This window comes from Stenotrophomonas sp. Sm2128, assembly GCF_030985535.1.
Classification (GTDB): domain Bacteria; phylum Pseudomonadota; class Gammaproteobacteria; order Xanthomonadales; family Xanthomonadaceae; genus Stenotrophomonas; species Stenotrophomonas maltophilia.
The window spans coordinates 1-56,093 of record NZ_JAPTFQ010000008.1 but is presented as its reverse complement, the minus strand read 5'-3'; the positions used below and the strand labels follow the sequence as shown (position 1 = coordinate 56,093).

The window sequence follows — 56,093 nt, the reverse complement described above, 5'->3', positions numbered from 1 at the left end:
GCCAGCACGGCCCAGACCCAGCCGGGCGGCAACGCGCGCCGCTGATAGTCGGCACCGACCGGCCCGATCAGCTGTCGCAGGCTGCGTTGTTGGCTTGCATCGGTCACCCACAGTCTCCGTGTCTGTCCTGGCTCGGATGGTCGTCGCCAGTGTGTCGCAAATTCGTGCCAATGACGTTACCAATCCGCTATGACGGTGGCTCTACAACGTGTTGTGGATTGCAAAGGTGACTGTTCAGCTGTTTTGCCGTAGCATTGCAACCGTTGGGCAGGCCCTGACCGTGGCAACGCGGGATCGGCCCTGTACCTTGCAGCACTGTAGAAACCGGGGGTGCATTGGTTTCGACGGGGGTTGTGAAGTCGCCTGGCGCATGCCGAGGGGGTAGCTTTCCTCGTAAATCCAGCTGCAAAACTCTAGTTGCCAACGACGACAACTACGCTCTGGCCGCTTAAGGCCTAAGCCTCGAAGCCGCTTGTGTCCATGCTCGCGGTGTAGAGTCACTATCATGGAATCGCGCTGGGTGGCTGCCTGTCAGTCCGGCACTAGAACACAACAGGCTGGTTCCCGGATGCGCTTTGCACGCCGTGCTGTTCGGGGACGAGATCCAACGGTGAGCTAAGCATGTAGTGCTGGGGATGGAGTGCCTTCGGACGGCGGTTCAATTCCGCCCACCTCCACCATTTGTAAGCAGTTCAGCTGTATCTTGCTGATTCTGTTGGGTTTTGGCAGGGCGCGATACCGAAAAACGATCTTTCCAAAAGGATCTTTTGAGGTATCGCCCCTTGCCCAAGCCCTATCTTCTACGCCGACCTAGCGGACTTCATGTCCGCTTTCTTGTTCCTGTAGACCTGCGCGAGGCTATCGGCTCACGCTTCTTGGTCCGCCGCCTTCCCCCATCTGCTGTTGACCTTGCCCGCCTCGTCGCGGCCCGCATGGCTGTGGCACTCTCCGAAGCATTCGAGCGCTGGAGAGGTAGCCGCATGGATGACAAGGATAGAGAGGACCTGCTGAAAGTCGTCAGCGGCTCCATCAACCAGTGGACCGGAAACATCCAGCTGCCGAATGGGACTAAGCTCACCGGTCTGAACGTCAATGGGCGAGAAGATGCTCAAGCACTTCTGGAAACGATCAGAGGCTTGGCGTTGCCTGGGCTCTCGGTTGTGGGACTGCCCAATGAACCCGCCAGCGCAGATTTCACGCTATCCGACCGCATCGCCCTGTATCTGGCCGACCTGAGGAATGCCAAGACCTCACCCGGCAATCTTCTAGATAGTGAGAACACGCTCATCATCTTCCAAGAAGTCGCAGGACCTGATCTGCTGATGTCGAAGGTCGGGGAAGCTCAAGTCAGAGCGTTTCTGACGGGTCTCCATCACTGGCCAAGCAATGCCAGGAAGAAGAGTGACTATAAAGAGCTGACTGCACCACAGATCATGGCCAAGGTCAGGCAGCAGAGAGATAAGGGCATCGTTGTTGCCGGTCTCTCAGATCGGACCCTCGGAAAGCACCGAGACCGCCTTGCCAGCTTCTTTAACGCACAAGTGGCCAGCGGCATCATCGCGCGCTCGCCCTTGGACGGGATCAAACGGCAGAACTCGGCACAATCTGTGGCTGCCCTGCCCCGCCGTCAGTTCACGATTGAAGAGATCAACAAGATCTTTGAGCCTGAGAATTTCCTGCCCTGGGCTAAAGGGCGACCTGATCGCTACTGGGGCGTGCTGCTGGCGGCAGGCACCGGGGCGCGAGTGAACGAAGTTGGCCAGCTCTATACGGAAGATGTTGCAGAAGTGAACGGCATCTGGGGGATCCACATCCGCGCCGTCCATCGCGACCAGAAGCTGAAGAACGCCAACTCGCTGCGCTTCATTCCACTACATCCCCGCCTCTTGGATGCTGGGATCCTCACCTATGCCCGTGATGTCATGGAGGCTGGCCATGAGCGCCTGTTTCCTCACTTGCCTTGGCACAAGAAGGCAGGCTACGGGGATGCCCTCGGAGATCAGTTCCGCGCCTATCTTGTTGGCTTGGGCATGATGCAGCCAGGCATGGGCTTCCACTCGTTCAGACATACCGCGAGCACCCGGCTTCTCTATGCGGGTGTGCTTAGCTCTATTGCCGCTGCCATTACGGGGCACAAGGCGCATATGCCCGGCGAGCTCGGAACCTATGTAGATGTGCCCACGCTCCAATCGCGCGCAGATGCCGTTGCGCTTCTCCCCATTCCCGAAGGTTTGCCGGTCTATCAGCCTGGAGAGGCAGCGCAGTCTCTCAGGCAAGCGCAACTCAGAGCGAAGCGGAGGGCGGTCAATGCAGCTGCACGTGAACGAAAAGCGGTCGCTCTTGCCAAAAGCGCGCGCTCCACGACGCCAACAAGTCGCATGAGGAAGCCATCAAAGGCGTCGTAGCGCCCGGGGAATCTCGGTGACAATGATTAGGCAACGCCATCAACCACTCTAGGCGCTCAAGATTTGGGGTCGGAGCCTTGCGATCAACGCAAATAATGTTTTTATGAGAGCTCCCAAACGTTAGGAGCTCCATATGCCGTTAGAAAGAAAGCTGGCTATCGCTAGTCGAGTGCTATGCCCTTTGATTGCCCAAGACCGGACACGAGACACGCAAGAGCGGATCGAGGACATCATCCACGCCCTCGAAATCGCGGACGAATTGATCAACCGATGCATGGCTCCAAAGCCCCCGGCTGACGACCACACTCTGAAACCTGCCGTTAGGGTTAGAGAAGCCGTGGTAGAACGCGATCAGGTGCAGCTCAGCGACATGATTTCAGAGCGCCGTGGCGCAGTGTCAAAGCCCACTCGCGGACCTACCTACCACTGAGTTTTCGAAACGAGGTTGGTTGAAGCCCCGGCTCGCCGGGGCCTTCGCTTGTCTGTCAGTGCAACCGTGCTCCAGGATCTCTGACAGGATTCATTACGAGCAAGGGGTCCGCTGGAATAGGGCCTTCAGGAGCGTCAATGGGCTCATCCTCCACCGGATATCTACGCAGCAGCACTTCACTCCAATTCTCCAGCTGCGACAACGACTCGCCTGTTCGACGGTTGTAGTCTTCCTGAGCCTTGGGTCCGGTGGCTTCGTGAGCGCGTTGATACTCCTCGCGTCCCAGCTCAACAGCCCGAACCCGGCGCGCCCGACGCCGCGACCAGTCTGAGCGATTCAGTAGTCCTGGACGTGGGTTCTGGCTTTCAAAGTTCTCCAAGGCAAATTCTGCTTGGGCCAATACGTGCTGGGCACGATCTTCAGCTTTCAGCCTACGCTTGAAGCGAAGAGCATCCCGCTTCAACTTCTTCAGTCGCGCGAGCAGCTCTTCGAAGTCGCCACGGAGCCTGGGCGCCGCGACATGAGTAGATATCAAGGCAGCACTGTTGCGCAGCAACCTTCGCGTGAATTTGAGCCTATCTCGCAGTGCCTCTATCCACGCCTCGGCCCACATCTCCAACACTTCCTTCAGGGCCTGCTTGGATGCTGTGGCCTGCCGTTGCCGCGCCCCTTCATCGGCAACCGCCCCAACCGGCATGACTTCCCTCGCCACGTTACCCAGACGAGTCTCTCCACCAGGAGACAGCATTGGTTGCGTGACAGGGCGCAGTGGAACCTGGCGCGAGCCAACCGGCACGGCTTGATCGGATGCGGCTTCCATCAATCTGCCCTCTCCTGCCATCTGGGCCACGGCGCGATCCCAAGCAGCGCTGTTGGCCTGGGCAATTCTGTCATTGCCCTGCTTGAGGACTGTATCGGCGCCTCGGCGATGCAGCGCCGTCGCATCTTTGCCCATATGAAGTCCTGGAGCACGGGAAAGCTCCGCCGCTGTAAGCTCATCCCCTTGCTCTGCAGCCTCAGCGGCCTGATCTTTCAAGCTACGGTGATCGACACGGGCCGAGACACCGGCTGCGGCCAGGTGAGCATTGATGGCGTCCCCCACCATCTGGCGAATCCACTCCACTTCACCTCGACCCGAAGGTCCGCCGTCTAATTCCCTCGTCTTGTCCTTCAGCCCCTCTGCGTCAACCCGCCTTGTAGTCGCCAAAATATGAACGTGGTAGTTAAGCCCGTCAGCGGTCTGCGGCTCATGGATGCTGGATTGGACAGCGAACCTGTAACGCTGGACCAAGCAGCGCGATATTTCAGCTGCGAGGTCTGAACGCTGCTCATTGCTCAGTTCGTGTGGCAGCGCAACTTCGAATTCCCTAGCGACCGTGGCGTCTTTTCGGCGCTCCGAAGCCTCGGCTGCAGGCCAAAGCTGTCGGGGATCGAAAGCCCATTCAGGCGCTCCATCCGGCGCCAGGCAGCGGGTTTCGACAACGCCCCCACGCCTTCGGTAATCGTGCCGTAGACCGGTGCGGGCATCGATGATAAGCAGCCCCGCCCTGTAGGCGGCGGCGGTAGATGCGTGACCCTGGGCACGACTGAATGTCTTTACTCTTGTGTGATAGATGGCCATTAACGCTCCTTTTTCTTGGCCCCCGCCCTTGCCTTTATGCCTACGTTTTAGGCTTTGGCAAGCGCTTTTTTAGGGGGTCAAGGGGCACAGCCTCTTGCGCACGCATTGCCCGAAGGGCAATGCCTAAGTGCGCTCTTGCTATCGCCTTGCTGTCTGCTTTGGTCCTACTCCCGACGTGTATTGCCAAGTCTGGCCATGCCGAAAAGCACGCGGCGACGCGCCGCAGAATGTGACATACATCAAACTATTGAACAGATGGGCTGCCTGAGGCAGGATCTCATGACTGAAGGGCGCATCAGCCAGGGAATTTTCAGGGGGGAGGTAAAACTTTGCAGGAGGCGTCAAGAAGCCCGGCACATGTATCTGTCGGGATGATAGTTGTGGCACAGGATGAAAACGGCCAATAGATATGCCGACATCTACGCCCGCGCGATTAATGAAGATCTCACGTCAGCCGCTGCTGACTAATACGGCGCACGGATAATGCGCCGCCCAACTTCGCATGAGCAGAATACGTATCTAGGAGAACAAGCGTGTCTAGCCCGTTCCAAGATGTCACACCCCGCATTACTGGAAATCCGAAGGTCAGAGAACCGCAACAAGGAGCCTATGAGGCGCTAGCACAGCATGTAGCTGACGGTGCGGACATAAGAGAAGTTAGCGTAGTACTGCCAGTGGGTTGCGGAAAGTCAGGAACTATAACGCTCACTCCATTTGCGTATAAATCGAAGAGAGCATTGATCATCGCTCCCGGCGTTGCGATTGCGACGCAGCTGGCAGCTGATTTCGACTTTAGTAGCGAGAAGCTATTCTATGCACGCTGCGATGTGATGGATGGCCCTAATTATCCAGAGCCAGTGGAAATAAGAGGCACCGATGCAAATCGAAGTGACCTTGACGCCGCACACGTTGCTATTACAAACATCCAGCAGATTTCCGGCGATGGGAACAAGTGGTTGCGAACGCTTCCTGCCGACTTCTTTGACCTGATCATTTTCGACGAGGGCCATCATAGCGTTGCAGCAACCTATGAGGCCCTGAAAGCAAAATTCCCTGCAGCCTCGGTCGTGAACTTCAGCGCCACGCCTCTTAGAGCTGATGGCCAGATGATGAGCGGCCCCGTCGTTTACTCATACCCAATCTTCAAGGCGATCAGAGCGGGCTATGTTAAACAGCTAAAAGCAATCCAACTCAATCCGAAGACCTTACGCTATGTCAGGCGACCGGGTGATTCGGAGGTGGAAGTCTCCCTAGATGAGGTCCGTCGCCTCGGTGAGGAGGACGCGGATTTCCGCAGAAGCATCGTAACGTCCGAAGAAACGCTGAATACCATTGTCGATGCGTCCCTCCGAGAGCTCGACCGACTCCGCAACTTGACAGGCGAGCCACGCCTAAAGGTAATCGCCTCGGCGTTGAATTATGAGCATTGCATTCAGATTGTGGAGGCTTATCGCGCACGGGGAAGGAAGGCCGACTTTGTGCATTCCCGCGAGAGTAAAAAGAATGACCAGGTCATGCAAAGGCTGGCGAATCATCAACTGGACGTGATCGTACAGGTCAGAAAACTTGGTGAAGGTTTTGACCATCCGTTCCTGTCGGTAGCGGCGGTCCTTAGCGTGTTCTCCAACCTGTCTCCATTCGTCCAGTTCGTTGGGCGAATCATGCGCGTAATCAAGCAAGATGCGCCTGGGGACGTTCTAAACCAAGGCAGCGTGATCTTTCATGCGGGCGGCAACATCGCCGCCAGGTGGGGAGACTTCCAGCAGTTCAGCGAAGATGACCAATCCTTCTTTGACCAGCTTCTACCTCTTGAAGGCTTGGATCCAGCAGATCCCACCGAGGTCCGTGAGTATGCACCTCGCGACACTACCAATGGAAAGCCCGAGGTCAGGGAGCAATCCGAGGTGGAATTGCAGGAAATCCACCTACTAAAGCAGGAAGAGGAAGACGCCATTCGCGTGTTGAAACAGAGCGGAATAATCCCTGCAGACTTTGATCCTGCCACCCAAGCCCTCAAGCCCATCGCTGTTCCTAAGGCAGCAAAGCGACAGGCCGCCAGAGACGCTCTTAACGAGCTTATTCAACTCCACGCAGGGCGAATTCTAAATGAGCGCGGAATTAAACATGGCGGGCGAGAGTTGGATCACAGACGGCTTGGTCGCGACAACTACGTAGTGGTAGTCACCTCTCTCAACGAGGCGGCGAACACCTTGGTCGGCCGGAAGCCAAAGGAAAGAAGTGAGATGTCACAGGTGGAACTGGACACCATTCGGGGGCAGTTTGACGCCCTTACAGCAAGCGTTTGCAGGAAGCTGTTCGATGGCGACTAAGTCCTTGATAGTCTCAACAATGGTAGACAGGGCGAAGAAGGCCCACAACTGCCAAGCTAACAGTAAACATAGAATCGAACGCGGAGACATTCGACTAGGGGTGCGAAAAGACCGGGGCTGGGATCGATACTGTGTTGCTTGTGCGCAGAGCATGATCGAGCGCGGCCTATTGCGACTGGGAGAGCTCAGCAAGTTGGAGCCTGAGGAAAGCGAAGACTAAAAGGCAACATAGGCCCATCCTTCCGCGCATGGAGGATGGGCCAGTCTGCTTTCCTGCCTAGCTGCATTCGCTGGATTTGGGGCTGCTTAGATGCTGCGCGTTTCAGTAAGCCAAGCTTTCATCCTAGCGAACCATTCATCCCTCTCAGTCTCATTGACAGCTGTGCTCTTGAGCCAACGGTCAGAGTGACGCACGAAGGGGACCAGCCAGAGCGGATGAACAACGTCACGCACCTGGACTTCCAGGCGATGGGTGACCACTCCCTTGTAGTTGTATTCCCCAGTGCGGATGGCGAGCACTTCAGATCGCCGCAGATAGCGCTCTCCCTTCCCAGGGTCCCGAACCCAGATGGCATCCCTGCCCAGGTCCAAGGCAATGTGATCATGGGATACCGTGGGTTCGAACTCTTCAGGCCTATGCTTCTTCAGTTTGGGCGTTCGGCGACGGAACAGCCACGGCAAACCCCACAACAGCGCAAGGGGCCAGAAGACCAGCTGCCCGAACAGCATCAGCCCGAAGACTGCCCCGTCAGCCGTCGTGCCCTCTTCGAACACCACACCGCACAGCCACCACAGCGCGAGACCGGTGATGATCCAGCGGATGACCTTGAACAAGGTCCACATACGAGCTTCCTAGCTTTGGTTGGCGGCCTTAAATTCAGCGACGATCTACGACGGTCCAAGTGCCATCGACCTTGTCGATGACGAAAGTGCCGACAAGCTGCTGTTGCTCAATGCGAGTGCCCAACTGATATCGCGCGATTCCGGTCACACTGCACGCATAGCCCGGGCTGTCACCTCGGACGCACTCGCCCACCTTGAGACGCTCAAAGGTCATCGTCGTTCCTGTCGCTTCCTTGAAATATGCGGTCAGCGCTTTCTCAACATCGCCATTGCCAGGCCCGCCAGAACAAGCGACCAGCAGCGCAGAGAGGGAAACCATCCAAAGCTTCTTCATGTCAGCTCCTTGATCAGTCGATGAGTAAGCAGTGACTGCCCGGATTCGTTGCAGCACCAGGAAGGACTTCGCTATCAATCACTGACCCGGCTTTGTTGATTACGATGACAATCTGGCTGGGCCGGGCGGACGAGTCTTCATCGCGCTCTCCCAGATACGCCAACGCCACAGCACTCCTGAAGTCGTAGACCTTGCCGAAGCCCACCACGCTATGCGCTTTCGGAGGCAGCAGAATGGACTTGCCATTCAACTTGATAGCGCGCTTGTAGTCCCGGCCTTCCACAGGGTCGATGCGGCCGATGCTGGTTCGGATGGGGCCAGTAGGCGTTGCGGAGCCATGACCCGTGGCCCAGATGAACTCGGAGACCTTGGGATGCACCACCCCAGCCGCCTTGAACTGACCGCTCTGCAACTGACATGACAGGCTGGGCGCAGCCCCAGCAGAAGCGGCGAACGCCAAGAGACCCATCAATGCCCAGCACTTCATATCCATACGACTGCCTCCCGACCGGTTTTGCGTTGAACGCAAATGACCGGCTAAGCTTATGCCGTCAAACTCTGGAGAGTCAACGTGTTTGTTTCTGCCGGATGCCCGCTCCTCAGCCCACGCCTACAGCCCTCGGTCATCGCCTACGCGCAGCACGCGTCGCCAAAGGCTGGACCCAAGCTCAGCTAGGGGAAATGCTCATGGGCGTGGATGACTCAAACACGACGGCCCCTCGTATCAGTAGATATGAACGCGGGATGCACAAGCCCGACTTGGAGACCATCGAGAAGCTCGCGGAGCTTCTGGACCTTCCTGCAGCCTACTTCGTGGCGGCATCGGATGTTGTGGCTGAGGCAATCCTAGTGCTATCGCAACTAGACGGTCCCAAACAAGCAAAGGCCTTGCAACTGTTGAAGGCTCTAGCGAATAAGTAAACCGCAAGAAACCTTAGAGCAGAGGAGTTTATGGTGCTACATCAGGGAACGAAACGGGAACGCTTGCGAAGCTTCATTTCCAAAACTCGTATTAGCCTAGCTATTTGGTGGGCAAGCAAACGCAAGAAAAAAGACCCGTCCCCACCGAAGCGAGGGAACGGGCCGCTCCTCTAACAGTTTCGCCAGCGCTGAAATTACCTAAAGTTCACCGCGCTTCCGTCAGGCTCAGCCTTTCTCACGTGCCAAACAACTCTGCGGCGCCCCCTCGTTATTCCGACGTAAGCGAGCCGCAGCGCCTCATCCGCGCACGCATCATCGTAGCTGTAGCCGGGATACATTCCGCTGACCCTATAAATTAGGTTGCGAAGAGGATGCGGGCTCCCCGCCCTGCAATCATCAATCATGAAGGCAACATCAGCCTCTAGGCCTTTAGCTTTATGATATGTGCTAATGGCTAATCCAGGGTAATCCTTTGCCTTAAAAGCGCTGCGAAGCGCCTTTGATATCTCGCCAGAACGCGTCATTACAATCAGGTGATCTTTGTGCTTGCTCTTCATCTTCAGCGCAAGCGCATACTGTGCACCGACTGCTTTCACAAGGTGGTCAAGCGCCTCTTTATCCGTGGTTCGTGCCTTAGGCTTACCATACTCAATCAACTTGACACCGTGATCACCTTCACTCGTGGCGATCTGTGCACGACAGATCTTCTCCACCTTTGAAGTGACCTTGCTAATGAGCCGTTCCGAGTCCCGGATGATCTGGTCGATAGAGCGAAAATTGGCGGTGAACTTAAGTTGTGGGGCTGGCCCCAATTGGGAGTGGGCGGGGAAATACTTCTGGAAGTCAATGAACAGCTGAGGCGAGCTACCCCGCCACCCATAGATAGACTGCCAGTCATCGCCGATTGCCATGATGCTTACAGGAAGCCCCACATTGTCGGCCAGTATCCGTCGCTGCATGGCCTTTATCCATGCGGCAATCTGAGGAGAAATGTCCTGGAACTCATCGATCAGCAGATGACGCATGGACTGCATCTTTGATGGAGAAAACCTAATCGAACTAGCTTCTCTAGTCATTGCTAGAAAGACTTGATTAAAAGTGTGCAGGCGAGATTCTTCCATGCACCGCCGCAGATGTGGCCAAAAGCGTGCCAAGGCGCCAATGAAGTCAGCGGTGACTCCAGCGACCTGAGGGGCGGGAAGTTTGGCGATCAATTCGGCGACCTCGAATCCGTGGCTCTCAATGAACGAGCCTTGGGCGTACAGCGCCTCGAAAATCTGGAGCGACGACAGCTCCCCTTGAATCTTCAGAGGGAAGATCGGCGCATCACCCAACTTATCGTTAGCTCCGGATATCGTCAGCCACTTTTGCCGAAGCCGGAACGCGGCGACATCCTCGTGTGATCTAAGCAAGATATAAGGGGTTTCGGCATATCTTGAAATTATCTTAAGCTTGCTGTTAACGGCAAGGGCTATGGATACAGGTTTCTTTCCTACCAGCGCCTCACGACCCTTGGTGTCCACAGCGTGGTGAATATCCAGCACAATTGGAATTCCAGTCGCGGCTTCGCGCCCATCAGCATATATGCTGTTGCTTCCAATGCTGGCCTTGATCTTAAAGTCACCCGTCTCGACCCCATCGAATGGCCAGCCATCTACTGCCCACGCAGATTCGACCAATCGGCGAACTTGGTAGTCACGCTCGCTGGCGTATGAGAGCTGATAGTCTTTGAGATCTTCTCCGCCACGATCCGAGCGCCTTACAGCCAGTTCACTCTTCAAGATCGACAGAATTTTCTCCCGAAAGATATCGTCATCATTAAAGAGGGAAATATAGGCCTCTCTCAACACGCTCGACTGAGCGTCGTTTAGTTTTGAAGCGCCTATTGGGTTGTCAACTGAAAACTCATCGACAGGTCCGTCGCCCGCCTTTCCACCATTATAGAAATCGAAGAACTGGCGCCCAGGGAAAGGAACAGACGCTAGACCATACAAGACGGAGTGGAATGTCCTGACTCGATTCTTAGCCCACTCATCGTCAACATTGCGCCCCCAATGACGCATCACCTTCACAAGCGACCTGCACAAGTCCGCGCAGGATGCTTTCGTGAAGGAAATGACGGTCAACTGCTCGTCAGGAATCTGCAAATGAACCAGCATGAAGACCACCCTTAAAACCAAGGTAGTCGATTTACCCGATCCAGCCCCTGCCGAGATACAAGTAGCCGGATGATCGGCCAAAATCATGTCCCATTGCTCGTCTGTTGGCGGACTCACCACCTTCGCTTTTACTGCCGCAGCCACCTCGGCTCGCATTGCCGCCTCGACGGGCCCCACAACAAAGGGAAACGGCCCGTACAGGCCTTGATCGACTGGCTTCGGTGCAGGTGCAGGCAAGTCCTCCACTCGGTAGATCAGTTGGCCGTCCTCAAAACCCTTGTTGTAGCCCGAGGAATGCCCATCTTCATATCCATTCCTGAAGCCTAGACGCCTAGCTTCGCCCTGCAACTGGTCAATGTGTTCGCGAATTACTAAGGCAAGAAGACTCGTTCCCCAACGTTTCAATTTGAGGAGAATTTCCTGAGAGAAAGGAGGCATAGAGATCCAACACTTCTTGACAGCTGGTCACACTACCAGAATCAAAGAAGGCGCCCAATACCGGCATTTTTATGACGCAAACTGGACAGGGCGCCGGACAATTGGCGCCTAGGCAAAAGGGTTGTCAACCTAATCCAGGGACACGCTCGTAACGATAGAACCAGACGTAAAGCTGCTGTTTGCCTGCGACCTATAGGCCTACATTTTAAAAAGATTGCTTACCCTCACGTTTTTTTGCTCGACCATCTCAACAAGTTCAGCAATCTTAGATCTATCGATAACAGAATCCGTGAGCGTTACCAGAAGCTCATTATCACCCCCAATAACCAAAAGCTCAACTGAGTATTTTTCGTACATATAATCATACTCCGGATCTTCAGTCTTTTTTTCCACAAGCGCCAATTTATAGCTCTCATCGACACCCTCATAATCTGCAGAATACTGCCTAAAAGATCGTGAGGGATTGAAAATAAGATCGGAATTGGCATCCTTCCTTACCTGCTTCCACGTTATCTGGCCGCCACGAGTTCTATCAACAATTTGATTGAACAGCCTTTCGTACTTATTCACAGATCTTCCTCGCAATGGGACTTGTAATCTTCTATACCTTCATTAACCAACGATAGATCACCTTCCTTCAATGACTTCCTAAGGCGTCTAATCGTTCGGCTCTTCGCGGTCCAAAACAGTAAATAGCCACTCGGCAGATTATTGTCAAGCGCAACCAACTTTCCCCTAGAAGCATCTGATAAAGGTATCGCATCGCCGGGGATAGCCTGAACCGCAGAAATAATGGTTCTCATTCTATTTCTTCTGCGACTAGCTACGACAGCCGCGCGAACCGACCTTATCAACAGCATCGAAACTATCGAAATTACCAGTGAAGCAATTGACGCCCAAGACGCCAGCTCATTTAGCTCCATCCCAGCCTCCACTCGGCTTTGCCTCGTCCTTTGAAGGACAGCATAACGCTTGGGCGCGCCCATAGTCGAAGGGCCCTACTGTGTTGCGGAAGTCCTTAGCTCGCACCCTGACCCGGCCTCAACGGTGACAGGAAGCCAGGCCATGCGGCGCGCCGCATGCTAGCAGCGGCTACAGGTCTGGCAATGTGAGTGGACAGATGGACCTCCCGCTCGCATCTAGAGCATGCGGAGGCGTTTGAAGCCTGGGTCCAACCCGAGGGAAAGAGAGGACTGACGACCTAGCCCCCCCCTTGGGAACCCCCGTGAGGACGACGAGCACGCAGAGTACGCTAGGACGCGAGAACCTTGAGCACGCGCCCCCACCCCAAGCGACTGATATCAAAGAACATTTTTTCCAAGAGTGCGCGGAAACGCGCATCTCAATGATTCATGAAACGTTGTTTGTTGCATTCATGGCGACTCTGGCGTAGCTTTCAGCTATCTAAGACGCTCAGTTGCGCGCGTCTAGTTACCTTGCTCTTTGGAGCCTGAAGACGCAAATTGTCGACCAGTTGATAGGGAATTGCTCGATGTCCACGATGAAGCAAGCAGTGGCACGGCGCGTAAACATGTCGGAACGCGCCGAACATCAACGGCAAATCCACTTCGCCGGAGTGGATGACGCTTGGATTTGGAATCGCAAGAAGAACAATGGCTTTTCAACTGTACCGAGGACGCTGCCGATTGCCATGCAGGCAGCAGACGAACAGTCCAAAGGCCAGCCGCCTGGGCATGTTCTTTTTTGCCTTTGGGCGCGAGCGCCGGATCACCCGGTTCTTGTAATCGACAATCCGATCACGTTCGCCGCAGAGGCGGGCTTCACCGGACCCAGGGCAGTAGACACCTGGCGTCGGCGCATGAAGCGGCTGCAGGAGTTGCAGCTCATCGTGGCTAAAGCCGGACCGGCAGGTGATTTCCACTACGTTCTGCTGACGAATCCAAACTCGGCCGTTGAGTGGATGAGATCAAATGGAAAGATCCAAGACGTGCTCTACAGCCGCTTCTGGGATCGACTGTCCGAGGTGGGCGGACTCAGTGAGATGGATGCAATTCACGCTTACTGGGCTAAGACGACGGCAAAAGAGGACCCGCCGAGCCTCCCTCCGCCACCACCTACCGATGTACCAACTGAATCGGCACCTACGAAGGTGAAGGCACGGAAGAGCAAACCCAAAAGCTGAGAGAAATGATGCCCAAGCACACCCCAGGGAGGAACCATGCTTAAGACAACAGTGATCGGCATTCGTCGCCAGCTCGCCCGGCGGATGTCGTGAAAGAGAAGACCCCCGATCAGCCTCGTTTCTCAGGCCAGACTGATCGGAGGTCATGGCGGGCACCCTCAAGTGCCCTGAGCAGGGTTTCCCTTGCCCAGGGCTCAATTGTAACGCGGCCGCGCCCCTTACACATGACTGGGGCAGCAGCCAACTAGCCGACATCGGCTGAGGAAAAAGCAATGACCAAGAAGCCTTCCAACTCCGGGCAGCCCTGGACCCCTACGCAGGTCAAGCAACTCAAAGAGCTTGCGTCAGGGAACACCCCTACCCGGGTCATTGGCCTGAAAATGGGGCGCTCGCCCGAGGCAATCTACGGCCAGGCGAGCAAGGCAGGGATCTCGCTGAAGCCTACCAACCAAGCTCCCTACGGCACTAAGAAGCCGAAGTGAGTTAGCAACAAACTCAGAAGCCCCGCTATGCGGGGCTTCTGTCTTCTCAACCCGGAAACGCCGGGAACTTTTCGTTGGGATGGGAAGCCTTCCACGTCGTGTAAGCGGAAGTCCCTTCCCAAGCAGCGAAAGCACGAGGGGTCCTACCCCGACCGGTCCAGGTCTCGCCGGTGTGGGGAAGCCAATACTTGGGCGCGACTTCCTTCTTCGCCGCAGCTCCCCTCTTGGGCGCATCAGCCCCGAGCATGCTGACGATCTCTGCGCGCTGCTTAGCAGAGAAGCTCTTACCGTATTGCGAAACAAGGTTGGCGACCTCCGCGAAGGCATCAGCGGCCTGCTCTTGGAGAAGCTGGACTTCCTGCTCCTCCAACTTGCGCAGCTCTTCAGCAAGCTTGGCTTTAGCGGAAGCAATGGAATCGAGTGACGGCTTGGTCATTCTTAAAAAACCTGCGTTTGGATTAGACGGAGTGGCGGGGACCAAGAAGCGCTTTGAAAAACCCGCGCAACCATCCCGGCCAGCAATGACAAGTTACGACTTCTACACGCCACAAACAACTCCACAGACGCAGTAGAAGGAACTGCACACGCCCGCAATGTTAGCTGAGCAGTCGAGTTGCCTAATAACGTCACAGACCAAAACCACGGGATGGGCGAATATATTTATGTGACCAACATCCCAATGCCTAAATGCCAATAATGTAAGAAAAGTACACTTAGGCATCAACTTTAGTGAAATTAAACACTATAGAAAGCTATCCCGCGCCAGCAGCTCCACCGGCAAATATTTATTTCCTTTCAACAACTTACTCTCAGCTATTGGGTAACTGAGCACTCCCCTACTGGCAGGATTGCCACCCATGACTAGGCATCACCTGAGCAGAAAAAATGGTCTACTTTACAAATTGACGAAAGCTCCCCCTGCCCTATCAAGGTTTCATCTTACTGATAGGAAGCAACATGAAAGAAGAGCTAGAAAAGAGAATTGAAGACTACGTTCGGCAACCCTTTGGTCTGCTGGAAGTTGGGTGCATCCGCATTGGGCGCCACGAATTCAAAGACATCCGCGTCCAAGGGCGAGAGTCTGCGATCCAACTGCAGGAAATGCTCAACTCCGCCTCAGATCGATCCAGGCGCAACCGGCTGCGAAAGGACGGCACTCGATACTACTCTGAGATGCCAATCGGGGCACCAGCGCGCCTGCTGTCGTCAGAAATCGATGACTACCTCCGATACATGGAACACAGGGGCTTGCGGAGTCGAACAATAGACGCAAATGCCCGGTCTCTAGCACTGCTCATGATCGTGACTGGAGACATCCCGGTATCAAGGATCGACACCAAGCACATCCACAAGTTCTGGCAGTTGATGCAATGCGCCCCACCAAGCCTGGCGACTACACCGCGACTTCAGCAGCTTAGTGCCGATGAGCTGATCGAGCTCGGGCGGCAGATGGGCGCACCTGTACCAGCCCGGGCGACGCTAGAGCTACATCGTCGCTTCCTGGCCACCTTCTTCAATGGCCTAGTGAAGGCTCAGGCTATCCCGCATTCTCCTCTAAGCGCATTCCCCTCCATCCAGAAAGACCTGATAGAAGAGACAGATAGGTCTGAACGTCTACTTGGCGACGACGATCTGCAGAAGATCTTCAATCCTGACAGCTTCCTGCCGTGGGCCATGAAGTTCCCGCATCGATGGTGGTGTCCGATGATCGGCCTTTACACCGGGGCTCGCATCAACGAAGTCGCTCAACTCAAAGTCGCCGACATCGTCCAAGAACAGGGCATGTGGTGCATAGCCTTCCGGAAAACCATTGACGCCGATCTGGCTAACGCATCAGGAGCGAGAAGCCGCCAGAGCTTGAAGGGAAAATCAGCCGTACGCACCATCCCGATAGCCGAGCCCCTACTCGCTGCTGGCCTCCTGGACTATGTAGCGGACATCAAGTCCACAGGACATCCTAGGCTCTTTCCCAACCTCTCGGCTGGTATCAGTCGGAAGACCGGGGAGACCAATGCTCGATACAGCCAGGCGCTGCTTATTCAATATGGCACCTACCTGAAGCAACTCGGCTTCCCGAAAGGCGTGGGGTTCCATGCCTTCAGACACACACTGGCGACAGCATTGGACAACCTGGGAGTGCGTACGGAGGACGTAGCACTGATCACCGGGCACTCCGTCGTGAAGACAGCACCCGTCCTGCAGGCATCCTACTATCACACCAAGCCCGACTGCGTTCGAGCTAGGCAGAAGGCAGCCCTTGATCTCTACAAGCCGCCAGTGGAACTGCCTACATACACCAGAGGTCAGTTCAGAGACCGGATCGGCTGGGGAGCAAAGCTATATCCATGAGCGCAAAACCTCAAAGATCCAATGGAAATACCGGCAACAACCGATTAGGGGCCGAGAATATGGAGTGCCTGCCCCTTGAACCTTGAAGAACGCCCAGCGATTGGCATAGCACCCCACGATAGCATCTAGGTCGGGCAGTGGTGGTATGCTTAAATTTCGAGCAAAACAGGCATATCCACATCATGGGTGAGGGCATGAAAAAACCGTCGGCATACTGTTTCGAGGTGGTGTCTAGTACCGAGAGTTTAGGTTTCCTGACTGTCCCGAGTGAAGGCCATATTCCTCTATCCCTTTACTTTTCCATCAATTCTGACGCCTTCCTCAAAGACGCATCTAACAATTTCATTGTAGCGGCAGACGCCATAGTTGCCGGAAACATCCTTGCCAACCTTCACGAAAATCAGTTGTTGTTCTGCAGCACAATGATTAGATTTCACGATCCCAGTACTGGGGTCCAGATTGTTCAAGTGAACTGGCTCAACAGCAAAAGGGAGAGCGTCAAAGCATACTTTGAGCTTCGCTATGATGGACAAGACATGATCATCTATCGCGCCGACTCTTTTGAGTCAATCGGAGCAGACGCAAATGCAGAAATTGCACGAGCTAATCATCGGATGGCTCAATTGCTCGAAGTGATCCCATACCCCGAAAAATCCGCATCCCCCGACCAGGCCCAACCACCTCGCCGGGTAGACCTTCGTCGAACCTAAGTTGCGCAAGGGGCGCGCGCGCGATGATGACCCTCTTGGGCATCATCGCGCTTTGTGACTCACCGGCTTCCGGGGCATGACGCCTTGACTGATGGTAGTTGTCGTGTGGGCTGCCCACTTTTCCTTGGCCGCTCTGTGGCGCAGGCGCAAAGTTAAAATCGGCATCTGTATCTTTTCTGTTGTTTGACATGTTTGCCCACCTGACCTGAAACGATCAAGCTAGGGCAAACCAGGCATCTGTCAATGTGCAGGCTCGCACAAGATTTTGCGACGCATCAAACCTTCAGAGGGAGGCCGCAAAGTATTTCGCATTCGGAAAGAAGAGGCAACACATAGATGTGCGCCGGTTAGATCTTGCAAATATTAACAGATCCTTCACAGGCTCAGGTGAATTAAATGCACTAAAATTTGGCAGCAATAATGCTGGCAAACCAACCTCCTGCGAATCATCAGACCTGGCCATGGGCCGAATGCCTTTTTTCATCGGGCATCCTTATCACTGAATAATCTGGTCATCGAACGATGGGATTACGGATCGTAGGCCACTCATGTCGCCCGGAAACAAAGGGGGAAGTCCATCTGGCACTCTCCTCCAAGCCAACTCCACAAACTCTCTATCCTGCTCGAAAGTGTGCATGACCCTGAACTCTGTCACTCCAATAGCCTGAGATCTTCTCTTGTTGTGCAGGCTCATTGCCCGGAACTGGATTGTCCGCATGAGTAGAGAGTAGAGGGGCCGCCTCGCCTCAGAGTTGAGCTGAGACGCGATGGCCTGAAGCTGGGGCTGCTTCTCTATATTTGGAATCAGTTCCAGCATCCCAGTCAGTTGAGCCTTGTTAGTCTTTGAGTTGAAACTCACTAAGCAGCACTTACACAGCAGCTTCAAGTCAGCAACCTTCATCCGCTGCAACAATGAAGAAACGGATGGCGGCTGAGACGGCGCGGGCTGAGGAAAGTTGAGCGGGAAGCGACCCAATTCCGAGAAGACCGATAGCCATGCCTCATGCTCAAGCCATCGCCAAGGACGACCTGCGAAGTAGTTCTCCCATATGTGCTCGTAGTATCCATGAGCATTCAAGAAGCCGCCTTCAACTGCCATGATGTAGTCCTTGATCGCATCTACGTCTTCCGCAGGGATACCCGATACCTTCGCCATGGCTTGGTCGAACACGGCGTCGTAGCAGTCGAACACGTCATCGCTTGGCGTGATTTCGAGCGCCTTGTAGCCAGCCTCTTGTGGCACTTGACCTTGAGGAGCGGCAGGACGCCTTGCCCCCACAAGCGACTTCAGAAAGCCAACGATCCCCATAGCTCCGCCCTAAGCCTTCAGCCTGCCTGTATCGGTCTTCTTGCGGTCCTTCCAGGTCTCCACAACAAACAAGCACAGTGAGTGCGCTGAGTGGACAACTAGCCGAGCATGACGTGGAGCGACCTTATATGTGCGTTTGTGCTGACCGTGGGCACTACCCGCATGAGTCCGGAAGGCGCCGATGCCATCAATGATCGAGCTAAGCCCCGCGAGAACTCGCTTGAGGTCATCATCTTCCAGCTGCTCAGGCGACAGTTTGAGGTGCTTGGCGACCACTACCCAAAGGGGCTTGACGGTCTGGTTTGAAGGTAGCTCAAGGCCCTCTGTAGCGATGTAGTGCTTGCACAGCGCCTCAACAATCGCACATGCCGCCGTAACCGCTGCGGCCGGGTCGGATTCAATGAACCTGACGGCACGCTCGAACTCCTCTTCGACTTCGGAGACAGAGAACTCCTTTAGAGCCTCGGCGAAAGCCTTGCTCGGAGCAGTGACCGAGTGCGCACCCAGAATGCGGCCACCGAAACCGTAAGACAGCTGGTAGCGTGCCAAGGCTTCAGTGATCCGCTTACGAGCGTTGAGCTTCTTCTCTGGCTCCCAAGAGGGGAGTTCGCCATCCATGATGTCTTCGATCAGATTGCCCAGGATGGAGAAGGACTTAGATACGTCATCCCTGCCTTCCCTGACCAGCCAGTTCGTCACCTTATCGACGCAGTTGCCTTCCGGAACGTCCCCGGAAGCGCCTGCTTCATACAGCATCGTTTCCAAGCGTCGATGACTGTAGTAGTAGGAACCCACAACGTCACCGACTGTTATCGCGAGCGGCTTAGGGAACTCTTTCAACATAGCAACCCCTGTCAGTAGGCGGTTGGCGTCGAAGACAACGCCGCCTGTCCGTAGAGCATGAATACACTCCCCAGCGCGTAGATGATCCAGCCGAACAAGGGCCGCACGAAGCCGATAAGAATCAGCCCGAAGAGCATCGGGATCGCTGTGATTCCCAGGTGGTAGGCCCAAGTAAAGGGTATCGTGCCTAGAGATGCTGGCGACTGCTCGAACCGAACCAGCAGACCGAACGACAGCCATGCAAGCCACGGCCCGACGACAAGAAGAGCGAGTCCGTGCAGCACTCTAGTGCGCATTCTGATCTTTGTGAGCGGCACGAATCAGAACTCCTCTTCCGCAGACGGTTCTTCTTCCTCAGCTGTGGGTGCCGTCGCATCGGCAATCGTGCGGTCCATCTCGTTCGCGAAGGCCAGAACCTGAGCCGAAAGAGTCGAGATCGCATCGACTGTCACAGCGTGCTCAACGCCATCGACCGTCTGGCCGCTTCGATGAACTATGTCGTGACGGATCTTGATTGCCTCGGTGAACCCCTCCACGCTAGGGATACGAATTCTGAAGGCGAATTGGTATAGCGAGGTGACCTTGTCCCAGCGATGCCACACCGTCGTCTGCATGTGGGAGCGAATTTTCGTTCTTGCAAACCCAATTGGATCGCTGATATCCAAAATGGTATGGAGCTTCACGTCTTCATTTCGGAAGTGGGGATGATCAGTTATCAACCGCCTCACCACGCCTTCATCATGGTCCACCCAGTAGACAAGGGTCTCCCACAGAAATGTCTCCAGAGAACTGATGACCGAGGCGAACACCAAATTTCTCGCAGTCACCTCTGCGAACGCATCACCACTTAATCCTAAGACCGCATTGATAGCACCTAAGCGGCCTTCCAATCTGACGGTCGGCTCGTTCCGATCATCAACGAAAACATCCTCATCTGGCCTGTAATAGGTGAGCTGGGTAGGTGCCCAGTACAACCCCTGGTCCGATACAAGATCATCGGCGACTGCCTCAATGAGGCCTTCTTCCACTAGCCCCTGGAAGCGGTCGTATAACTCGTCGTGAGCATCATAAGGGCCTCCATTCACATAGAAGTAATCCCCCATGTCGCTGCTATACGGGGTCTCCACGGCGGGATCGCAGTAGCGTTGCAAGAACCACCGACGCATCGCGTTGGCAATTTGATCGTTCGTCGCCTGCATCGATCCAAGCCAATCGTTGTTGACCTCGTGCGTCAGCAGGTCAGAGAAAGCCTCATCAGGAGCAGTTCGGGCGAGCTTGGCCGCCCTAGCTTGCTCCAATGCCTCTCGAACCCGTGGAGGAATCTGAGTGCTCACATAGCGTCCTTGCAGATGTCTTGGCGTGGTTGTCAGTATCGCCGATGCGTAGGGCTTGCGCTGCGCCACCCGACCAAATTAGGATCATGTATCGTTTGAGGTATCGCCGCGCTAACGCTCGCCACCCCAAGATCATGAGTGGAATCAGTGAGTTATAGGTCTTTTGAGACCTCTCCGCCCACCTCCACCATCTGTATGGCCTGTCGAGGCCGCAAGAAGCCGGATCTCCCGTCAATGGAGTTCCGGCTTTTTTGTTTTCCGAGGATGGCGCTTCCTCTGCTGTCCCGACATTCCCCGATGCCACCCGCATCGGGAGCCAGTCACAGAAGCTGAGATCCGGATCCAGTAGAGTCCCTGCGTCACACGACGTGACCCGAAACCTGAAAGGACATCAGATGAAGCGCATCACACTGTTTGTGGGCTTGGCCGTGGCGTTGGCACTGGGGCAGGCTTCCGCTGCCACGCCAGGCTCCCGCTATCTGCAGCTGGCCGCTGACCAGCGCGTACAACCCGGCACGGCAACCCTGCTTTCGAGCACCATCGATCTGAACGCCCCTGGATGGGTATACGTGCAGTCGGATGGACGGTACTTCCCTGGCGGCCGCTCTGCCGCCAACGCCTACATCACCATCAACGGTGAGGTGGTCTCCAACGACAGCTACATCGACTGGCGGCAGTCGACATCGGCCCAACAGCACTCCTTCAATGTCATCGGTGCCAAGTACCTGCCCGCCGGACACCATACGGTCAACCTGGCCGGACAGGCCATCGGTTCGGCCGTCAATTTCGGCTCCGCCAGCAACCTTTCCGTGCTCATCACATCTGCAGGCTCGGTAACCAACAGCAGCCTTCCGAGTGACACCGCGCAGCTGGACTTCAATACCGTCGGCAGTCCTGAAGGAATGGCGTTGCAGGCCAAGGACCGCAAGCTGCTGATGACTGCCCAGGCCGGCAATCCCGGTGGCCCCATCGTGGCCATGGCTTCCGGCCGCGCGTTCGCATGGGGCAACTACGGCGATGGCATGATGGGAATTTTCCTGAACGAGCAGGAGCCCGGCATCGAATCGATGACCTGGTCGATCAATGACATCTTCAGTGGCGCAGAAACGCAGGCTCCCTTCTATTCGCAAGGCCTGTTCGTCAATCCGCCGGCTTACAGCACTGTCAGCTTCGTCGCGTCCGAATCGCCGTACTACCAGCCGCAGGACGCCAACACCAACAACGTAAAGTACAAGTTCGGCGCCAACTCCCGACTGGTGACGCTGTCCAACGGCTTTGGCGTGGTCGGAAAGGGGTTGAATCCTGGATTCAACTACGCCGCCGCAGGCCCCTACCGCCGCTTCGCCTATGTCTGCGTCGGGACCAATGGCTTCGCGCCGGGCTGTCCGTCAGCGGGCTCGCAGGTGGTCATTGGCGAGGGCCAGGTCTGCATTCCGCAGGGGCACAACGGCGTGGTGCTTTTCTCGACAAAGTCCCGCGTGCAGGGTGACCCGAACGACGGTGGCGGAAGCGTGTTCCTGTTCCTGAAGATCGATGGCCAGCAGGTGGGCAGCCTCGGCACCCAGCAGTTGGGCTCCAGACCGGACTCGGTCAGCACCCGTACCATCTCCGCCAGCTACCTGAGCGCGGGATCGTCCGCGCTGGGAACGGGCTGCCACACCGTGCAGGCCGTGGCCCAGGTGCTAGGAGATTTCCGCCACATGTCGCTCAATGCCGACATGCCGCTGGTCTGGTTCGACTGACCCATCACGCCGAATGTGGCCGGTGGCCGGGATCTGTTCGCCCCGCCACCGGCTATCCCGCGACACATTAAAGGATCTGCCATGAAAGCTCCCGTCGCTCTCACCCTGTTCCTCGTCACCCTCGCCGCAACCCCAGCCACGCACGCCGCGGCACCGGCCATCGCGCCCCCCGGCACCGCCACGCTGGAAGCCCTGCTGGCCTGCAAGGCCGGCTCGGACTTCAGCGAGGCCGACGCCATCGATGCACTGCAGGCCGCTGGCCTGGCCAGGAAACCGGATGGCACCTTCGAGCCGGAAGACAAGCCGGTCGCCCTGTTCGGCGGCACCGTCACCAGTGCCGATGTGAACGTGGCCGAGGGCGAGAAGAGCCTCTTCGTCTACTTGAACGGCGTTGACGCCACGCATCTGGCCAAAGCGTGGTCAGTGAACACGGTCAACGAACACGCCAACACGCAGGAACCTTCATACGTGAAGACCACTGACAAGCGCCACACCCTGCACGTGATCGCAGGCGATGACTACGAAGGCTATTCCGCTGCCGTGAAGTGCCAGATCTCTCGATAATGGGTGATGCCCGCTACAGCCAACGCCGCACTCGTTGGCGGAACATCGGATACACGTCGGGGAAGCGGGCCAGCAACGCCCGCTCTTCCGGCATGATCTGCAACCAGGTGATGTAGAGCACGAACAACGGCACAGCCAGCAACGCGATCGTGTTCTGCAGGTACAACATTGCGCCAGTGAGGATCGTTGCCTGGCCCAGATACATCGGATTGCGCGTGTAACGGTACATGCCGCGCGTGACCAGCGCGCTTGATGCCGAAGGGCGCAGCGGATTGACCGTGGTGCGCGCCCGCTGGAACGCAAGCTTCGGCAGCAGGTTCAGCGCCACACCGATCGCCATCACCCCGCCTGACATCAGCGCCCGCATCGGCAGGGGCAACACCGCCTCCGGCCACAGTCGGCTCCCCAGCCAGCCGATCCCCGCGCACAGCAGCATCACCAGCGGCGGCGGGATCCGGGTCTCAAGCCACGTCATCGCAGTCCCTGCATCGCTCCATTCACCCCAGTGTCACACGGAACCGGCTGAATCGCTTGGATGGCAGCGCCTTAGCCCCCCAAACCGACCGCCCGGTATCTTCCGCTTTGACATGCCGACCGCTAGAGTGGCGCCACCGCGCAGGAGGATCGTATGGCAACCACGGGCTTGGGCTTCATCGGCCGCACGACCATCATCATCACTGTGCTGCTCACCCTGGGCGGCTGCGCCACGTTGCGCCAGTTCGGGCCGTCGGTGCAGGTGGCCTCGGTCACGCCCGGCCAGTACATCGCGCTCAAGCGCGGTGACATCCTCACTTCCGGCAAGCTCAGCGCGGCGACCACGGAGACCTTGCGGGTGGCCGGCCTCGACGAAGGCGTCTGCGCCAAACCGGGCCTGCCCTGCATCGAGGCCATGGAAGGCAGCATCGTGGTGCGCGAGGAGGACAAGCGCTCCAGCCTGGCCGAGTTGTGGCTGCAGTATGCGATGACCCTGCCGGCGCCGAAGCGTGAGTACTCGGCATCCGGCCGCGCCAAGAGCGCGATCACCGAACTGGATGCCGATTTCCAACCGCGCCTGGATGCGTGGATGCAGGTCGCGCGCCAGGCCTATGCCTATCTTTTCTTCACCGAGCGCACCGCCAACCAGCGCGGCTTCGAAGATCGCCAGACCCAGGTGCGCGACTACTACAACCTGGCCGTGCAGGAAGCCTCGGTACAGCTGTACGACGCCTATGCCACGGGCCGCGTGCACGGCCAGGCCAGCCACTTCCAGCTGGGCCGCTGGACCTTCGTGCTGGCCCCTTCAGGCGAAGCATCACCGCTGGATACGCGTACCCCTACCGAACTGGTACCGGCGGCCTCGCTGTCGTTCACTGGCACGCTGCGCAGCGTGCATCGCCGCGATGGCTTCGGTGCCGAGCTGGTGGCGGTGATGAACGATCCGGCTGGCAGCACGGCCACCCCGCCTTCGGCAGCGACGCCCGCCGCGCAGGCAAGCACCTCGGCCGCGCAGAGCTGGAGCGAGATGCCCTCCCCTTCAATGACGGTGCTGCTGCGCTTCTCGGGAAAGAACCTGTGGGAAGTGCTGCACGACGACGAGCCGGAGCTGGAGATCCACGATCCCTACCAGGTCACGGAAGTCACCCTGCATGGCCAACAGGTTCCGCTGGCCGCGAACTTCACCGCCGGCTATGCGTTGTGGCTGGCCCGTTCCAACTTCAGCCACCAGTCGCTGCGCTCGCTGTTCGGTGGCAAGGGCGGCATCGACACGCCGCACCTGTACATGATGCAGCCCTACGATCCGAACCGTCGCGTGCTGCTGATGATCCATGGCCTGGCCAGCAGCCCGGAAGCATGGGTGAACGTCGCCAACGAACTGATGCGCGACGACGAGATCCGCCAGGACTTCCAGGTCTGGCAGTTCTACTACCCGACCAACATGCCCATCGCGATGAGCCACGATGCGATGCGTCATACACTGTCCGAAGTGCTCAAGCATTTCGACCCCAGCGGCAAGGCGCAGGCTTCGCATGACATGGTGCTGGTCGGGCACAGCATGGGTGGCGTGATCGCGCGGCTGATGATCTCCTCTTCCGGCGATCATCTGGTCGACACCCTGCTGGAGACTGCGCAGATGACGCCGGCACAGCGTGAACTGCTGCGTACCAAGGGCGCACCGGTGCTGTCTTTCCTGCCGGAACCGGAAGTATCGCGCGTGGTATTCATCGCCACGCCACACCGCGGCACCGACGTGGCGGGCACCCGCCTGGGCCGCTGGATCGGTCGCCTGGTGCGATTGCCGCTGACCGTGCTGGAAGACGTGGCCACCATTGCCAACGATGGTCAGATCGACCGCAATGACGGCAAGCACGGTTACCAGATGAACAGCATCCAGAATCTGGACAAGGACGATCCCTTCGTCCGCGCGGTGGCCGACCTGCCGATGTCGCCGAAGGTGCACTACCACTCGATCATCGCGCGCGCCAAGGCCGATGGGCCGCTGGAAAAAACCGACGACGGGCTGGTGCCCTACTGGAGCTCGCACCTGCCGCACGCGGATTCGGAGAAGGTAATCGTATCCGGGCACAGCGTGCAGGAAGCCACGCCGGCCATCGTCGAACTGCGGCGGATCCTGCATGAAGACATGCAGCAGCATTCGGCCACGGTGAAGTAGCTGCGCGCGGCTGAGGGAAAACCCTCATCGCACGTACGCATCAGCCCTTCTATGCTGGATCCCACCACCCCACTGGAGGTCCGCATGAACACGCAAGAGCCCAGCCGCCAGCCCAGCCCCGACCCGGCCGAGCGCGATGCCTTCTTCCCGTCGCCCTACTCGCTGTCGCAGTTCACATCGCCCAAGAGCAACCTGTCAGGTGCCGACTATCCGGACGCACGCCGCGATGGCCGCTGGAAGGTGCTGATGATCGCTGCGGACGAACGCTATCTGCCCACTGCCAACGGCCACCTGTTCTCCACCGGCAACCATCCGGTGGAAACCCTGCTGCCGATGTACCACCTGGACAAGGCCGGCTTCGACATCGATGTGGCCACGCTGTCCGGCAACGCCGCCAAGTTCGAGTGGTGGGCGTTCCCGCGTGAGGACACGGAGATCGGCGAACTGTACGAACGTTACGCGTCGCGTTTCCGCCAGCCACTGCCGTTGGATGAGGTGGTCGCCGGGCTTGCTGCGGATTCGGACTATGCCGCAGTGTTCATCCCCGGCGGCCATGGCGCCCTGATCGGACTGCCGCAGAGTCGCGCGGTAAAGGCAGCCCTGCACTGGGCGATGGCCGAGCAACGTCACATCATCACCCTTTGCCACGGCCCGGCCGCATTGCTGGCCGCAGGCGTGGACGAGGCCGATGGTGGTTCGCTGTTCCGCGGCTACCGCATCTGTGCCTTCCCCGATGCGATGGACCGGCAGACGCCGGAGATCGGCTACATGCCCGGGCAGCTGCCGTGGTTCTTCGGTGAGCGCCTGGCGCAGCAGGGCGTGCAGATCGTCAATGACGGCATCGATGGCAGCGTGCTGCAGGACCGCCTGCTGCTGACCGGCGACAGCCCGCTGGCCGGTAATGCGCTGGGCAAGCTGGCCGCGCGCACGCTGCTCGACGCCCTGGCCGGGCGCTGAACCGGATGACCGCGCTGGTGCAGGCATTGCTGGAAATGGAACGCGCCCGTTCGCTGAGCGCGGTGGGTGCGGTCCTGCGAGGCATCGCGGCACCACTCGGCTACGACCGCGTGCTGGTGTTCGCCACCGGCACCGGGCTGGAGCGCGGTACACAACGCGTGTACTGGATCGAGGGCGACTGGTTCGGCGATGGCAGCGATACCGACCTTGCGGGCTACCTCCACGCCTGCCCGGTCAATCGCCACGTGCTGGACAGCGACGCGCCGTTCTTCTGGAGCAAGCGCCAGGGCGTTCGCGGCGAACGCTACCAGATAGTGAAGCAGCCACGCGGCGAAGGCCTGCATGGTCTGCAGGTGCCGGTGTTCGGCACCACCGGCCTGGAGGGCGCGATCAGCGTTGCCGGTACGTCGATCGACGCGTCGGCCAGCGCGCGCCTGCAGCTGGCGGCTGCTGCAACCGCAGCATTCCGAGCCGCACGCCATCTGGTCGAATCGCCTGCCGAGCTTTCGGGAAGCGCGTTGAGCACGCGCGAGCGCGAAGTGCTGCGCTGGGTTGCCGCCGGGCGCCGTCAGGCTGAGATCGCGGCCACGCTTGGGCTTTCCACGCGCACGGTGGAGAACCATCTGCGCCACGCGCGCCAACGCCTGGGGGTGGCAACCACCGCGCAGGCGGTACGTGCTGCCAATCGACGCGGCGAGATCGAGGACTGATCGCGGCGAGGCACTTCCGGCGGTTTGGCTCGCGTGTTACACACGCCATGCGCATGTGCGCGATTGCAGAAAGCAAGGATGATGCTTATGAAACTGCAACTGGCCGCGATGGCCGCGTTGGTGGTGGCAACTGCAACCCTGGCTCCGGTGGCGGACGCCAACACAGGGGTCCCGAGAGAGAATGTTTCCTGTGTGCCAGTGAATGTGGACCGCAACCGCGTCCACCACCACTGCACGGAAACCTACACCGATGAATTCGGCAACGTCTACACCGCCGAATACTGGATTGACGAGTACGGCAACCCTTACCTGCGCGACTGAGCCAGGGGGGACTGCGCCGGACCGCCCGCCAGGCCGGCGCGCATGCAGCAGCTGCCGCTTGATCGCATGCGCTATCGGGGGTAGTTGCACGACACCGCGCAGATGCGCGATTGCAGACACAAGGATGATGCCCATGAAACTGCACCTGGCCTCGATGGCCGCACTGATGTTTGCCGTGGGAGCTCTCTCCACGCCGTCCCAGGCCACCGCCGGCGGTGGTGGCGGTGGTCCGGAGAACACGAACTGCGTCCGGGTCAAGATGGGGCCCTATTACCATCAACGTTGCGAAGTGACGTACTTCGACGAGGACGGCACTCCCTACATCCGGGTGTACTGGATTGACCAGAATGGCCAGTGGTACCTGCCTGCCGACTGAGCACCCATGACCTCCTGATCGCGCCCGCGCGATCCGCCGGGCGGCGCTTTCACCGCCCGCCCGGCACCTGCATCCGCCCATCCCGGCATACCGCTGCCCCCACCTTCCATGGCATGCTCCATGAAACCGTTTTCATGGAATGGAGGGATTCCACGATGTTGTCGCGTTTCCGTCGCCCCGCGCTGTGTGCGCTGCTGGCGCTTGCGCTGCCTGCCGTCGCCTGGGCTGCTGCACCGGCGCCACTCAAAGTGATGTCGTTCAACGTACGCACCCCGGCCGATACCGAACCGGGCAAGCGCTGGCCCGACCGCCGCGATGCCATGGTCAAGGTCATCCTCGATGCGCACCCGGCTGTGATTGGCACCCAGGAACTGGTGAAGGAGCAGGCCGACTACCTGTCCGGACACCTGCCCGGCTACCGCTGGTTCGGCGAAGGCCGCCGTGGTGGCAGCGGTGACGAACACATGGGCGTGTTCTACGACAGCAAGGTGCTGGCCATCGAGGAGTCCGGCAACTTCTGGTTGTCCGATACGCCCGACGTACCCGGCAGCATCACCTGGGGCAACCTGTACCCGCGCATGGTCACCTGGGCCCTGTTCCGCCGCCTGGACGATGGCCGTCGTTTCTATTTCATGAATACCCACCTGCCCTACCGCGACGAGGATGAACCGCGCCGGGTGAAGGGTGCCGAGCTGATCGGCAAGCGCGTGCAAGCCCTGCCGGCCGATCTGCCGGTGGTCCTGACGGGTGACTTCAACAGCGAGCCCGGTGGTGACACCTACAAGGCATTCACCCGCCTGCTGCAGGACACCCGTACTCAGGTGAAGGTTCCGCAGGGGCCACGCCTGACCTTCCACGATTTCACCGGCAAGGCCACCGTGCAGCTGGACTGGGTGCTGGTGCGTGGCTTCCATGCACGCAGCTTCCTGACCGATGACCGTCGCATCGACGGCGTGCTGCCGTCGGATCATTTCCCGCTGGTGGTCGAGCTGGACTGGCCTGAGTAGAATCCGGTCGAATCCAAAACAATCATACTGACTGAATGGACACACCTTGGCGCGAAGATGCATCTGTCTTCATTTCTTACGCTTGGGGCGGGCAATTTCATGCAAAGGAATGGATCCGTAGCGACATTGTCCGCAACTTGGATTGGAAGTATCGAGTCTTTTGGGACAGGGACAGCGTCGGTTTTGGTCAAAACATCGACAAGCTGATTGAACGCGCGTTTGCGGAACGCCCACTGATCGTTTTCTGCCTTTGTGACAGCGACTTTCTCTCGGCCATGTCGAGACCCGGCTCAGGATTGAATCGCGAACTGGCTATGCTGGAGAAGCACGTGGATCAGTCCGACGTGCGAATCGTCCCAGTCATCCTCGATGCTGAAGCCCGCACAGCACTCCCTCCTGTTCTACAAGGACGAGCATACCTGGATCTCACCGAACTGCATTCGGAAAGCATTCCATTGGGTGAATTTCTGCTCGCGGCAACCGATGGATCCACGCAAGCCCAGATTACACAGGGGGTACAGCAGCGTCTCGAGTATCACGCACTGAGCAAACGTGCACTTTGCTGGCTTCAGCACCACGGAGTGAGATTTACCGGCTCAGCGAGAACCCATGAAGTTCTCTACAACGGCAGGCTCCTTACGCCACCAGACTGGATGTACGAGAGCCCCGACTGGAACTACATGATTCACGATGACAACGAGGACTTCTGTCCGGCAAAGGGTCGCTGGCTCTGGGACCATAGCGGTCCTTCTCTCGCGATGCGGGCCCTGGGAACTGCTGTTGCTTCGGTGCTGTTCCTTGACCGTTCAAGGCCGGAGCTGCATGGAGCATTCAATTCAGCCGGCTCCGTTCTTGCTGAAGAATTTTTCTGCTACATCAAGTCCCATGAATCATTTCATGTTGATGGAGAAGAGATCATTAGAACGTTACTGAATAGTTCCGATGGCTACCGCGTGATGTCGCGTCTATTCCCACCTGCAGGCCAAGTGTAATTCTGGAAGTGTGGCCATTGCTTCGTTCAGGATCTCAATGCGGTGCAATCTCAATGCCGCGGCTGTCGCGACATCAGCCGGTACAGCGCCTGATGCTGGTTGCGTGCCTGGCAGATGCGGGCACCGACCGCCAGAAACACGGAGATGCCGATCAGGCCCAGCCCCAGCATCTGGTCCGGCAGGCGCATGAAGCCGATCGCAGCCGCCATGGTAGCCAACACCATCAGCACTACGACCGCTACCGACAGCCCTGCGCCAGGCGGTCCCGGATCACCAAACAGCATGCGCTGGGTATCACGTTTGTCGTCGCTCATCGCCATCCCTCCCGGAATCTGCCCCACTAGTTACACCGCAGGCCCCGGTTCTGGCAGAGTCAGAAACGTCATGACTGTGACAACGTCCACAGCAAGCGACGCGCTACCCTCCCTCCATTCCCGATCTGCGGAGGACGTCATGGCGCACCAGAGCCGTCTGGCCGGATTCATCATCGACTGCCAGGACACGCCCGCTGACGAAGGCGCACGCTTCTGGGCGGCCGCCCTCGGTCTGCAGGCGCAGCCATCGTATGGCGAAGATGGCGCCGAGTACGCCGACCTGCAGGGCGCACCCGCAGGCCTGAACGTGGAAGTGCAACGTGTCGCTCACCCCTCACGGGTGCACCTGGACATCGAGAGCGACGACATCGATGCCGAGGCAGATCGACTGGAAAAACTCGGCGCGCGCCGGATCGGCTTCGTCAAACGCTGGTGGGTGATGGAAGCACCCACCGGCCATCGCTTCTGCATCGTGCGCATGCGCGAGCGCGACACACCGGCCAATCACTGGCCCTGACAGAAGAAAGGGACGGAAGCCACTGCTTCCGTCCCCTGCGGTTACTGCACCTGCGCCACGCTCGGCGGCTGCGGTGATTGCCCCCAGCCACCCAGCGCCTTGTACACGCCCACCACGCTGACATTGACCTCGGACTCAGCCGCCGCCAACGCATCGTCGGCCGCCAGCTGCGTGCGCTGCGCATCCAGCAGGGTCAGGAAGTCTTCCGAGCCCTCGCGGTAGCGGATCTGCGCCAGCGACTCAGCCCGGCGTGCCGCCTGCGCCTGCTCGACCACGATCGCCAGCCGCGCCTGCTGCTTGGAATAGCGGGTCAGCGCGTTCTCGGTGTCTTCCAGCGCCAGCAGCACGGCCTGCTCATACTGCGCCGCCACGCCCTCGGCTTCAGCCTTGCTGGCACGCAGGCGTGCACGCACGGTGCCGAAGTCGAACGCGGCCCAGCTCAGCGACGGCGTCAGCGACCAGGCCTTGTTGTTGCCATTGACCAGGCCACTGGCGTCGCCGCCAAGGAAGCCGACGAAACCGGACAGTGACAGCCGCGGGAACAGGTCCGCAGTGGCCACGCCCACCCGCGCGGTGGCAGCGGCCAGGCGACGCTCGGCCACGCGCACGTCGGCGCGTTGGCGCAGCAGCTCGCGGGTATCGCCCAGCGGCAGCGCCTTGGCAAATGCCGGCACGTCGTGCGGCGCAAGCATGGCGGTCAGCGTTTCCGGACGCTGGCCCAGCAGAACCGCCAGGCGATTGCGCGACTGCGTTTCGGCCACTTCCAGCAGCGGAATATCGGCCTCGATCGCCTTCAGCCGGGCGCGACTGCTCTGCACGTCCAGCTCGCTGCCGGCGCCCAGCTCCCAGCGCGCCTCGGTCAGCTTCTGCGTATCGCGCAGGTTGACCAGGGTGTGCTGGGCCACCGCGATGCGCTTCTGCGTACCGCGCAGCTCGAAGTAGTTGCGTGCCACTTCGGCGGCGACCAGTACCTGCGCATCGGCCAGGTTGGCCTGCTCGGCGTCCAGGTCGGCGCGCGCGGCTTCTGCTGCACGGCGCTTGCGGCCGAACAGATCCAGCTCCCAGCCGGCATCGAAGCCGAGCTGGTAGCTTTCACTGAACACCCGCTGCCCACCCAGCTGCGGATCGGGTTGCTTGCGGCGGTCGTAGCTGCCGCCCGCGGTGATGTGCGGGGCCTGGTCGAAGCGGCTTTCGACGAACACCGCGCGGGCCTGGCTGACGCGGGCCACGGCCACGCGCAGGTCCAGGTTGTCCGACAGTGCGCCGTGCACCAGTTCTTCCAGCACCGGATCATCGAACTGCGCCCACCAGCTGGCCACCGGCGAGGTAGTGCTGAACACCGGCTGCTGCGCCCCCTGCAGCACCACCGGTTCCTGCACCGGCGCCTTGTAGTTCGGGCCGACGCTGACACAGCCCGCCAGCACCAGGCTGGAGACGGCCATCGCCAACGTGCGGATCACCATGGCAGCACCTCACCCAGGTAGGTGAAGCTGCCGCTGGCACCGGATTCACCGATGAGTGCCATTTCCACGCTGGAGCGTGCACCTTCGCTGATTTCGATCTCGCCGTTGCCACCGTTCATGTCGGTCTTGACGTAGCCCGGATGCACGGTATTAACCTTGATCGGCGTGTTGCGCAGTTCGTAGGCCAGGCTCAGGGTCCAGCTGTTCACCGCGGCCTTGGAGGCGTTGTACGCCGGAATCTTGAAGTCATAGATGCCCGAGGAGGGATCCGCGTGCAGGGTCTGCGATCCGAGCATGCTGGACACATTGACGATGCGGCCGGACTTGGCCTGCTTGACCAGCGGCAGGAATGCCTGGGTGACCGCCACCAGCGCATACACGTTGGTGTCGAAGGTGCGCTTCCAGGTCTCGAGCGATTGCTCCGACGGCGCCTGCGCGGGATTCTCGATCATGATGCCGGCATTGTTGACCAGGATGTCGAGGCGGCCATGGCGCTGGCGTACCTGCTCGACCGCTTCGGCGATGCTGGCCGCGTCGGTCACGTCCAGTTGCAGGGCTTCGACCGGCAGGCCTTCAGCCTGCAGCTTCAGCGCCAGCTCAACGGCGGTCTCACGCTTGCGACCGGCCAGCAGCGTGTGCACGCCCGCCTGGGCCAGCTGGCGCACGGTTTCCAGGCCGATGCCACGGGTGGCGCCGGTGACCAGCGCGATCTTGTTCTGATGGGTATTCATGGATGCATGCCTTGTGAGGGGGAAGCCGCCGCCGGCCATTGACCGGCGGCGACGGGGTTCCATGTCAGTGGTGGATGGTCGGCTCGCCGTGCTGCACCAGCTGGCCACCACCGTTGCGGGTGACGAACTTGCGCAGGGCCACGTAGAACACCGGGGTGAGGAACAGGCCGAACAGTGTCACGCCCAGCATGCCGGCGAACACGGTGATACCGGTCACCGAGCGCACCTCGGCACCTGCACCGTGCGACAGCACCAGCGGCACGGTGCCGGCGATGAATGCGATGGAGGTCATCACGATCGGGCGCAGGCGCAGGCGGCAGGCTTCCAGCGCAGCTTCAACGATTCCCTTGCCGCCCATCTCCAGTTCTCTGGCGAACTCGACGATCAGGATCGCGTTCTTGCACGCCAGGCCCATCAGCACTACCAGGCCGACCTGCACGAACACGTTGTTGTCACCGCCGGTCAGCCAGACGCCGAACAGCGCGGACAGCAGGGTCATCGGCACGATCAGGATCACCGCCAGCGGCAGCGACCAGCTCTCGTACAGCGCGGCCAGCACCAGGAAGGCCAGCATGATCGCCACCGGGAACACGATGAAGGCGGCTTTGCCCTGGGTCGCCTGCTGGTAGCTCAGGTCGGTCCATTCGGTGGTCATGCCCACCGGCAGCACCTTGCCGGCGATCTCGGTCAGCTTGGTCATCGCCTCGGCCGAGGACAGCAGGCGCGGGTCGGCTTCACCGGCCAGGTCCGCTGCCGGGTAACCATTGAAGCGCAGCACCGGGTCCGGGCCGAAGGTCTGCTTGATGGTGACCATCGAACCGATCGGCACCATCTCGCCGCGGTCGTTGCGGGTACGCAGCTTGCCGATGTCCTCGACCGTCTCGCGGAACGGACCGTCTGCCTGGGCGATCACCTGCCAGGTACGGCCGAACTGGTTGAAGTCGTTGACGTAGGCCGAACCCAGGTAGGTCTGCAGGGTGTCGAACAGTTCGGTGAGCTGCACGCCCTGTGCCTTGGCCTTGACGCGGTCGACCTCGGCATCCAGCTGCGGCACGTTGGCCTGGTAGCTGGAAATCGGGAAGGCCATGCCCGGCGTCTGCGCCACGGTGCCCTGCATCGCCTGCACCGCATTCTGCAGCGCGCCGTAGCCCAGGTTGCCGCGGTCCTCGATGAACATCTGGTAGCCGTTGCCGTTGCCCAGGCCGAGGATCGGCGGCGGCATCATCGCGAAGGCGAAGCCTTCCTGCAGGCCGGCGATCTTCTGGTTGATCTCGGCATTGATCTGCGCAGCGGTACGGCCATGACGCTCGGCGAAGGGCTTGAGCGGAATGAACGCCACACCGGTATTGGGCGTATTGGTGAACTGCAGCGCGTTCAGGCCCGGGAACGAGATGGTGTGGGCCACGCCATCGGTTTCCTGGGCGATCTTCGCCACCTTGCGCAGCATTTCATCGGTACGCGCGATCGACGAACCTTCCGGCAGCTTCACGCCGGCGATCAGGTACAGCTTGTCCTGGGTCGGGATGAAGCCCGGCGGCACCAGCTTGAAGATCACGCCGGTACCGACCAGCAGGATCGCGTAGACCACGAACACCGCGCCACGTCGGCCGAGGATGCGGGCCACGCCACGCTCGTACTTCTCCGAGCTGGACTTGAAGAAGCGGTTGAACGGGCGGAACACCCAGCCGAACAGGCGGTCGATCAGGCGGCTCGGGCCATCCTTCGGTGCGCCGTGGGCCTTCAGCAGGCGCGCGGCCAGGGCCGGCGACAGGGTCAGCGAGTTGATCGCCGAGATCACCGTGGAGATGGCGATGGTGACCGCGAACTGCTTGTAGAACTGGCCGGTGACACCGGACAGGAACGCCATCGGCACGAACACGGCACACAGCACCAGCGCGATCGCCACGATCGGGCCGGACACTTCGCGCATGGCCTGGTGGGCCGCGGCGGTGGGCGACAGACCTTCCTCGATGTTGCGCTCGACGTTCTCCACCACCACGATCGCGTCGTCGACCACGATGCCGATCGCCAGCACCAGGCCGAACAGGCTCAGCGTATTGATCGAGAAGCCCAGCAGGTACAGCGCGGCGAAGGTACCCACCACCGACACCGGCACCGCGATCAACGGGATGATCGAGGCACGCCAGGTCTGCAGGAACAGGATCACCACCAGCACCACCAGCGCGATCGCTTCCAGCAGCGTGGAGACCACGGCCTTGATCGAGTCGCGCACGAAGATGGTGGTGTCATACACCGCTTCGTACTTCACGTCGGCCGGCATGGTCTTCTGCATCTCGTCCATCGTCGAGATGACCTGGTCACGGATTTCCAGCGCGTTCGCACCCGGCGACTGGAAGATGCCGATACCGACCGCGTTCTTGCCGTCCAGCTGCGAGCGCAGGGTGTAGTCGCCCGCACCCAGTTCCAGGCGGGCCACGTCGGACAGGCGCACGATCTCGCCATCGGTGCCGCTCTTGAGCACGATGTCGCCGAATTCCTTTTCGGTCTTCAGCCGGCCCTGGGCATTGATCAGGGTCAGGAACTTGCTGTCCGGCAGCGGTTCGGCGCCGAGCTGGCCGGCCGACACCTGCACGTTCTGCTCGCGCATGGCGCGCACCACGTCGCTGGCGGTCAGGCCGCGCGAAGCCACCTTGTCCGGATCCAGCCAGGCGCGCATGGCGTAGTCGCCACCACCGAAGATCTGCGCATCACCGACGCCCGGAATGCGCGCCAGCGCATCCTTGACGTGCAGGCGGGCGTAGTTGCGCAGGTACAGGGTGTCGTACTTGCCTTGCGGGGAGGTCAGGTGCACCACCATCAGGAAGGTCGGCGACTGCTTCTGCGTGGTCACGCCCTGCCGGCGCACGTCCTCGGGCAGGCGCGCCTGCGCCTGCGCCACGCGGTTCTGCACCTTCACCGCCGCTGCGTCCGGGTCGGTGCCCGGGCGGAAGGTGACGGTCATCTGCAGCACGCCGTCGGAACCGGCGACCGACTTCAGGTACATCATGCCTTCGACGCCGTTGATGGCTTCTTCAAGCGGCGTGGCGACGGTCTCGGCAATGACCTTGGGGTTGGCGCCCGGATAGACCGTGCGCACGACCACCGACGGCGGCACCACTTCCGGGTACTCGCTGATCGGCAGGATTGGAATCGTGATCAGGCCTGCGGCGAAGATCACGATCGACAGCACCGCCGCGAAGATCGGCCTGTCGATGAAGAAACGGGAAAAGTCCATGGAGGAATTCCTGGGAAAGGCATTCGGCGGGCAACAGCCACCCTGCCCCTCGCCGAAATGACGAAGGCAGGGAAGGCTGCCGCTGGCGCCGGCAGCTAAGCGGGGACGCGGATCAGTGCTTCAGGGCGGCGGTGGCATCGCGGCCCGGTGCCGGCGCCGGCTGTGGCTGCATCGCCACCGCCTTGGCCTGCACCGGCATGCCCGGCATGAAGACCTTCTGCACGCCGTCGATGATCACCTTGTCGCCCGCGGCCAGGCCGTGTTCGACAATGCGCAGGCCATCAGCGGTGCGACCGAGCTGGATGTCGCGGCGCTGGGCCTTGCCATCCTTGTCGACCACGTAGACGTACTTGCGGTCCTGGTCGGTCAGCACGGCCCTGTCATCGATCAGCAGCGCCTGGAACTGGCCGCTGCCGAGCAGCTGCACGCGGGCGAACAGGCCCGGCGTGAACTGGCGGTCGGCGTTGTCCAGCAGTGCGCGGACGCGGATGGTGCCGGTGCTGCGGGCGACCTGGTTGTCGAGGAAGTCGACCTTGCCCGAGTGCGGGTAGCCCTCTTCGCCGGACAGGCCAACCTTCACCGGCAGTTCGCTGTCACGCTCGCTCGGGCGCTCGCCCTTGCGTGCCATCTGGGCGTAGCGCAGGAAGGTGCTTTCGTCGGCATCGAAGTAGACAAAGACGGTATCCAGCGAGACCAGCGTGGTCAGTACGCTGGCACTGTCGCCGGCGGTGACCAGGTTGCCGGCGGTGACCATCGCGCGACCGGCACGGCCGTCGATCGGTGCACGCACCTTGGTGAACTCCAGGTTGAGCCGGGCCGCGTCCAGCGCAGCCTGCGCGGCCTGCACGGCGGCACCGGACTGGTCGGCGGCCGCGCGACGCTGTTCGGCGGTCTCGGTGGAGATCGCCTGCTGCTCGGACAGTCGCTTGGCGCGCTCGGACTCGCTGCGGGCCAGCGTGGCCTGGGTGCGGGCGCGGGCCAGCTCGGCAGCCGCTCGATCGTACTCGGCCTGGTAGCTGCGCGCGTCGATGGTGAAGAGCACTTCGCCCTTCTTCACTTCCTGGCCTTCGACGTAGTTGACCTTGTCGATGTAGCCGGACACGCGCGGGCGCAGTTCAACGCTCTGCACCGCTTCGACGCGGCCGCTGAACTCGTCCCACTGGCTGACCTGCTTGACCAGTACCGGCGCGGCGCTGACCTGCGGCGGCGGCGGTGCACCGGCTTCTTCGGCGTGGCCGCCGCTGCAGGCCGCAAGCACGGCTGCGGCGAGGATCGACACGCCGACCATCGCAATGCGATGGCCGAAACGATGTGGGGTGGTATTGGGGGAAGTCATGGCATGCATCCGTACGGAGGGGTGGTACAGCTATATGAGAACGTGTTGCAAAAATCGGCGGCGTATCCTGCGACCTCAACCATGGTCGAGGTCAAGCGACGCCTGCGGTATCGCGCCACAAAGGGGGAACTTCCAGGTGCAGCAGGCCGCGCGGCAGTTCGGCATCGCTGCTGTCACAGCGGACGATGGCACGGTTGTCGCGGCAACCATCCAGCAGCGACACAACGCGGCGACCCACCAGCAGCGAGCTGGGCCACTCGATGCAGGCATTGGCCGCATTGGCCGGGGTGCACACCGGGCTGCAGACTTCCAGCATCTGCGCGCGCACGCCCAGCGCCTGCGCTTCCTGGTGCACGACCTGCGCGTACATGCGCAGCGCGGCGGTGGTGATCGAGGTCTCGCCGTAGCCCGCCCATGGCTTGGCGTTGGCCGGGCTGCCGATCATCACGTAGCGGCGCGCATGCACGTTGTCCTGCAGCAGCGGCAGCAGGTGACGCACCGCGTGCACGTGCGGCATCAGATCGGCCTGCATCGCGCCCATCAGTTCGTCACCGTTGCGGTCGACCACGCGACCGCGGCGGTACGGTCCACCCATTGCGGCGATCACCGCCGCCAACGGGCGCGGGCGCTGCGCGATGCGTTCGGCCAGCGCGCGCGCCGATCCGTCGTCGCTGAGCGACCCCAGCAGCGTCTCCAGGCCCGGCTCGTCAGCGAACTGCTCGTGCAGCGCCGCCAGCCGGCCCGGATCGCGGCCGACAACCAGCACCGGGCTGCCGGCCTCCAGCAGCGCGCCAACCACACCCTGGCCGACGGCACCGGTGCCGCCCAGGACCAGGACTTCAGGCGTCAGCATCCCATTCACGGGACATTTCCTCCCAAATCCGGGATAGTCCCGATTCGGCGCAGGCGGTCACCCTTGTGAGCGGCCAGGCGGATGGCACCGCCACGCTGCTGACGCATGGGCGCGGTAAACTCACGAAAGTCCTTGTGTACCAAGGAACTCGGACGGGCTTCGACGGTCATCGCCAGGTCCAGGGTGTTCTGGCCGGCATTCCGGAGTCGGGCAAGAATGTTGCGCAGGCTCATGGTGGACGGGCTCCAATTAACGAATGGCGCCACGATAGACCTCAAACCTTTACTTGATTAGTCCTGATTAAGGGGAATAATCATCCCGCTCCCGGTCCAATCGTTCTGTCACGATTGTCCCATCCCCGACGTCCAGGATCCCCGACCATGTCCCACGATCTCAACGAGACGCTGATCTTCGTCAAAGTGGTCGAGCAAGGCAGCTTCATTGCCGCTGCCAAATCGCTCGGCCTGCCCAAGACCACGGTCAGCCGCAAAGTGCAGGAGCTGGAAACGCGCCTGGGCGCGCGCCTGCTGCACCGGACCACGCGCCGCCTCGGCCTGACCGAAGCCGGTTCGATCTACCACGAACATTGCCAGCGCATCGCGCGCGAACTGGAAGAGGCCGAGAGCGCGGTAAGCCAGCTGCAGTCCGGCCCGCGCGGCTGGCTGCGCTTCACCGTGCCCTATTCGATCGGCATCACCTGGATCGCCCCGCTGCTGGGCCAGTTCCATGCGCAGTATCCGGAGATCCGCCTGGACATGCACATGGGCAACGAAAAGCTGGACCTGATTGCCGGCGAAGCGGACCTTGCGCTGCGCGTGGGTGCCCTGCCCGATTCGAACCTGGTCGCGCGCAAGCTGGGCAGCCTGCGCACGCAGGTATTCGCCAGCCCGGCCTACATCGAGCGCTACGGCGAGCCGCTGCATCCGGAGGAGCTGCAGTTCCATCGCATCCTGGCGATGCGCAAGCCGTACCACACCGGAAATTCGCCGCGCTTCACCTGGCAGCTGGGCGAGAACGGCGGCGAGCTGCGTGACTTCCCGGTCACCCCGCTGATGACCGCCAACGACATGTCTGCGTTGAATGGTGCATTGGTCTGTGGCGAAGGCCTGCTGCTGACCGGCGACGTGATGGCCAAGCCGTTCGTTGAATCGGGCATGGTGCGCCGCGTGCTGGCCGGCTGGACCGGCCCGGAAGTGGACTTCAACGCCGTGTTCGCCGGCGGCCGCCTGGTCTCGCCGAAGGTGCGTGCGTTCGTCGACTTCCTGGTCGAAAAGCTCAACTTCGACGCCAATTACATGCTGGCGCAGTGTCCGGGTGCGAAGCTGGCGCAGCAGCAGAAGGAAAAGGAAGACGCCGCACTGGAAAGCAGCGGCAAGCGGATCCTGGAGAAGGTGGCCGCTTCGGCGGCGTAGCCTGCAACAAGAGCGCCTACCCATCTCCTGGTAGTTGCCGACCTTGGTCGGCATGGCTTACAGAGGGATGCGCTATCGGCGTGCCGAGCAACGCTCGGCACCCACAAAAATGCCGCCTGCAAGGGCGGCATTTTCGTTCCGGCCGATGGCCGGACCGGCTCAAGCAGTAACGCTACGCGTTATTGCTTGAGCGGAATCACCCGGATCTCGACGCGGCGGTTCTTGGCGCGGCCGGCGTCGGTGCTGTTGTCGGCAATCGGGTACGACTTGCCGGCGCCCAGCGTTTCGATGCGCACGCTCTGCACGCCCTGGCCGATCAGGTACTGCGCGACCGAGTCGGCACGTTCCTTCGACAGGCGGTTGTTGACCGCATCGCTGCCGATGCTGTCGGTGTGGCCGACCACTTCGATCATGGTCTGGTTGTAGTCACGCAGGGTGCCTGCCACGCCATTCAGCGCGCCGTAGAACTGCGGCTTCAGGGTCGACTTGCCGAAGTCGAAAGTGATGCCGTCCGGCAGGTTCAGCATGATGTTGTCGCCCTGGCGCTGCACATCGATGCCGGTGTTGGCAGTGCGCTCGCGCAGTGCGCGTTCCTGGCGATCCTGGTACTGGCCGACGGCGGCGCCGCTGAGCGCACCGATACCGGCGCCGATCAGGGCATGCTGGCGGCGCTCGGTGGCGCTGTCGCCGGTCAGCAGGCCGGCTGCCACGCCGATGGCGGTACCGATCAGGGCGTTGCGCCCGGTGCGGTTCTGCTGCTCGGTGGGGTTGCCGTACTGGTCACTCTGTACGTAGGAGCCGCCGGTGGCGCAGGCCGACAGGACGGCCGCGCTCATCAGGGCCAGTGCGACGTTGCGGGTGGTGTTGCGGATCATGAGGTTCTCCTTGGTTTCCGGTCGGCCGGCGGCCTGCGGGCGCAAAGAGAATAAACAGCCCGATGCGATGCCGGAATGATGATCGGGCACACCGACAGGGCCGCGTTCAGCTAACTGACCAGATCGCTCAGGTCGCCCTTTACCCCGCCCCCGACTGGCGGTAAGCCGCCAATGCGGCGTCGCGGCCCGCGGCCAGGTCCACCAGCGGCGTACGCGGATAGCCCGGGGCATGTGCCGCCAGCAGCAGCGGATGCTGCCAGGGAGCAAACCGGGCCTTCACCGGCAGCGCGGCCAGTTCGGGCACCCAGCGGCTGATGTACCGTGCCTTCGGATCGAACTTCTCGGCCTGGGTCACGGGGTTGAACACACGGAAGTACGGTGCCGCGTCGGCACCGGTCCCGGCCACCCACTGCCAGCCCATGGTGTTGTTGGCCAGGTCGGCATCGACCAGGGTGTCCCAGAACCAGCGTGCGCCATGCAGCCAGTGCGCGCGCAGGTGCTTGCACAGGTAACTGGCCACGATCATCCGCACCCGGTTGTGCATGTAGCCGGTGTGCCACAGCTCGCGAAGGCCGGCATCGACGATCGGCACGCCGGTGTTGCCGCGCTGCCAGTCGTACAGCTGCGCCTCACTGGGCGTTGCCCATGGGAAGCGATCGAAACGCGGGTTGAGGTTGTCGGTGGGCGTCTTCGGGAAGTGATGCAGCAGGTGGTAGGCGAAGTCACGCCAGCCCAGCTGGCGCAGGTAGCCGTCGATGTCGGCGTCGGTGCCGGCGCTACGCAGCCCTTCCAGCGCATGGGCAATCCGCCAGGGCGCGATTTCGCCGAAATGCAGGTGCGGCGACAGCCGCGAGGTCCCGACACGGTCCGGTAGGTCACGCTGCTCGCGATACCCGCGCAGGGCACCGTCTTCAAAGACGGACAGTGCTTCCAGCGCACCGGCTTCACCCGGCTGCCAGTGCTCCCAGAAGCCGGTATCCCAGTCCAGCGTCGGCGCCAGCTGGAGATCATCCAATGCCAGGCTGTCGACCGCGTGCGGCGCCAGTGCTTCCGGTGCGGCCTGCAGTGCCGGCAGGCGCCAATGACTGAGTACATTGCGCCAGTACGGCGTAAATACCTTGTACGGCTGGCCCTGCTGGGTGGCGATGTCCCAAGGCTCGAACAACAGGCTGCCATTGCAGCTCTGCGCGTCGATGCCCTGCTCGCGCAGCATGCGCTTGATGGTGGCGTCGCGTGACTGGGTGGCCGGTTCGTACTTGCGGTTCCAGTACACCGCCTCGGCGCCAGTCTGCGCGATCAGCAACTGCAGGGCCGGCAGGCTGTCACCACCGCGCAGCACCAGCGAGGAACCGCGCGTGCGCAGGTCCGCATCCAGCGCGGCCAGTGAACGGTGGCGCCACGCATCGGAGGCAGCACCCGGCGCCCACTCACCTTCTTCGTGCGGCGCATGGATGTAGACCGGCACCACGTCGTGACCGGCATCCAGCGCGGCCTGCAGGGCCGGATTGTCCTGCAGCCGCAGATCACGGCGGAACCATACCAACGCTACCGACACAGGTACTGCCTTCGTTGTGGAAGGCGCACATGATAGCCAGCGGTGGTGAAGGGGATGCGCGCAGACGCCGTCTGCTAGGCTGCACGGCCGCTACCCGTTGGAACTGACATGGATGATCTGCACGCCTCATTCGCCCGCTTCGGGCTGCTGCATGCGCAGCACGAGCGTGACTGGCAGGGCCCGTTCCCGCTGCCCACGGCACTGGCGTCGTTCTACGCGCAGGTCGGGCCGCTGGGCGAAGAGATCAATGCCAGGGTTGGCCGCGCCGGCATCACCGTTCCCGGCCTTGATGTCTGGATACCGCCACTGCAGCGCCTGTGGAGCCAGCAGGCCGGCTATCGATGGCATGGCGTCAGCGGCGAACGGATCAACGACTGGCCATCGAACTGGCTGGTGATTGCCGATCGCGGCGCTGATCCGTTCATCCTCGACCTGGACGACGGCCGTGTGCTGTTCAGCCACCACGGTGCCGGCCTGCTGGATGCCGGCGAGATCACTGCCGATGTGCCAACCTTGATGGCGGCTCTGGCTGCTGCAGGCACGGTGTACCTCGATGCCGGCGATGACCTCTACAACGACGATGACGATGGCGGCATCCGTCCTGAACACCAGGACGCAGCCGTACAGGCGGTGGCCCGGGTACTGGGCGACCGCCTGCAGGCCGAGTCGTTCATCGAGACGTTGCTGGACTGAATCCAGCCATGGCGTGGATCTATTTTTCGAAGCGCTTCATCGCTTCGCTGATCAGCGTCCGCGCCTCGGCAGCGTTGCCCCAACCGTTGAGCTGCACCGGGTTGCGCCCGGCCGGCAGGTCCTTGTAGACCCGGAAGAACGCTTCGATGCGCTGTCGTTCGATCTCCGGCAGATCGGCCAGGTCGCGGATGTTGGCGTAGGTCGGGTCAACCTTGTCGGTCGGCACGCCGATGATCTTCTCGTCGTGCTCGCCGCCGTCGACCATCTTCAGGTAGCCGATCGGCCGGAAGCGCACGATCACGCCCGGATGCAGGGGTTCACGGGTCAGCACCAGCGCGTCCAGCGGATCGTTGTCGCCAGCCAACGTGCGCGGCATCGAACCGTAGTTGGCCGGATAGGCGACCGGCATCGACTGGAAGCGATCCACGTGCACCAGGCCGTCCTCCTTGATCTCGTACTTGGTGAAGCTGCCGGCCGGAATCTCCACCGCCAGGTTCACTTCCTGCGGCGCCTGCTTCGGCTGCGCCACCAGGAACGGGTGCAGCACGCCATCGGCGGCGGCCACCGCGGTCGCGAGCAGGAGCAGGGCCCCGCCGATGGCAGCCATGGGGACAAGACGGTGCACGGTTTTCATCTGGATCTCCTCCTCATTCCCAGCAGCGATCGGCGCGGCCCTTGGCAGTCTGCGCGCGCGGGCAGTCACGCGGCGTGATGCGGCCTTCGGTCAGCTCCGTGCGCTGCTTGCCGCCCTTGGCGTCGCGACGCAGCTCGAAGGCATCGTAGAGTCGCCCGGTCACCGTGCGGGCTTCATAGCGCAAGTGCTGCGGATCGATGTGCAACACCTGGAACAGCTGGGTGTCCTCGGCCACCGGATCCATCGTCCTACGTGCCTCGTCGGAGAGACGGTACTGCTTCGGCCCCGCCACGGTCACCACATACTGCGGCGTCGCGGCCTGTCCTTCACCACGGCGGCCATAGGTGTGATCGTGGCCCTGCAGCACCAGATCGACGTTGTGGCGACGAACCACCGGCAGCAGCACGTCACGCAATGCGGCGTTCTCGCGCCCTTCGCGCGGCGAATAGAACGGCTGGTGCAGCAGCACGAGCGTCCACGGCTGCGGATTGCCGGTCAGTACCTTGTCCAGCCACTGCGCCTGCGCCTTGGCCGTGCCAAGGTCGAGTGCCGACGTGCCATCGACCACGGCGACGCGCACGCCCTGCGCATCGAACCAGTAGCTGGTCTGCTGTGCGGCGGATGCCCCATTGCCCGGCAGCGCGAACGTCACCGGCCAGTGCCTGCCCAGCACGCGGCGTTCCTGCGGAGTGTCCTCGAACTCCTCGACATACTCGTGGTTGCCGATCGCCGGCGCGACCAGGGTTTCCTGCGCCAGCCAACCGGTGGCGGCAAACCATTCGCCCCACTCGCTGTCATCGGCACCATCGCCCCCACTGACCAGATCGCCAGCGAACAGGCTCAGGCGCGCCTCGGGTGCGGCCTTCTGCGCGGCGCGCACCACGCGGCTGACATGGCTCACGTTCTTGTTCTGGGTATCTCCAAAGTACAGCAGGGTCAGCGGCTGGTCGGGCGCAGCCAGCGTGCGCAGCTGGTTCCAGGCGCTCCAGCTGCCGTTGCCCTGCACGCGGTAGACGTACAGGGTATCGGGCCGCAGGCCGCTGACATCAGCGCGGTGGTGGTGCGACAGCCCGTTCTCGGTCTGCAGCGCGCGGGTCGTGGCGCGCACCTGGCGGATGCCCTCGATGGCCGGTGAATCACCGGCAAGGGCAATCTCCAGCAGCGGCGCCTGCACGCTGCCGTCGGTGCGCCAGGCCACGGCGAACCCATGGCCGGGATCGACTGCCGGCGAAGCGACAATGCGGTCCGGCACCGTCGTCGCTGCGTAGTGGCGGCTGCCCGCCGGCACCTGGGTGTTCGCTTCAGCCGCCGCGAAGCACAACGACGGCACCGCCAGCAGCAGGCCCAGCGCCAACGTACGCATCAGGCAACGACCGCTCACGAACCACACTCCAGCGGCAATGCCAACTGCTTGGCAATGCTCTCCCAGTCGAACGCCACCACGCCCTGGTCGTCATGCACCGCATACAACGCGCCGTGCGGGAAGCGCGCGCTGGGCTGCGGCATCATCCAGATGCCATCGGTGTTGGCCACGGTATTGCCCTGGAACGCGCCGACCGGCTTCAGGGTGTGGCGGTCGAACAGGTGGAACACGCTGCGCTGCTTGCCCTGTTCGGTGGTGATCCACCAACCATCCTTGCCGCAGGTGCGCAGGGTTACGCCTTCGGCCTGCGCCTTGAACACGTCGCGGCCGAAGGTGGTGCCGGTGAAACGCCCGGCCAGCGTGTAGACCTTGAACTCGCTGGCGTAGCCCTCGTCCTCTTCGGCGATCAGCAGGCGATCGTTCTCGGGGTCGCCCCAGATCGACTCGACCACGCGCAGGGCACCCGCCTCAGTGGTATCACCGATGCTGGCCACAAGCTTCGCTTCGACCTTCGCGCCATCGCGGGTCACCTGGTACTGGCGCACGCGCTTGTCCAGCTCGGTCAGCGGCGGCAGGATGTCACGGCCCTGTGCATCCTCGCCGTTGTCCCAGGAGTCGGTCACGTAGACGCTGTAGCCATCGGCACGGCGGTCGACCCACAGTCCGTACGGCTTGCGCAGGTCGTCCGCAGCGAAGGTCGCCAGTGGAGTGAAGTCCGGCAGGCTCAGTACCTGCACGCGGTGATTGTCGCGCTCCACGATCCACAGCAGATCGTCGGTCACCGCGATGCCGTTTGGGCGATCGAACTGCCCTGGCGCGGTGCCGCTGCTGCCTACGTCGCGCAGGTGCTGGCCGCTGCTGCCGTCGTAGACCACCAGCTTGTCGGTGGCCTTGGCAGTGGCGATCAGCCACAGCTTTCCGTCAGGTGCACGCCAGGCGGCAGGCGAATCGATGTTGTCAGCCGGCGTCATCGGTGAAAGGAATGCCTCGGCGATGGTGGTCACCGCACGCTCGTTCGTGGTCTTCGCTCCGGGCTTGGCCACGGCTGGATCATTGCCGTTGGCCGGCGTACAGCCGGCCACCAACGTCACGGCCAGCATGGTGGCCAGCAGGGTGATGCGAGGCCCGCTCACAGTGCCACCTTCAGGCCCAGTGCGTAGGTGCGGCCATATTCTTCCATCTGCAGGGTGCGCGAGCGCGTGCCCTGGTACAGCTCCAGCGGCTTGTCCAGCAGGTTCTGTGCCTCGAAATACATGCTCACGCGCGGAGTGAACCTGTAGTCAAGCGAGAAGTCGAGCTGGGTGTTCGGCGCTACGTAGATGTCGAAGGCACGGCCGGCACCAAGGGTATCCAGGTACTCGCTGCGGTGCACGGCTGCCACGCGGGTGCTCAGGCCGTACTTCTCGTAACCGATGTGCGCGCTGTACACGTTCTTCGAGGCGCGCGGCAGGGTGAAGTCCTCACCGGCGCGCTTGGCCAGGCCCGGGTCGAAATCAGTGTCCAGCCAGGTGCCGCTGGCACCCACCAGCAGGCCATCCCAGCCAGCCGGGAGGAACGACAGCTGCTGCTGCCAGTTGAACTCGGCGCCACGCACCTTGGCCTTGTCGCCATTGACCGAGGTCACCACCGGCAGGCCGTCGTAGATGCCGTCGGCGCCGGCCTGGCGGACCTGCACGATGTAGCCGTCGATCGACTTGTGGAACACGCCCAGCGAGAGGATGCCGCTGTCGCCGATGTACTTCTCCACCGACAGGTCGATGTTGGTCGACTCGTACGGATCCAGCTCCGGATTGCCCAGGCGCACTTCATTGTCGTTGCGGGCCAGGCCGATGCGCGGCGAGGCATCGCCGAAGCCCGGGCGCGCCACCGTCTTGTTGGCGGCGAAGCGGAATACCCAGTCGTCGCTGGCGTCGTAACGCAGGTGCAGGCCCGGCAGTACGTTGTTGTAGCTCTTGCTGGCGGTGACCCGGGTCGCGGTGTAGGAGCGCCCGTCCTTGGCCACGTCCACGCGATTGCCGGTGGCGCTGAAGCGGGTGTTCTCCACACGCACGCCGCCGATCACGCGCAGCGCACCGATGTCCCAGGTGCCCATCGCATAGCTGGCGAACACGTCTTCGCGCGCGGTGTAGTCGCCTTCCAGAGACGTCGCGGCGTTGCCACCGACATCCTGCGGACGCGCGCTGTATTCGCCACCGTGCTGCGACCAGTAGCTGCGCATCGCCGACGAGTCCATGCCCTGCCCCATCGGGCCGTGGCGATGTTCCGGCGAGCCGGTGGTCCAGTCACTGAGCTTGATCGCCGGACCCACGCGCAGCGACGCCTCATCGACATTCACGTCACGGTCGCGCCAGCGCCCGAGCAGGCCGAACTTGTAGCTGCTGTTGTCGCCGTCGAAGCGGATGTTGACCTGCGCGCTGCGCTCCTCGTCGTCCACCTTCTTCGGCTTGGCCACCACACGGTCGAACTTGTAGTTGGCGTTGTCCAGCCACTGATCGTTGTCGAAGGTGTAGGTGGGCAGGCGGCTACGCTGGTCCAACGTGCCATTGAAGGCCTTGCCGTTGAGCTTGAAGCGCGACTCGATCTCGTCGTCCACGCGTTCTTCGGTACGGGTATAGCCGATCTTGTAGTCCAGTACCGCGTCGGTCAGCTTGTTCTCGCCACCCAGGCTGGCGGCGAAGGTGTTCTCTTCCTTGGTCCGGTAGCGCATGCGCTTGTCGATCGAATCCTTCGGCATGCCGGCAAGTCGATACTGGTCGGTGCCGGTGGCGATCATGTCGGCGCTGTTGAAGTTGAAGATCACGCGCTGGCGGGTTTCGGCATCGTCGAACTGGCTGTACAGCGTGCGCAGGTAGTAACGGCTGTCCTCGTTCGGGCGCCAGTCGAAATTGAGGTTGGCGCCGATGCGCTTGCGCTCGATCTCGTACTTGCGGTTCTGCAGGTTCAGCGCGGTGATTTCGCCCGGGCGGGTGGTGGTCGGATCCTTGTTCCCGCTGACATCACCGTACTCCACTTCGCTGTTGTCCGATTCGAACGTCCGCTTCTGGTAGTTCACGCCGGCGGCAATGCCGAAGGTGTCGTTGAACACTTCGCTGTAGTTGAACGCGGCCTTCGGGCTGGTCTCGCCCGAAAGCTGCTGGTGGCTGCCTTCGATCTTGCCACGCAGGCTGCGGCCCTCGCGGTCGAACGCCGAGGCGGTCTCGACCAGGATCGCGCCGCCAATGGCGTCGCCCGGCATGTCCGGGGTCGGTGATTTGATCACGCGCAGGCGCTCGGTCGAATCGGACGGGATCACGTCCATCGGTGCGGCGCGGCTGGAGTTGTCCGGTGTGCCGATGGCGATGCCGTCGACGCTGACGCTGTTGAGGTTGGCATCCAGTCCGCGCACGACCACGTAGCGGCCCTCGCCCTGGTCGCGCGTCACGCTGATGCCCGGCAGGCGTTGCAGCGACTCGGCCACGTTCTTGTCCGGGTACTGGCCCAGCGCGTCGGACGACACCGCATCCTCGATGGCGTTGCTGCTGCGCTTGAGGTCCACCGCGCGGATCTGCGATTCAAGCTGGGCGCGCACTTCAATGCGGTCCAGGTCGACCGCATCGGCGGCCACTGCACCGGTGGCGGCGACCGCCTGCTGCCCGGCGGCCTGCAGTGGTGCAGCAGCCCCCATCGCCAGGGTCAGGGTGATGGCAACGGCCAACGGAGTCTTGATATGCACTGGGAATCCCCATTCCTGTTAAGAATGGGTCTGCACGGTATGTCCGCAAGGTTGCATGGCAATGACATGCATCTGCACATTTCATGCAGGCCGTCTCCGGCCCCGGTTTGGGGTTGGGCGCCCAATCCGGCAAAATGGCGTCCTCTCTCCTTATCCCCCTTCCCGACCATGAAGATCGTCGAAGTGCGCCACCCGCTGGTGCAGCACAAGATCGGCCTGATGCGCAACGCTGCGCTCAGCACCAAGGATTTCCGCGAACTGGCCAACGAGCTCGGCACGCTGCTGGCCTACGAGGCCACCGCCGACCTGGACACCGAGCCGCACACCCTGGCCGGCTGGGCCGGCCCGGTCACCGTGCAGCGCATCGCCGGCGCCAAGATCACCGTGGTGCCGATCCTGCGCGCCGGCCTGGGCATGCTCAGCGGCGTGCTGTCGCTGATCCCGGCGGCACGCGTCAGCGTGGTCGGCCTGCAGCGCGATGAGGAAACCCTGCAGCCGGTGCCCTACTTCGAGCGCCTGACCGGCCGCCTGGAAGAGCGCGACGCGCTGATCCTGGACCCGATGCTGGCCACCGGCGGCACCCTGATCGCCACCATCGACATGCTCAAGCGTGCCGGCGCCCGCCGCATCAAGGGCATCTTCCTGGTGGCCGCGCCGGAAGGCATCGAAGCAGTCAAGGCCGTGCATCCGGACGTGGAAATCTACACCGCGGCCATCGATGCCCAGCTCAACGACAAGGGCTACATCCTGCCCGGCCTGGGCGATGCCGGTGACCGCATCTTCGGTACCCGCGTCGGTTGATCCGGTGAACCGGGGTCGGATCCCTTTCGCAGAAAGGGCTCTGACCCCACCCCGGATGCCGGCCTACAGGCCGGCCGCGAACGCTTCCAGCTGGCCGATGACGGTGTTCCAGCCGTCGAAGAAGCCCATCTGCTCATGCTGGTCGCGCAGGGCCTTGTCCGGGTGCATCACCTGCGCGGTGTAACGACAGCCCTGGCCCTCATCCTCCATCGAGATGATGGCGGTGAAGCCCAGCCACGGTGACTGCGGCCGCCAGCCCGGGCCCAGCATCGAGGTGAACACCAGACGCTGCTGCGGCACGATCTCCAGGAAGCTGCCCGGGTTGTCACTGCTGCCGCCGTCGGGGCCCTGCATGAAGGTGTGGAAGGCGCCGCCCGGGCGCAGGTCGAAGGCACGCACTTCGGTGGACCACGGCTTCGGGCACCACCACTGGCGCAGCAGCTCCGGGTCGGTCCACGCCCGCCACAGGGCGGCGCGCGGTGCGTTCAGTACGCGACTGATGACCAGATCGGTCTCGGGGTTGTTACCTGCGTCTACGGCCATGGGCCTGCTCCTGTCGGTGAAGGGTTTCGACAAACTCGACCATGCGGTCGGCGCGCGCCTCCCACACGACGCGCTGCGCGGCCAGCCATTGCTCGGCCTGGCCCAACCGTTCCGGCACCAGTTCGCAGGTGCGTACACGCCCCTGCTTGCGGCTGCGCACCACGCCACTGCGCTCCAGCACGGCCAGATGCTTCATCAGCGAGGGCAAGGCCATCTCAAAAGGCTCGGCCAAGGTCGACACCGTGCGCGGCCCCTGCCCCAGCGCCGCCACGATCGCGCATCGGGTGGGGTCGGCCAGTGCCTGGAACACGTCTTGAATGGCGGGATCATACTTACCCATCTGGCTAAGTAATACGCCGATCTGAATGCCCCCCTGCAAGCGGTCGCTGCCGAGGCACGATTCTTCACGTGGCCTTGCTGCCTGCAGGCCAATGCTCCGCGCACCCGCCACCGCCTGGAGTGCTCTCGATGAAAGCTTCTTTCCTGCTGGCCGCTGTCCTGCTGGTCGGCCTGCCCCTGGCTGCCAATGCCACCACGCCGCAGCAGCAGCGCATGGCCGACTGCTCGGCCAAGAACAAGGGCTTGAAGGGTGACGCCTACAAGACCGCGCAGAGTTCCTGCCTCAGTGGCCACGCCGCCGAAGCCAAGCCGGCCAACGCGCAACAGGAACGCATGCGCAAGTGCAATGCTGACGCGGGTGCCAAGAAGCTGGCCGGTGACGCGCGCAAGACCTTCATGAGCAGCTGCCTGAAGGCGTCGTAGCATCGCTCGTCCAGTTCAATCGAATGGGGGCAGAGCCCGTTGCACGGCAATGGCATTCGACCCCATCTGAATATCGATATCTGACAGATGTGCCGACCAACGGTCGGCACCCACCAATAGCCACCGGCCACCTGTCAGAGGTGGGGCGGTGTAGGTGGGCAGGCGCCGTGGATGGCGCCATCGAGCCCCCATGGGTGGGTTTACGGCGTGTCCTGACCACCCGCACCGCACCGCCATCCCACGGAATGCCGTTCTTGATCTTGCTTCGGCTTCTGCAGGTGCAGGGAGCAGCCCTGCCGAACACCCGTCACCCCAGCGCGCGCGCCTTCAGTTCACCCTGCTCGTGCAGGGTCACGAAACGCCCCTTGTCATCGCGACCCAGCTGCGCCAGCGCCACCTGCGGGTCGTGGGTGAAAAACAGATGCACGTTGCGCGCCAGCTTGTCCTCAAGGAACTGCCGCTTCTCGTCGATCAGGAGCTCGGCATTGCGGTCGTAGCCCATGGTGATCGGCACGTGTACCCATGAGCGCCCCGGGATCAGGTCGGCACAGAACACCACCCCGCCGTGCGCATCTTCGCCGGCGTGCGCGTGGCCGACAATCTCGGCCAGCATCAACCCCGGCGTGTGGCCATCGCTGTAGCTGAAGCGAACGCTGCGACCCAGAACCTTCGAATACTCGCCGTCCACCACTTCCAGGCGACCGCTGGCCTGCAGCAGGCCAGGCAGCTCCGGAATGAAGCTGGCACGGTCGCGCGGATGCGGCTGCATGGCGCGCTGCCAATGCTGCGCACCGACCACATAAGTCGCATTGGGGAACAGCAGTTCCGGCTCACGCCCTTCGCTCCATGCCGCCAGCAGGCCACCGGCATGATCGAAATGCAGGTGGCTGAGCACGACGACATCAATGTCCTCGTGCTCGAAACCTGCTTCGCGCAGCGAATCGATCAGTACGTGCTGGCTTTCCTGCACGCCATAGCGCTCACGCATGCGCGGATCGAAGAACGCCCCGATACCGGTTTCAAACAGCACGGTCTTGCCTTCCAGCGGGCTGGCAAGCAGCGCACGGCACGCCAGCTCGATGCGATTGAGCTCGTCCGGTGCCGCCCATTTTTCCCACAACGCGCGCGGCGCGTTGCCGAACATCGCGCCGCCGTCGAGGCGCTGCGAGTTTCCACGAATAGACCAGAGTTTCATGTGTCGATTATCGGCGCCGGCTCGTTAAATAATCGCTAGAAAGGAAACAGAAAACCCCGCCGTCAAGGGCGGGGTTTCGGTAAACAGCCAGATTGGCGGCCAGCGGCCGGCACGACTGGATCAGCGTGCCGGCGCGACCAGGGCGCTGCCCACCGGGTTGCGCGGGTCGCTGCCGCCAAACAGCTTGTTGGCCTTCCGGTCCCATTCCACGGTCTGCAGGTTGCCCCACACGTGGCTGGACCCGCGGCCCCCGGCGGCCACATTGCCCGGCAGGTCGATCTTGTGACCCATCGCCTGCAGCTGCTTCACCGTGGCCGCGTCGAATGCATCGTCCTCTGCTTCGATCAGGTCCGGCAGCCACTGGTGGTGGTAGCGCGGCAGCGCGGCAACCTGCTGCGCGTCCAGGCCGGCGTCGTAGCCGAGGATGCCCAGCAGCACCATGGTGATGATGCGGCTGCCACCCGGGGTGCCCAGCACCACCACCTTGTCGGCGTTCTCCATGAAGGTCGGGGTCATCGAGCTGAGCATGCGCTTGCCCGCCTTCGGCGCATTGGCCTCGTAGCCCATCACGCCGAACGCGTTGGGCGTGCCCGGCTTCAGCGCGAAGTCGTCCATCTCGTTGTTCAGCAGCACGCCGGTGCCCTTCGGAATCAGCCCCGAGCCGTACAGCAGGTTGACGGTCTGGGTCGCGCCGACGCGGTTGCCGTCGCGATCGATGATCGAGAAGTGCGTGGTCTCGTCGTCTTCCAGCGGCGTCGGGTTGCCCGACAGCAGGTCGCTGGGCGTGGCCTTTTCCGGATGGATGGTCGCCCGCAGGCCCTGTGCGTAGTCCTTGCTGGTCAGCACCTTCTGCGGGATCTGCACGAAGTCCGGATCGCCGAGGAAGAAGGTGCGGTCGCGGTAGGCACGGCGCATCGACTCCACCACCAGGTGGGTGCGGTGCGCCGGGTCCATCTTGTTGATGTCCCAGCCTTCCAGGATCTGCAGCATGCTGGCCAGCGCGATGCCACCGGACGACGGCGGCGGCGCGGTGGTGATCTTCCAGCCGTTGTAGTTGAACACGATCGGTTCGCGCTGCTTCACGCGATAGCCGGCCAGCTCTTCAGCGGTCCACTTGCCGCCGGCCTGCTTCACGCCGGCCAGCAACAGCTTTCCGGTCTGGCCCTTGTAGAAGCCATCGAAGCCACCTGCGGCCAAGCGCTCCAGCGTCTGTGCCAGCTCCGGCTGCTTGAACAGGTCACCGCTGGCGATCGGCTTGCCGTTGCGCAGGTAGACCTCACGGGTGCCGGGATAGCGCTCCATCACCTCACGGCGAGAGGCATAGCCCTTGGCCATGCGGTCGTAGACCGGGAAGCCTTCGCGCGCGATGCGGATCGCCGGCTGCAGCGATGCAGACAGCGGCAGCTTGCCGTGCTTGGCCGACAGCTCGACCAGCGCCGCAGGCAGGCCCGGAATACCGGCCGACCACGCACCGTTGACCGAGCGGTCACGGTCGAGGTTGCCCTGCTTGTCGAGGAAGGCCTGCGGCGTTGCCGCGGCCGGCGCGGTCTCGCGCGCGTCCAGCATCACGTCCTTGCCGGTGGCCGCGTCGTGCAGCAGGAAGAAGCCACCGCCACCCAGCCCGGAACTGATCGGCTCGACCACCGCCAGCGTGGACGATACCGCCACCGCGGCGTCGAAGGCGTTGCCGCCCTGCGCCAGGATGTCGATGCCGGCCTGGGTGGCCAGCGCGTGGCCGCTGGCAATGGCCGCGCCGTCGGGGCGCTCGGCACGGGCCGGGCTGTCGGCCCAGGCAATCGGGCTCAGCAGCAGGCCGAGCAGCAACAGGCGGCGGACGATCAGCGTCTTCATTCGGATGGGGGCTCCGCATAGAGTTCGGGGTGATCGTGCTGCAGCTGGCGCAGCTTGGCCAGCAGCTGGTCTTCCGTTTCCACGATCTCCGGGTCCGGATCGATGCACTCGACCGGGCAGACGACCACGCACTGTGGCTCGTCGAAATGGCCCACGCATTCGGTGCAGCGCGCAGGGTCGATCACGTAGATGGTTTCACCCATCGCAATGGCCTGGTTCGGGCAGGCCGGCTCGCATACGTCGCAGTTGACGCAGAGCTCGTTGATTTTCAGCGACACGGCGATACTCCTCGCCCGCGCCTTGGGACAAAGGACCGGCCAGCGCGGGCGCGCGGGCCGGTCAGGTCATCAGCGGCGCCCTTGCAGGACGCCGCCCGGGCCATGCCGGAGCATGGCCGCCATGGCTCGGTCTTACTTGGCTTCGACGAAAATGTACTCGGCACCGGTCGGCTGGATCGCAGCCTGAACGCGGGCGTTGTCGGCCGACTGGCCGATGAAGACGACGCGCACGCCCTTCATCGAATCCGGCGACACGTCCTTGAACACGGCCTGGATCATGTCAGCCATTTTGCCCGAGGCCGACGAACCGAAGGCCAGCATGTTGCCCGGCTGCACGCCACGGGCCACGGCCTGGGTCGCGCTCTCGGTCTGGCGCTCGTACTTGGCCTGGAAGTCCGGGTCCGATTCCGGGGAGAGGTAGTACAGGAACGGGCTGTTGGTGATGTTGCCCATGTTCTGGATGGCCACTTCCTGCAGGTACTTCTTCCAGCCTGCATCGTCGTCCTTGGCCGGGGCGACCAGGGCCTGCTTGGCCTCGTCGACCGGAGCGGCCTCTTCCTTCTTGCAGGCGGTGAAGGCCAGGGCCAACGAAGCGATCAGCATCGCGCGCATGGTGGTGTTCATGGGTTTCCTCCCGGAATGGTGCGTGGTGTTGTGCGTAATGGGGTGCGGGTACAGCAGGACTTACGACTGTGCCGCCTTCGCTTCGCGGACCTTGCGCAGGGCTTCGAGCACCGCGGCCGGCACGAAACCGGACACATCGCCGCCCAGGCGCGCGATCTCGCGGACCAGCGAGGACGAAATGAAGCTGTGCTGCTCGGCCGGGGTCAGGAACAGGGTCTCGACCTCGGGGATCAGGTGACGGTTCATGCTGGCCATCTGGAACTCGTACTCGAAATCGGACACCGCGCGCAGGCCACGCAGCAGCACCCCGCCCTGGACCGAACGGACGAAATGGGCCAGCAGGGTGTCGAAGCCGATGACCTCGACGTTGCCATGGTGGCCCAGTGCGCCACGCGCCAGCTGCACGCGCTGCTCCAGCGGTAGCGCCGGGCCCTTGGACGGGCTCTGCGCCACGCCCACCACGACCTTTTCAAACAGCGGCGCGGCCCGGCTGACCAGGTCGATATGACCGTTGGTGATCGGGTCGAACGTGCCGGGATAGACGGCAATGCGGCGGTTGGCCACGGTCATGGGCGGATGCGGATGTTCAGATGAGGTCAAAGTGTAGCAGTGGCGCGGCGGTACAGGGCAAAGCGCACCTCGCGGGTGCCGCCCTCGCGGTGCAGCAGCCAGTCCGGCGGCAGCACCGGCACGTGGCCGGCCGGCGATTCCAGGTACAGCCAGGCATCGGCGGCCAGGTGCCGCGGCAGCTGCGCCAGCACGTCCTGCCACAGGCCATCGGCGAACGGCGGGTCGATGAAGACCAGATCGGCCTGCTGCGCGGGCGCGCCCTGCAGCCAGCGCAGGGCATCGGCCTGCACCACGGTGATCTGATCGGCGGCCTGGAGCTTCGCCACGGCCGCGCTCAGATTGCGTCCCAGCTGCGCGTCGCGCTCGACCAGGGTGGCGTGGGCAGCACCGCGCGAGACCGCCTCCAGGCCCAGCGCGCCACTGCCGGCGAACAGGTCCAGCACCCGCGCGCCGCCCAGTCTGGGCATCAACCAGTTGAAAAGGGTCTCGCGCACGCGGTCACTGCTGGGCCGCAGCCCCGGCAGGGTCGGCACCGGCAGGCGGGTATTGCGCCAGCGACCGCCGATGATGCGGACCTGGCCGTCGTTGCCCCCACGGCCGCTCACAGGCGCCCCCGGCGGGGTTCATTCGAGAATTTCAGCATGAGCGGGATTGTAGTCGTCCGGGCGGCGCCCGGAACCCGCAGAGGCCGAAGCAACAGCCAGAGCAACGGCAAAAGCTGGTTTCCTGTGGGTAGGCGGGGTGGGCCAGGTTGTGGGGGACGCCGTAAACCCGTCCATGGGGGCTTGGCCGCGGCATCCATGCCG

General features: G+C 61.8%; 55 protein-coding genes and 1 other RNA gene (1 of these 56 running past the window's edge). 22 read left to right on the top strand and 34 right to left on the bottom strand.

Annotated elements, in window-relative coordinates; all coding sequences use genetic code 11:
- Window positions 1-107: the 5' portion of a hypothetical protein gene (locus tag O0K41_RS04225; protein ID WP_005409230.1), read on the bottom strand. It extends 466 nt beyond the left edge of the window; the window shows 107 of its 573 coding nt (coding positions 1-107); the start codon lies at window positions 105-107; its stop codon lies beyond the left edge, outside the window.
- Between the two features lie 219 nt (window positions 108-326).
- Here O0K41_RS04225 and ssrA point away from each other — a divergent pair.
- Together ssrA and O0K41_RS04215 are read left to right on the top strand one after the other, a co-directional pair.
- Window positions 327-680, top strand: a transfer-messenger RNA (tmRNA) gene (gene ssrA / locus O0K41_RS04220).
- Window positions 681-980: 300 nt separating this feature from the next.
- On the top strand, window positions 981-2,405 hold the full coding sequence (locus tag O0K41_RS04215; protein WP_197592414.1) for a site-specific integrase: 1,425 nt from the start codon (window positions 981-983) through the stop codon (window positions 2,403-2,405).
- A 485-nt stretch (window positions 2,406-2,890) separates the two neighbouring features.
- On the opposite strand, the gene O0K41_RS04210 is transcribed toward O0K41_RS04215, so the two are convergent.
- The gene (locus O0K41_RS04210) at window positions 2,891-4,456 is read right to left on the bottom strand and encodes a MobA/MobL family protein (RefSeq protein WP_164222060.1); all 1,566 of its coding nucleotides are present in this window, start codon (window positions 4,454-4,456) and stop codon (window positions 2,891-2,893) included.
- A 533-nt stretch (window positions 4,457-4,989) separates the two neighbouring features.
- Between O0K41_RS04210 and O0K41_RS04205 the strand changes: the two genes are divergently transcribed.
- Entirely contained in the window at window positions 4,990-6,786 is a 1,797-nt protein-coding gene (locus tag O0K41_RS04205) for a DEAD/DEAH box helicase family protein (RefSeq protein ID WP_164105446.1), read from the top strand.
- A 306-nt stretch (window positions 6,787-7,092) separates the two neighbouring features.
- Here O0K41_RS04205 and O0K41_RS04200 read toward each other — a convergent pair whose 3' ends face one another.
- The 3 genes from O0K41_RS04200 to O0K41_RS04190 are packed head-to-tail and all read right to left on the bottom strand — an operon-like array spanning window position 7,093 to window position 8,456.
- On the bottom strand, window positions 7,093-7,629 hold the full coding sequence (locus O0K41_RS04200; protein WP_164105444.1) for a hypothetical protein: 537 nt from the start codon (window positions 7,627-7,629) through the stop codon (window positions 7,093-7,095).
- Between the two features lie 34 nt (window positions 7,630-7,663).
- Window positions 7,664-7,963: a hypothetical protein gene (locus tag O0K41_RS04195; RefSeq protein ID WP_164105442.1), complete on the bottom strand. Its 300-nt coding sequence runs from the start codon at window positions 7,961-7,963 to the stop codon at window positions 7,664-7,666.
- A gap of 13 nt (window positions 7,964-7,976) precedes the next feature.
- Window positions 7,977-8,456, bottom strand: coding sequence for a hypothetical protein (locus tag O0K41_RS04190; protein WP_308304442.1), 480 nt, complete (start codon window positions 8,454-8,456; stop codon window positions 7,977-7,979).
- Here O0K41_RS04190 and O0K41_RS04185 point away from each other — a divergent pair.
- Window positions 8,381-8,884 carry a helix-turn-helix transcriptional regulator gene (locus tag O0K41_RS04185; RefSeq protein WP_308304441.1) on the top strand — a complete coding sequence of 168 codons (504 nt, stop codon included), beginning with the start codon at window positions 8,381-8,383 and terminating at the stop codon, window positions 8,882-8,884. The genes O0K41_RS04190 and O0K41_RS04185 overlap by 76 nt on opposite strands.
- Window positions 8,885-9,078: 194 nt before the next feature.
- Here O0K41_RS04185 and O0K41_RS04180 read toward each other — a convergent pair whose 3' ends face one another.
- The gene (locus tag O0K41_RS04180) at window positions 9,079-11,481 is read right to left on the bottom strand and encodes a UvrD-helicase domain-containing protein (RefSeq protein WP_308304440.1); all 2,403 of its coding nucleotides are present in this window, start codon (window positions 11,479-11,481) and stop codon (window positions 9,079-9,081) included.
- A 198-nt stretch (window positions 11,482-11,679) separates the two neighbouring features.
- Entirely contained in the window at window positions 11,680-12,051 is a 372-nt protein-coding gene (locus tag O0K41_RS04175; protein ID WP_164222057.1) for a hypothetical protein, read from the bottom strand.
- Between the two features lie 922 nt (window positions 12,052-12,973).
- Between O0K41_RS04175 and O0K41_RS04170 the strand changes: the two genes are divergently transcribed.
- On the top strand, window positions 12,974-13,624 hold the full coding sequence (locus O0K41_RS04170) for a hypothetical protein (protein ID WP_164222055.1): 651 nt from the start codon (window positions 12,974-12,976) through the stop codon (window positions 13,622-13,624).
- A gap of 272 nt (window positions 13,625-13,896) precedes the next feature.
- Window positions 13,897-14,106, top strand: a complete 210-nt coding sequence (locus O0K41_RS04165; protein WP_134708996.1) for a hypothetical protein — start codon at window positions 13,897-13,899, stop codon at window positions 14,104-14,106.
- A gap of 46 nt (window positions 14,107-14,152) precedes the next feature.
- On the opposite strand, the gene O0K41_RS04160 is transcribed toward O0K41_RS04165, so the two are convergent.
- Window positions 14,153-14,542, bottom strand: a complete 390-nt coding sequence (locus O0K41_RS04160; protein ID WP_128989864.1) for an H-NS family nucleoid-associated regulatory protein — start codon at window positions 14,540-14,542, stop codon at window positions 14,153-14,155.
- A 521-nt stretch (window positions 14,543-15,063) separates the two neighbouring features.
- Here O0K41_RS04160 and O0K41_RS04155 point away from each other — a divergent pair.
- On the top strand, window positions 15,064-16,455 hold the full coding sequence (locus O0K41_RS04155) for a site-specific integrase (protein ID WP_164222053.1): 1,392 nt from the start codon (window positions 15,064-15,066) through the stop codon (window positions 16,453-16,455).
- Window positions 16,456-16,649: 194 nt separating this feature from the next.
- Window positions 16,650-17,165, top strand: a complete 516-nt coding sequence (locus O0K41_RS04150; RefSeq protein WP_164222051.1) for a hypothetical protein — start codon at window positions 16,650-16,652, stop codon at window positions 17,163-17,165.
- 496 nt (window positions 17,166-17,661) lie between these two features.
- On the opposite strand, the gene O0K41_RS04145 is transcribed toward O0K41_RS04150, so the two are convergent.
- Genes O0K41_RS04145 through O0K41_RS04130 form a run of 4 tightly spaced genes read right to left on the bottom strand, consistent with a single transcriptional unit; the run spans window position 17,662 to window position 20,651 of the window.
- Entirely contained in the window at window positions 17,662-18,474 is an 813-nt protein-coding gene (locus O0K41_RS04145; protein WP_197592321.1) for a hypothetical protein, read from the bottom strand.
- A gap of 9 nt (window positions 18,475-18,483) precedes the next feature.
- Window positions 18,484-19,317, bottom strand: coding sequence for an abortive infection family protein (locus tag O0K41_RS04140; RefSeq protein ID WP_164222047.1), 834 nt, complete (start codon window positions 19,315-19,317; stop codon window positions 18,484-18,486).
- Window positions 19,318-19,328: 11 nt separating this feature from the next.
- A complete protein-coding gene (locus tag O0K41_RS04135) occupies window positions 19,329-19,601 on the bottom strand; it encodes a hypothetical protein (RefSeq protein WP_164222045.1) in 273 nt (90 codons plus the stop codon).
- 36 nt (window positions 19,602-19,637) lie between these two features.
- A complete protein-coding gene (locus tag O0K41_RS04130; protein WP_164222044.1) occupies window positions 19,638-20,651 on the bottom strand; it encodes a hypothetical protein in 1,014 nt (337 codons plus the stop codon).
- A 251-nt stretch (window positions 20,652-20,902) separates the two neighbouring features.
- On the opposite strand from O0K41_RS04130, the gene O0K41_RS04125 reads away from it, so the two are divergent.
- Window positions 20,903-22,393: a hypothetical protein gene (locus O0K41_RS04125; protein ID WP_133050682.1), complete on the top strand. Its 1,491-nt coding sequence runs from the start codon at window positions 20,903-20,905 to the stop codon at window positions 22,391-22,393.
- Window positions 22,394-22,474: 81 nt separating this feature from the next.
- Window positions 22,475-22,957, top strand: a complete 483-nt coding sequence (locus O0K41_RS04120) for a hypothetical protein (protein WP_164222042.1) — start codon at window positions 22,475-22,477, stop codon at window positions 22,955-22,957.
- Window positions 22,958-22,970: 13 nt separating this feature from the next.
- On the opposite strand, the gene O0K41_RS04115 is transcribed toward O0K41_RS04120, so the two are convergent.
- Window positions 22,971-23,432 carry an isoprenylcysteine carboxylmethyltransferase family protein gene (locus O0K41_RS04115; RefSeq protein ID WP_043035469.1) on the bottom strand — a complete coding sequence of 154 codons (462 nt, stop codon included), beginning with the start codon at window positions 23,430-23,432 and terminating at the stop codon, window positions 22,971-22,973.
- Window positions 23,433-23,585: 153 nt separating this feature from the next.
- Between O0K41_RS04115 and O0K41_RS04110 the strand changes: the two genes are divergently transcribed.
- From O0K41_RS04110 to O0K41_RS04080, 7 genes are all read left to right on the top strand, one after another.
- A complete protein-coding gene (locus tag O0K41_RS04110; protein ID WP_164222040.1) occupies window positions 23,586-25,607 on the top strand; it encodes an alpha/beta fold hydrolase in 2,022 nt (673 codons plus the stop codon).
- Window positions 25,608-25,691: 84 nt separating this feature from the next.
- On the top strand, window positions 25,692-26,564 hold the full coding sequence (hchA, locus tag O0K41_RS04105; RefSeq protein WP_049449252.1) for a glyoxalase III HchA: 873 nt from the start codon (window positions 25,692-25,694) through the stop codon (window positions 26,562-26,564).
- A gap of 5 nt (window positions 26,565-26,569) precedes the next feature.
- Window positions 26,570-27,274, top strand: a complete 705-nt coding sequence (locus tag O0K41_RS04100; RefSeq protein ID WP_049449221.1) for a PA1136 family autoinducer-binding transcriptional regulator — start codon at window positions 26,570-26,572, stop codon at window positions 27,272-27,274.
- A gap of 87 nt (window positions 27,275-27,361) precedes the next feature.
- A complete protein-coding gene (locus O0K41_RS04095; protein ID WP_006433851.1) occupies window positions 27,362-27,595 on the top strand; it encodes a hypothetical protein in 234 nt (77 codons plus the stop codon).
- A 133-nt stretch (window positions 27,596-27,728) separates the two neighbouring features.
- Window positions 27,729-27,971 (top strand): hypothetical protein, encoded by a 243-nt coding sequence (locus tag O0K41_RS04090; protein WP_005409117.1) that lies wholly within the window; start codon window positions 27,729-27,731, stop codon window positions 27,969-27,971.
- A 155-nt stretch (window positions 27,972-28,126) separates the two neighbouring features.
- Window positions 28,127-28,978: an endonuclease/exonuclease/phosphatase family protein gene (locus O0K41_RS04085; RefSeq protein WP_088435612.1), complete on the top strand. Its 852-nt coding sequence runs from the start codon at window positions 28,127-28,129 to the stop codon at window positions 28,976-28,978.
- A 35-nt stretch (window positions 28,979-29,013) separates the two neighbouring features.
- Complete coding sequence (locus O0K41_RS04080; RefSeq protein WP_088435613.1) at window positions 29,014-29,970, top strand: toll/interleukin-1 receptor domain-containing protein; 957 nt, start codon at window positions 29,014-29,016, stop codon at window positions 29,968-29,970.
- 50 nt (window positions 29,971-30,020) lie between these two features.
- Here O0K41_RS04080 and O0K41_RS04075 read toward each other — a convergent pair whose 3' ends face one another.
- Window positions 30,021-30,284 carry a hypothetical protein gene (locus O0K41_RS04075; RefSeq protein ID WP_049395953.1) on the bottom strand — a complete coding sequence of 88 codons (264 nt, stop codon included), beginning with the start codon at window positions 30,282-30,284 and terminating at the stop codon, window positions 30,021-30,023.
- Window positions 30,285-30,423: 139 nt separating this feature from the next.
- Here O0K41_RS04075 and O0K41_RS04070 point away from each other — a divergent pair, with 139 nt between their 5' ends.
- A complete protein-coding gene (locus O0K41_RS04070; protein ID WP_005409114.1) occupies window positions 30,424-30,801 on the top strand; it encodes a VOC family protein in 378 nt (125 codons plus the stop codon).
- A 41-nt stretch (window positions 30,802-30,842) separates the two neighbouring features.
- Here the strand turns inward: O0K41_RS04070 and O0K41_RS04065 are convergent, their stop codons facing one another.
- The 6 genes from O0K41_RS04065 to O0K41_RS04040 all read right to left on the bottom strand — a co-directional run bounded on the left by O0K41_RS04065 (window position 30,843) and on the right by O0K41_RS04040 (window position 38,652).
- Window positions 30,843-32,264 carry an efflux transporter outer membrane subunit gene (locus O0K41_RS04065; protein WP_005409113.1) on the bottom strand — a complete coding sequence of 474 codons (1,422 nt, stop codon included), beginning with the start codon at window positions 32,262-32,264 and terminating at the stop codon, window positions 30,843-30,845.
- Entirely contained in the window at window positions 32,258-32,995 is a 738-nt protein-coding gene (locus O0K41_RS04060; protein ID WP_005409112.1) for an SDR family oxidoreductase, read from the bottom strand. Before O0K41_RS04060 ends, O0K41_RS04065 begins: the two co-directional genes overlap by 7 nt.
- 64 nt (window positions 32,996-33,059) lie before the next feature.
- The gene (locus tag O0K41_RS04055) at window positions 33,060-36,230 is read right to left on the bottom strand and encodes a multidrug efflux RND transporter permease subunit (RefSeq protein WP_005409111.1); all 3,171 of its coding nucleotides are present in this window, start codon (window positions 36,228-36,230) and stop codon (window positions 33,060-33,062) included.
- A 112-nt stretch (window positions 36,231-36,342) separates the two neighbouring features.
- Window positions 36,343-37,566, bottom strand: coding sequence for an efflux RND transporter periplasmic adaptor subunit (locus O0K41_RS04050; protein WP_049449210.1), 1,224 nt, complete (start codon window positions 37,564-37,566; stop codon window positions 36,343-36,345).
- A gap of 91 nt (window positions 37,567-37,657) precedes the next feature.
- Window positions 37,658-38,428, bottom strand: coding sequence for an SDR family NAD(P)-dependent oxidoreductase (locus O0K41_RS04045; RefSeq protein WP_005409109.1), 771 nt, complete (start codon window positions 38,426-38,428; stop codon window positions 37,658-37,660).
- On the bottom strand, window positions 38,425-38,652 hold the full coding sequence (locus O0K41_RS04040; protein ID WP_088435616.1) for a hypothetical protein: 228 nt from the start codon (window positions 38,650-38,652) through the stop codon (window positions 38,425-38,427). The genes O0K41_RS04045 and O0K41_RS04040 overlap by 4 nt, the downstream gene beginning before the upstream one ends.
- Before the next feature lie 147 nt (window positions 38,653-38,799).
- Here O0K41_RS04040 and O0K41_RS04035 point away from each other — a divergent pair, with 147 nt between their 5' ends.
- Entirely contained in the window at window positions 38,800-39,831 is a 1,032-nt protein-coding gene (locus O0K41_RS04035; RefSeq protein ID WP_005409107.1) for a LysR family transcriptional regulator, read from the top strand.
- A gap of 179 nt (window positions 39,832-40,010) precedes the next feature.
- Here O0K41_RS04035 and O0K41_RS04030 read toward each other — a convergent pair whose 3' ends face one another.
- Both O0K41_RS04030 and O0K41_RS04025 read right to left on the bottom strand, forming a co-directional pair.
- Window positions 40,011-40,706 (bottom strand): OmpA family lipoprotein, encoded by a 696-nt coding sequence (locus O0K41_RS04030; protein ID WP_005409106.1) that lies wholly within the window; start codon window positions 40,704-40,706, stop codon window positions 40,011-40,013.
- 139 nt (window positions 40,707-40,845) lie between these two features.
- Complete coding sequence (locus O0K41_RS04025; RefSeq protein WP_164222038.1) at window positions 40,846-42,261, bottom strand: deoxyribodipyrimidine photo-lyase; 1,416 nt, start codon at window positions 42,259-42,261, stop codon at window positions 40,846-40,848.
- A gap of 108 nt (window positions 42,262-42,369) precedes the next feature.
- On the opposite strand from O0K41_RS04025, the gene O0K41_RS04020 reads away from it, so the two are divergent.
- On the top strand, window positions 42,370-42,954 hold the full coding sequence (locus tag O0K41_RS04020) for a hypothetical protein (protein ID WP_049432133.1): 585 nt from the start codon (window positions 42,370-42,372) through the stop codon (window positions 42,952-42,954).
- 19 nt (window positions 42,955-42,973) lie between these two features.
- Here O0K41_RS04020 and O0K41_RS04015 read toward each other — a convergent pair whose 3' ends face one another.
- From O0K41_RS04015 to O0K41_RS04000, 4 genes are read right to left on the bottom strand one after another with little or no spacing between them, the layout of a single operon-like run.
- On the bottom strand, window positions 42,974-43,588 hold the full coding sequence (locus O0K41_RS04015) for an inorganic diphosphatase (protein WP_012479786.1): 615 nt from the start codon (window positions 43,586-43,588) through the stop codon (window positions 42,974-42,976).
- Between the two features lie 13 nt (window positions 43,589-43,601).
- A complete protein-coding gene (locus tag O0K41_RS04010; protein WP_217482223.1) occupies window positions 43,602-44,951 on the bottom strand; it encodes an FN3 domain-containing metallophosphoesterase family protein in 1,350 nt (449 codons plus the stop codon).
- Between the two features lie 14 nt (window positions 44,952-44,965).
- A complete protein-coding gene (locus tag O0K41_RS04005; RefSeq protein ID WP_231522810.1) occupies window positions 44,966-46,084 on the bottom strand; it encodes a phytase in 1,119 nt (372 codons plus the stop codon).
- The gene (locus tag O0K41_RS04000) at window positions 46,081-48,663 is read right to left on the bottom strand and encodes a TonB-dependent receptor (RefSeq protein WP_088435619.1); all 2,583 of its coding nucleotides are present in this window, start codon (window positions 48,661-48,663) and stop codon (window positions 46,081-46,083) included. Before O0K41_RS04000 ends, O0K41_RS04005 begins: the two co-directional genes overlap by 4 nt.
- 168 nt (window positions 48,664-48,831) lie before the next feature.
- Between O0K41_RS04000 and upp the strand changes: the two genes are divergently transcribed.
- The gene (gene upp / locus O0K41_RS03995) at window positions 48,832-49,464 is read left to right on the top strand and encodes a uracil phosphoribosyltransferase (protein ID WP_005416149.1); all 633 of its coding nucleotides are present in this window, start codon (window positions 48,832-48,834) and stop codon (window positions 49,462-49,464) included.
- Between the two features lie 63 nt (window positions 49,465-49,527).
- On the opposite strand, the gene O0K41_RS03990 is transcribed toward upp, so the two are convergent.
- Both O0K41_RS03990 and O0K41_RS03985 read right to left on the bottom strand, forming a co-directional pair.
- Window positions 49,528-50,007, bottom strand: a complete 480-nt coding sequence (locus O0K41_RS03990; protein WP_024956419.1) for an SRPBCC family protein — start codon at window positions 50,005-50,007, stop codon at window positions 49,528-49,530.
- Complete coding sequence (locus tag O0K41_RS03985) at window positions 49,988-50,347, bottom strand: metalloregulator ArsR/SmtB family transcription factor (RefSeq protein ID WP_005409097.1); 360 nt, start codon at window positions 50,345-50,347, stop codon at window positions 49,988-49,990. The genes O0K41_RS03990 and O0K41_RS03985 overlap by 20 nt, the downstream gene beginning before the upstream one ends.
- Window positions 50,348-50,475: 128 nt before the next feature.
- On the opposite strand from O0K41_RS03985, the gene O0K41_RS03980 reads away from it, so the two are divergent.
- Entirely contained in the window at window positions 50,476-50,769 is a 294-nt protein-coding gene (locus O0K41_RS03980) for a PsiF family protein (protein ID WP_005412985.1), read from the top strand.
- Window positions 50,770-51,076: 307 nt separating this feature from the next.
- On the opposite strand, the gene O0K41_RS03975 is transcribed toward O0K41_RS03980, so the two are convergent.
- From O0K41_RS03975 to rsmD, 6 genes are all read right to left on the bottom strand, one after another.
- Window positions 51,077-51,964, bottom strand: a complete 888-nt coding sequence (locus tag O0K41_RS03975) for an MBL fold metallo-hydrolase (RefSeq protein ID WP_005412984.1) — start codon at window positions 51,962-51,964, stop codon at window positions 51,077-51,079.
- Between the two features lie 120 nt (window positions 51,965-52,084).
- Complete coding sequence (gene ggt, locus O0K41_RS03970) at window positions 52,085-53,815, bottom strand: gamma-glutamyltransferase (protein ID WP_049449194.1); 1,731 nt, start codon at window positions 53,813-53,815, stop codon at window positions 52,085-52,087.
- Window positions 53,812-54,093, bottom strand: a complete 282-nt coding sequence (locus tag O0K41_RS03965) for a YfhL family 4Fe-4S dicluster ferredoxin (RefSeq protein WP_004153175.1) — start codon at window positions 54,091-54,093, stop codon at window positions 53,812-53,814. Before O0K41_RS03965 ends, ggt begins: the two co-directional genes overlap by 4 nt.
- 132 nt (window positions 54,094-54,225) lie before the next feature.
- The gene (locus O0K41_RS03960; protein WP_005409092.1) at window positions 54,226-54,717 is read right to left on the bottom strand and encodes a hypothetical protein; all 492 of its coding nucleotides are present in this window, start codon (window positions 54,715-54,717) and stop codon (window positions 54,226-54,228) included.
- A 60-nt stretch (window positions 54,718-54,777) separates the two neighbouring features.
- Entirely contained in the window at window positions 54,778-55,287 is a 510-nt protein-coding gene (gene coaD / locus O0K41_RS03955; RefSeq protein ID WP_005409091.1) for a pantetheine-phosphate adenylyltransferase, read from the bottom strand.
- A 26-nt stretch (window positions 55,288-55,313) separates the two neighbouring features.
- On the bottom strand, window positions 55,314-55,892 hold the full coding sequence (rsmD, locus tag O0K41_RS03950; protein WP_005412982.1) for a 16S rRNA (guanine(966)-N(2))-methyltransferase RsmD: 579 nt from the start codon (window positions 55,890-55,892) through the stop codon (window positions 55,314-55,316).
- Window positions 55,893-56,093 lie beyond the last annotated feature (201 nt).

Excerpts from the sequence above, each read along its gene's own strand:
- O0K41_RS04100 (WP_049449221.1), top strand. The coding sequence starts at position 26,570 with ATGACCGCGCTGGTGCAGGCATTGCTGGAAATGGAACGCGCCCGTTCG.
- O0K41_RS04055 (WP_005409111.1), bottom strand. The coding sequence starts at position 36,230 with ATGGACTTTTCCCGTTTCTTCATCGACAGGCCGATCTTCGCGGCGGTG.
- O0K41_RS04095 (WP_006433851.1), top strand. The coding sequence starts at position 27,362 with ATGAAACTGCAACTGGCCGCGATGGCCGCGTTGGTGGTGGCAACTGCA.
- O0K41_RS04140 (WP_164222047.1), bottom strand. The coding sequence starts at position 19,317 with ATGTTGAAAGAGTTCCCTAAGCCGCTCGCGATAACAGTCGGTGACGTT.
- O0K41_RS04065 (WP_005409113.1), bottom strand. The coding sequence starts at position 32,264 with ATGGTGATCCGCACGTTGGCGATGGCCGTCTCCAGCCTGGTGCTGGCG.
- O0K41_RS04200 (WP_164105444.1), bottom strand. The coding sequence starts at position 7,629 with ATGTGGACCTTGTTCAAGGTCATCCGCTGGATCATCACCGGTCTCGCG.
- O0K41_RS03990 (WP_024956419.1), bottom strand. The coding sequence starts at position 50,007 with ATGGCCGTAGACGCAGGTAACAACCCCGAGACCGATCTGGTCATCAGT.
- O0K41_RS04210 (WP_164222060.1), bottom strand. The coding sequence starts at position 4,456 with ATGGCCATCTATCACACAAGAGTAAAGACATTCAGTCGTGCCCAGGGT.
- O0K41_RS04180 (WP_308304440.1), bottom strand. The coding sequence starts at position 11,481 with ATGCCTCCTTTCTCTCAGGAAATTCTCCTCAAATTGAAACGTTGGGGA.
- O0K41_RS04090 (WP_005409117.1), top strand. The coding sequence starts at position 27,729 with ATGAAACTGCACCTGGCCTCGATGGCCGCACTGATGTTTGCCGTGGGA.
- O0K41_RS04160 (WP_128989864.1), bottom strand. The coding sequence starts at position 14,542 with ATGACCAAGCCGTCACTCGATTCCATTGCTTCCGCTAAAGCCAAGCTT.
- O0K41_RS04015 (WP_012479786.1), bottom strand. The coding sequence starts at position 43,588 with ATGAAAACCGTGCACCGTCTTGTCCCCATGGCTGCCATCGGCGGGGCC.
- upp (WP_005416149.1), top strand. The coding sequence starts at position 48,832 with ATGAAGATCGTCGAAGTGCGCCACCCGCTGGTGCAGCACAAGATCGGC.
- O0K41_RS03980 (WP_005412985.1), top strand. The coding sequence starts at position 50,476 with ATGAAAGCTTCTTTCCTGCTGGCCGCTGTCCTGCTGGTCGGCCTGCCC.
- O0K41_RS04060 (WP_005409112.1), bottom strand. The coding sequence starts at position 32,995 with ATGAATACCCATCAGAACAAGATCGCGCTGGTCACCGGCGCCACCCGT.
- O0K41_RS04070 (WP_005409114.1), top strand. The coding sequence starts at position 30,424 with ATGGCGCACCAGAGCCGTCTGGCCGGATTCATCATCGACTGCCAGGAC.
- O0K41_RS04085 (WP_088435612.1), top strand. The coding sequence starts at position 28,127 with ATGTTGTCGCGTTTCCGTCGCCCCGCGCTGTGTGCGCTGCTGGCGCTT.
- O0K41_RS04170 (WP_164222055.1), top strand. The coding sequence starts at position 12,974 with ATGTCCACGATGAAGCAAGCAGTGGCACGGCGCGTAAACATGTCGGAA.
- O0K41_RS04215 (WP_197592414.1), top strand. The coding sequence starts at position 981 with ATGGATGACAAGGATAGAGAGGACCTGCTGAAAGTCGTCAGCGGCTCC.
- O0K41_RS04185 (WP_308304441.1), top strand. The coding sequence starts at position 8,381 with ATGACAGGCTGGGCGCAGCCCCAGCAGAAGCGGCGAACGCCAAGAGAC.
- O0K41_RS04050 (WP_049449210.1), bottom strand. The coding sequence starts at position 37,566 with ATGACTTCCCCCAATACCACCCCACATCGTTTCGGCCATCGCATTGCG.
- O0K41_RS04165 (WP_134708996.1), top strand. The coding sequence starts at position 13,897 with ATGACCAAGAAGCCTTCCAACTCCGGGCAGCCCTGGACCCCTACGCAG.
- O0K41_RS04155 (WP_164222053.1), top strand. The coding sequence starts at position 15,064 with ATGAAAGAAGAGCTAGAAAAGAGAATTGAAGACTACGTTCGGCAACCC.
- ggt (WP_049449194.1), bottom strand. The coding sequence starts at position 53,815 with ATGAAGACGCTGATCGTCCGCCGCCTGTTGCTGCTCGGCCTGCTGCTG.
- O0K41_RS04150 (WP_164222051.1), top strand. The coding sequence starts at position 16,650 with ATGAAAAAACCGTCGGCATACTGTTTCGAGGTGGTGTCTAGTACCGAG.
- O0K41_RS04195 (WP_164105442.1), bottom strand. The coding sequence starts at position 7,963 with ATGAAGAAGCTTTGGATGGTTTCCCTCTCTGCGCTGCTGGTCGCTTGT.
- O0K41_RS04190 (WP_308304442.1), bottom strand. The coding sequence starts at position 8,456 with ATGGATATGAAGTGCTGGGCATTGATGGGTCTCTTGGCGTTCGCCGCT.
- O0K41_RS03975 (WP_005412984.1), bottom strand. The coding sequence starts at position 51,964 with ATGAAACTCTGGTCTATTCGTGGAAACTCGCAGCGCCTCGACGGCGGC.
- O0K41_RS04080 (WP_088435613.1), top strand. The coding sequence starts at position 29,014 with ATGGACACACCTTGGCGCGAAGATGCATCTGTCTTCATTTCTTACGCT.
- O0K41_RS04115 (WP_043035469.1), bottom strand. The coding sequence starts at position 23,432 with ATGACGTGGCTTGAGACCCGGATCCCGCCGCCGCTGGTGATGCTGCTG.
- O0K41_RS04020 (WP_049432133.1), top strand. The coding sequence starts at position 42,370 with ATGGATGATCTGCACGCCTCATTCGCCCGCTTCGGGCTGCTGCATGCG.
- coaD (WP_005409091.1), bottom strand. The coding sequence starts at position 55,287 with ATGACCGTGGCCAACCGCCGCATTGCCGTCTATCCCGGCACGTTCGAC.
- O0K41_RS04035 (WP_005409107.1), top strand. The coding sequence starts at position 38,800 with ATGTCCCACGATCTCAACGAGACGCTGATCTTCGTCAAAGTGGTCGAG.
- O0K41_RS04145 (WP_197592321.1), bottom strand. The coding sequence starts at position 18,474 with ATGGGGATCGTTGGCTTTCTGAAGTCGCTTGTGGGGGCAAGGCGTCCT.
- O0K41_RS04040 (WP_088435616.1), bottom strand. The coding sequence starts at position 38,652 with ATGAGCCTGCGCAACATTCTTGCCCGACTCCGGAATGCCGGCCAGAAC.
- O0K41_RS04030 (WP_005409106.1), bottom strand. The coding sequence starts at position 40,706 with ATGATCCGCAACACCACCCGCAACGTCGCACTGGCCCTGATGAGCGCG.
- O0K41_RS04110 (WP_164222040.1), top strand. The coding sequence starts at position 23,586 with ATGGCAACCACGGGCTTGGGCTTCATCGGCCGCACGACCATCATCATC.
- O0K41_RS03985 (WP_005409097.1), bottom strand. The coding sequence starts at position 50,347 with ATGGGTAAGTATGATCCCGCCATTCAAGACGTGTTCCAGGCACTGGCC.
- O0K41_RS03960 (WP_005409092.1), bottom strand. The coding sequence starts at position 54,717 with ATGAACACCACCATGCGCGCGATGCTGATCGCTTCGTTGGCCCTGGCC.
- O0K41_RS04120 (WP_164222042.1), top strand. The coding sequence starts at position 22,475 with ATGAAAGCTCCCGTCGCTCTCACCCTGTTCCTCGTCACCCTCGCCGCA.
- hchA (WP_049449252.1), top strand. The coding sequence starts at position 25,692 with ATGAACACGCAAGAGCCCAGCCGCCAGCCCAGCCCCGACCCGGCCGAG.
- O0K41_RS04010 (WP_217482223.1), bottom strand. The coding sequence starts at position 44,951 with ATGCGTACGTTGGCGCTGGGCCTGCTGCTGGCGGTGCCGTCGTTGTGC.
- O0K41_RS04075 (WP_049395953.1), bottom strand. The coding sequence starts at position 30,284 with ATGAGCGACGACAAACGTGATACCCAGCGCATGCTGTTTGGTGATCCG.